35 protein-coding genes and 2 pseudogenes are annotated in these 42,747 nt (G+C 39.0%); 17 read left to right on the top strand and 20 right to left on the bottom strand.

The window, feature by feature from the left end:
- From ACE1AQ_RS02105 to ACE1AQ_RS02095, 3 genes and pseudogenes are all read right to left on the bottom strand, one after another.
- The coding region (locus tag ACE1AQ_RS02105) for a S8 family serine peptidase (protein ID WP_374807756.1) at positions 1–2,647 on the bottom strand (2,647 nt) is incomplete at its 3' end.
- A 176-nt stretch (positions 2,648–2,823) separates the two neighbouring features.
- Positions 2,824–2,967, bottom strand: a pseudogene (locus ACE1AQ_RS02100) (transposase); the annotation flags it as partial.
- A 154-nt stretch (positions 2,968–3,121) separates the two neighbouring features.
- Positions 3,122–4,198, bottom strand: a complete 1,077-nt coding sequence (locus tag ACE1AQ_RS02095; protein WP_106908975.1) for an AI-2E family transporter — start codon at positions 4,196–4,198, stop codon at positions 3,122–3,124.
- A gap of 456 nt (positions 4,199–4,654) precedes the next feature.
- Here ACE1AQ_RS02095 and ACE1AQ_RS02090 point away from each other — a divergent pair, with 456 nt between their 5' ends.
- The gene (locus tag ACE1AQ_RS02090) at positions 4,655–5,422 is read left to right on the top strand and encodes an ABC transporter ATP-binding protein (protein WP_110543400.1); all 768 of its coding nucleotides are present in this window, start codon (positions 4,655–4,657) and stop codon (positions 5,420–5,422) included.
- A gap of 251 nt (positions 5,423–5,673) precedes the next feature.
- Here ACE1AQ_RS02090 and ACE1AQ_RS02085 read toward each other — a convergent pair whose 3' ends face one another.
- From ACE1AQ_RS02085 to ACE1AQ_RS02050, 8 genes are all read right to left on the bottom strand, one after another.
- The gene (locus ACE1AQ_RS02085) at positions 5,674–5,952 is read right to left on the bottom strand and encodes a hypothetical protein (protein WP_110543402.1); all 279 of its coding nucleotides are present in this window, start codon (positions 5,950–5,952) and stop codon (positions 5,674–5,676) included.
- The gene (locus ACE1AQ_RS02080) at positions 5,949–6,233 is read right to left on the bottom strand and encodes a hypothetical protein (protein ID WP_106908973.1); all 285 of its coding nucleotides are present in this window, start codon (positions 6,231–6,233) and stop codon (positions 5,949–5,951) included. Before ACE1AQ_RS02080 ends, ACE1AQ_RS02085 begins: the two co-directional genes overlap by 4 nt.
- Positions 6,234–6,369: 136 nt before the next feature.
- Positions 6,370–6,648, bottom strand: coding sequence for a YgiT-type zinc finger protein (locus ACE1AQ_RS02075; protein ID WP_002755282.1), 279 nt, complete (start codon positions 6,646–6,648; stop codon positions 6,370–6,372).
- Positions 6,587–6,904 carry a DUF4258 domain-containing protein gene (locus tag ACE1AQ_RS02070; protein WP_002755280.1) on the bottom strand — a complete coding sequence of 106 codons (318 nt, stop codon included), beginning with the start codon at positions 6,902–6,904 and terminating at the stop codon, positions 6,587–6,589. Before ACE1AQ_RS02070 ends, ACE1AQ_RS02075 begins: the two co-directional genes overlap by 62 nt.
- 1 nt (position 6,905) lies before the next feature.
- Entirely contained in the window at positions 6,906–7,121 is a 216-nt protein-coding gene (locus ACE1AQ_RS02065) for a hypothetical protein (protein WP_106908972.1), read from the bottom strand.
- Positions 7,122–7,137: 16 nt separating this feature from the next.
- Positions 7,138–7,437, bottom strand: coding sequence for a PIN domain-containing protein (locus tag ACE1AQ_RS02060; RefSeq protein ID WP_253257650.1), 300 nt, complete (start codon positions 7,435–7,437; stop codon positions 7,138–7,140).
- A gap of 484 nt (positions 7,438–7,921) precedes the next feature.
- Entirely contained in the window at positions 7,922–8,599 is a 678-nt protein-coding gene (locus tag ACE1AQ_RS02055) for a choice-of-anchor R domain-containing protein (protein ID WP_110543406.1), read from the bottom strand.
- Between the two features lie 452 nt (positions 8,600–9,051).
- The gene (locus ACE1AQ_RS02050) at positions 9,052–9,684 is read right to left on the bottom strand and encodes an HAD-IB family phosphatase (protein ID WP_110543408.1); all 633 of its coding nucleotides are present in this window, start codon (positions 9,682–9,684) and stop codon (positions 9,052–9,054) included.
- A gap of 86 nt (positions 9,685–9,770) precedes the next feature.
- On the opposite strand from ACE1AQ_RS02050, the gene ACE1AQ_RS02045 reads away from it, so the two are divergent.
- Positions 9,771–10,589: a carbon-nitrogen hydrolase family protein gene (locus tag ACE1AQ_RS02045; RefSeq protein ID WP_008207396.1), complete on the top strand. Its 819-nt coding sequence runs from the start codon at positions 9,771–9,773 to the stop codon at positions 10,587–10,589.
- A gap of 346 nt (positions 10,590–10,935) precedes the next feature.
- Complete coding sequence (locus tag ACE1AQ_RS02040; RefSeq protein ID WP_110543411.1) at positions 10,936–11,385, top strand: DUF6933 domain-containing protein; 450 nt, start codon at positions 10,936–10,938, stop codon at positions 11,383–11,385.
- 387 nt (positions 11,386–11,772) lie between these two features.
- Here the strand turns inward: ACE1AQ_RS02040 and ACE1AQ_RS02035 are convergent, their stop codons facing one another.
- Entirely contained in the window at positions 11,773–13,017 is a 1,245-nt protein-coding gene (locus tag ACE1AQ_RS02035; RefSeq protein ID WP_110543414.1) for a CCA tRNA nucleotidyltransferase, read from the bottom strand.
- A gap of 94 nt (positions 13,018–13,111) precedes the next feature.
- On the opposite strand from ACE1AQ_RS02035, the gene ACE1AQ_RS02030 reads away from it, so the two are divergent.
- The 3 genes from ACE1AQ_RS02030 to ACE1AQ_RS02020 all read left to right on the top strand — a co-directional run bounded on the left by ACE1AQ_RS02030 (position 13,112) and on the right by ACE1AQ_RS02020 (position 14,231).
- On the top strand, positions 13,112–13,360 hold the full coding sequence (locus ACE1AQ_RS02030; protein WP_002795917.1) for a Ycf34 family protein: 249 nt from the start codon (positions 13,112–13,114) through the stop codon (positions 13,358–13,360).
- A 204-nt stretch (positions 13,361–13,564) separates the two neighbouring features.
- Entirely contained in the window at positions 13,565–13,822 is a 258-nt protein-coding gene (locus ACE1AQ_RS02025) for a hypothetical protein (RefSeq protein ID WP_008207408.1), read from the top strand.
- Entirely contained in the window at positions 13,812–14,231 is a 420-nt protein-coding gene (locus ACE1AQ_RS02020; protein ID WP_110543416.1) for a PIN domain-containing protein, read from the top strand. The genes ACE1AQ_RS02025 and ACE1AQ_RS02020 overlap by 11 nt, the downstream gene beginning before the upstream one ends.
- Positions 14,232–14,278: 47 nt before the next feature.
- Here ACE1AQ_RS02020 and ACE1AQ_RS02015 read toward each other — a convergent pair whose 3' ends face one another.
- The 5 genes from ACE1AQ_RS02015 to ACE1AQ_RS01995 form a co-directional block, all read right to left on the bottom strand.
- On the bottom strand, positions 14,279–16,972 hold the full coding sequence (locus ACE1AQ_RS02015) for a DNA methyltransferase (RefSeq protein ID WP_110543419.1): 2,694 nt from the start codon (positions 16,970–16,972) through the stop codon (positions 14,279–14,281).
- A 608-nt stretch (positions 16,973–17,580) separates the two neighbouring features.
- Positions 17,581–17,922 (bottom strand): XisI protein, encoded by a 342-nt coding sequence (locus tag ACE1AQ_RS02010; RefSeq protein ID WP_002803043.1) that lies wholly within the window; start codon positions 17,920–17,922, stop codon positions 17,581–17,583.
- Entirely contained in the window at positions 17,910–18,329 is a 420-nt protein-coding gene (locus ACE1AQ_RS02005; protein WP_110543421.1) for a XisH family protein, read from the bottom strand. The genes ACE1AQ_RS02010 and ACE1AQ_RS02005 overlap by 13 nt, the downstream gene beginning before the upstream one ends.
- A gap of 108 nt (positions 18,330–18,437) precedes the next feature.
- Complete coding sequence (locus tag ACE1AQ_RS02000; RefSeq protein ID WP_008207425.1) at positions 18,438–18,692, bottom strand: type II toxin-antitoxin system RelE/ParE family toxin; 255 nt, start codon at positions 18,690–18,692, stop codon at positions 18,438–18,440.
- Positions 18,689–18,886 (bottom strand): hypothetical protein, encoded by a 198-nt coding sequence (locus ACE1AQ_RS01995; protein ID WP_002760112.1) that lies wholly within the window; start codon positions 18,884–18,886, stop codon positions 18,689–18,691. The genes ACE1AQ_RS02000 and ACE1AQ_RS01995 overlap by 4 nt, the downstream gene beginning before the upstream one ends.
- Before the next feature lie 629 nt (positions 18,887–19,515).
- On the opposite strand from ACE1AQ_RS01995, the gene ACE1AQ_RS01990 reads away from it, so the two are divergent.
- Positions 19,516–19,695 carry a hypothetical protein gene (locus tag ACE1AQ_RS01990; RefSeq protein WP_008195813.1) on the top strand — a complete coding sequence of 60 codons (180 nt, stop codon included), beginning with the start codon at positions 19,516–19,518 and terminating at the stop codon, positions 19,693–19,695.
- 150 nt (positions 19,696–19,845) lie between these two features.
- Here the strand turns inward: ACE1AQ_RS01990 and ACE1AQ_RS01985 are convergent, their stop codons facing one another.
- From ACE1AQ_RS01985 to ACE1AQ_RS01975, 3 genes are read right to left on the bottom strand one after another with little or no spacing between them, the layout of a single operon-like run.
- Positions 19,846–21,168 carry a lipopolysaccharide assembly protein LapB gene (locus ACE1AQ_RS01985; protein ID WP_110543422.1) on the bottom strand — a complete coding sequence of 441 codons (1,323 nt, stop codon included), beginning with the start codon at positions 21,166–21,168 and terminating at the stop codon, positions 19,846–19,848.
- Complete coding sequence (locus ACE1AQ_RS01980; protein ID WP_110543423.1) at positions 21,161–22,678, bottom strand: ATP-binding protein; 1,518 nt, start codon at positions 22,676–22,678, stop codon at positions 21,161–21,163. The genes ACE1AQ_RS01985 and ACE1AQ_RS01980 overlap by 8 nt, the downstream gene beginning before the upstream one ends.
- A 47-nt stretch (positions 22,679–22,725) precedes the next feature.
- A complete protein-coding gene (locus tag ACE1AQ_RS01975) occupies positions 22,726–22,878 on the bottom strand; it encodes a hypothetical protein (RefSeq protein WP_216628730.1) in 153 nt (50 codons plus the stop codon).
- A gap of 100 nt (positions 22,879–22,978) precedes the next feature.
- Between ACE1AQ_RS01975 and ACE1AQ_RS01970 the strand changes: the two genes are divergently transcribed.
- The 10 genes and pseudogenes from ACE1AQ_RS01970 to ACE1AQ_RS01925 all read left to right on the top strand — a co-directional run bounded on the left by ACE1AQ_RS01970 (position 22,979) and on the right by ACE1AQ_RS01925 (position 42,630).
- The gene (locus ACE1AQ_RS01970; protein ID WP_110543424.1) at positions 22,979–24,064 is read left to right on the top strand and encodes a hypothetical protein; all 1,086 of its coding nucleotides are present in this window, start codon (positions 22,979–22,981) and stop codon (positions 24,062–24,064) included.
- A gap of 377 nt (positions 24,065–24,441) precedes the next feature.
- Positions 24,442–27,507: a zinc ribbon domain-containing protein gene (locus ACE1AQ_RS01965; protein WP_110543425.1), complete on the top strand. Its 3,066-nt coding sequence runs from the start codon at positions 24,442–24,444 to the stop codon at positions 27,505–27,507.
- On the top strand, positions 27,508–28,674 hold the full coding sequence (locus ACE1AQ_RS01960) for a hypothetical protein (protein WP_110543426.1): 1,167 nt from the start codon (positions 27,508–27,510) through the stop codon (positions 28,672–28,674). It abuts the gene before it with no gap.
- Positions 28,675–28,696: 22 nt separating this feature from the next.
- Positions 28,697–31,249, top strand: coding sequence for a hypothetical protein (locus ACE1AQ_RS01955; RefSeq protein ID WP_110543428.1), 2,553 nt, complete (start codon positions 28,697–28,699; stop codon positions 31,247–31,249).
- A gap of 39 nt (positions 31,250–31,288) precedes the next feature.
- Positions 31,289–34,159 carry an IMS domain-containing protein gene (locus ACE1AQ_RS01950; RefSeq protein WP_110543431.1) on the top strand — a complete coding sequence of 957 codons (2,871 nt, stop codon included), beginning with the start codon at positions 31,289–31,291 and terminating at the stop codon, positions 34,157–34,159.
- A 39-nt stretch (positions 34,160–34,198) separates the two neighbouring features.
- The gene (gene grpE / locus ACE1AQ_RS01945) at positions 34,199–34,909 is read left to right on the top strand and encodes a nucleotide exchange factor GrpE (protein WP_110543433.1); all 711 of its coding nucleotides are present in this window, start codon (positions 34,199–34,201) and stop codon (positions 34,907–34,909) included.
- 41 nt (positions 34,910–34,950) lie between these two features.
- On the top strand, positions 34,951–36,939 hold the full coding sequence (locus tag ACE1AQ_RS01940) for an Hsp70 family protein (protein ID WP_110543435.1): 1,989 nt from the start codon (positions 34,951–34,953) through the stop codon (positions 36,937–36,939).
- Between the two features lie 95 nt (positions 36,940–37,034).
- On the top strand, positions 37,035–39,203 hold the full coding sequence (locus ACE1AQ_RS01935; RefSeq protein WP_110543438.1) for an Hsp70 family protein: 2,169 nt from the start codon (positions 37,035–37,037) through the stop codon (positions 39,201–39,203).
- A 662-nt stretch (positions 39,204–39,865) separates the two neighbouring features.
- A pseudogene (locus ACE1AQ_RS01930) lies at positions 39,866–40,567 on the top strand (RNA-guided endonuclease InsQ/TnpB family protein); the annotation flags it as partial.
- A 359-nt stretch (positions 40,568–40,926) separates the two neighbouring features.
- Positions 40,927–42,630, top strand: coding sequence for a solute carrier family 26 protein (locus ACE1AQ_RS01925; protein WP_110543595.1), 1,704 nt, complete (start codon positions 40,927–40,929; stop codon positions 42,628–42,630).
- Positions 42,631–42,747: the final 117 nt, after the last annotated feature.

Below are 42,747 nucleotides of genomic sequence, written 5' to 3'. Positions count from 1 at the left end.
AGTCGCTGCCGAGGGTAGCAGTACCAGCCAAGGTGTAGTTAACCGTTAAGGCACTGGAGAGGTCGCCGGTGCGGGTGAGGGTAAAGACATTGCTCGCTGAACCGGCTTCTTTACCATCGGTGGTTTTGGCGATCGAGATTGATTTCGTCGCTGCTGCCGTGTCAATGAGCAGTGACCAACCACCAGCAATAGTTCCCCCATCTGGAGACTCATCATCCACAACGTAGAGGCTCCAGGTTCCATTGGGGTTGGTGTTGTTAAAGACCGAGAAATCCGTACCGTAGGGGCCAGCGGGAGCGGGCGAGTTAAAGATATCAGTGGTTTCAAAGTCTGTGGCCTTATAACTGCCACTGGTAATTAGCCCTGAATCAGGCAAGAAGGAGGTTGCCGTCGGCTCAAAGGTGAGAGTGACATTACTAACACCATCTGAGCCACCCACATCAGACATTAATAAGGCTTTGGCTCCCGTCGGACCGACCAGTAATACATCAATATCATCGGGCCAAGTATGGCTCAGGTTTGTCAGCGTTACTTTCAGGCTATTAATATTACCGCTTAAGCCTGAAACATTAATAGTGGAAGGATAGGGGCTACTCGTACCACCATCAGGAATAGTAATCGGGTTAGGGTTACTAAAAATCGGTAGGGTTTCTTCAGAAACAATCGTTCCTGTGGCTGTTCCGGGTGAACCGCCAATATAACCAGTTCCACTATTAACCGCGAGAGCCACTGTTTCGTCAGCGATTTCGGCAATGGTGTCAGCAATCGGAGCAACCTCGACCGTTGCCGTTGTCGCACCGGCGGCAAAAGTGACGGTTCCCAATTTTGTCGTCGGGTCGAAGGTGACACCACTACCTGTTAATACGTTGTAATCGGCTGGGTCGCTTCCCACCGGGACGGCGTTGGCTATGCCACTCGCCCCGAAGTTAACGGTCAGGGGAGAACTCAGGTTTAAGTTAGTGCGAGTAAAGGTATAAACTAAGTTAGTCGTACCGTCTTCCTGCACACTGGCCGGACTGACGCTGACGGTTACAGAAGGTAAGTTAGCCGCCGCCAAAGCGTTAAACACATTGAGCCGCTTACCAGAAACCGTTTTACCGGCTAGAGCGGCAATAGAATCCCCCGTGTTCATTAAGGTGTTTTTCACCTGTTGGGCTGTCCAGGTAGGATTTTGTGACCACAACAAAGCCGCCGCCCCAGTTACATGGGGACTGGCCATGGATGTCCCTGAATAGGTGGCATAGGTATTGTTGGGAGTGGTACTGTAAATCGCTGAACCAGGTGCGCCTAAATCTACGCTGGTTAAACCATAGTTGGAAAACGACGAGAGGGAATCGGTGCGGGTGGTGGAAGCAACGGAAATAATATTATCTAAGTTGTAGCTGGCAGGATAGGAGGGGCTTGTGTCAGTGTTTTGTGCACTATTACCAGCCGACGCAATAAATAAAGCCCCCGCCTGACCCGCCGCATTAATCGCATCGTAGAGCGCTTGACTATAACCGCCACCTCCCCAAGAGTTATTGGTGAGCTTAACTCCTTTGTCCGTCGCATAGTTAATTGCCTTAATGGCATTGGAGGTAGAGCCTGACCCCGTATCATCAAGGAACTTCAGCGGCATGATTTTGGCATTCCAGGCCACCCCCGTCACACCGACCCCATTGTTACCTTTGCCAGCAATGGTTCCCGAAACATGGGTTCCGTGACCATGAACATCACTGGGGTCATTGTCGTTATAGGCAAAGTCCCAACCGCGAATGTCATCAATGTAGCCATTGCCATCGTTGTCAATGCCGTCTCCCGCAATTTCCCCTGGGTTTGTCCAGATATTGCCAACTAGGTCTTGGTGATTGTAGTCAACCCCCGTATCGATAACCCCAATCACTAGATTAGGATCGCCGGTTTGAATATCCCAAGCTTCAGGGGCATCAATATCGGCATCGGCAGTACCGCCACTTTGTCCAGTGTTATGCAATCCCCAAAGTTGATTAAAACTGGGGTCATTGGGGAATGTCGCCTGGGGACTAATTGTGCCTTTTGTCACAATATAGTCGGGTTCAATGTATTCAAAAATCGGATTGGAGCCATGTTGTGCCAGAATCTTCTCCACAGAGAGCGACCCGGATAATTTCCAAATCTCTGCCCCCGTTAGTTTAATCTTCTGGGTTTTAACAGCACCAAAGAGGGAGTGAAACTGAGCAGCTTGGGCGGTGGCGATCCCTTGTTTAAACTTGACAATGAGTTGATTGGGAGCATGGGGGGCAATAGTGCTAGTTGCTGCAGGTTTTAGCTCTGAGGTGACGGGGGCAGCGGTGGGTAGAGAAGTAAGACCCACCGCTGGACTGGTGCTGACGGGGGCAGCGGTGGGTAGAGAAGTAAGACCCACCGCTGGACTGGTGGAATAACCAGAAGAGTTAATACTAAGAGAAGCGGGAAACAATGGGGAACTCTTAGCAGCAGGGGAGACTGAAACACTTGGGGGAACCGTAGGAGCCTCAGAGGATGATGTAGATGGGGAGGGGTTAGAGTTCAAGACTCCTAAGAGAGGGGGAGGAGTTGCGCTCGATACACTTAAATCGCCGGAACCTGTTACATCAAAGGTGATTGGGAAGGATTGCTCGAAATTCAAAGAGTCTTCTAGAGATGGCATATATGTACTAAATGAATGAGAACTGACTTCTAATAAGAAATTACTTCTGTTGTCTTCATCACCAGGCACACCCTATTTTCCCAAAATCAATCGGTCAATCACTTGAGGGTGTTCAATTCTTCCTGTTTATGGTTAGGCAAAAGACAAGCCTGCTCTTTGTTACTGATTATGCTAAATTAACATACAAGATGCCAAGACAACCTACTTCTAACCCAAAAATTCCGAAAGTTTCTAAAGCCATAGCCTCTTCGTTTTATTAGTTTAAGTTTATTGTTGATTCCCTCGACTAATCCATTCGTTGTCCTTGGCTGGAAATAACTGCGGTTTGATTGCTTGCTGTCACTAACAGAAGAAACCTTCCCTTTAGATGTAGTGGCTTTTACCTCAATCTGCTTAACCCGAACCGTGGCTAAATTAATCTTTGTTTCCTAAGTTCCCTGGAAAGATTAAGGTAAAAATTAGACATATCCGCCCTTAGATTGGCTGATCATGGCTATTTACCAACGATTCGGGGCTATCCTCAGCAATCCAAGCTCTGACTAACTCGTAGCAGAGACCGAGCAGAACCGGTCCGAGGAATAAACCGATAATCCCGTAGGCGATCACTCCCCCGAACACCCCTAACAGAATCACCACCATGGGAATGGGCAGACCGCGCCCCATTAAGATCGGCTTGAGAAAATTATCCACCAAGGTGGCGGGAATCATCCAGAGGGTAAATAATAGGGCGATGGAATGGGGTAGTGTTACCCAAGCGTGAATGAGCGCCCCCAAGACAATCAAACCGGGGCCAATTTGGAGAATACCCAAAATTAGGGTGAGGAGAGTTAATAAACCGGCCGCAGGCGTTCCCACCGTCACTAAACCGATGCCGATCAAAAGACTCTGGATAATAGCAACACCAATAATACCGCGGCTAACATTGCGGACGGTGGAGGCGGTCAGACCGGCCAGCGCAATTCCTCGACCTGGGGCGATCTTTTCCGCTAATCGGTTCATCGGGCGAGTCAGATTTTTAGCCGAGAGGGTGAGGGCTGCCGCAATCAGAATCGAGGCGATAAATTTCAGCACCGTCAGACCGGTACTGGTGGCCAGAGAAAGGGAGATTTTCCCCAGTTCTTTTAATTGTGGCTCGAAGCGTTGAAGAAATTGACCCGTGTTATCGAATGCCTGCTGCCAGAGACTAGCAATCCTTTCGCCAATTAGCGGCCAGGTGGCCACATCGTCGGGGGGAGGGGGAATCACCGCCGCACCAGTATCGATATACTCGGCCAGCGTTCGCAGATTACCCGCCAGAACCGCTGCAATGCCACTCACCGGACCGATAATAATCCCTAGACAAAGTAGGGTGAGGAGAACTGCGGCTAGTTTCGCCCGGCCAGCGAGTAACTTTTTTAACCAGAGAAAGATCGGATACCAAGCGATCGCTAGAATTGCTCCCCAGAGGATCATGGTTAGGAAGGGACGCAGCAGGGTGAAACCGGCAAATAACAACAGGCCGAGAAAAAACAGCCGGATAACGAGATCGATAATTTTAGCGTCATTTTTCATCAATAGCGATCGCCTTTTGGCTAGATGAGGACATTTCTGCAATTATGGCAGTTTTTCGTTATGGGTAGTGATACTAAATCCTGTTTAGAAGGTATAGGGGAGTGGGAATTATGAATTATGAATTATGAATTATGAATTAGGGAGAGGGAAGACCACTTCGTGCGCGTTGCGGGGGGAGGTGGGGAGAGCGGAGCGGGGAGAAACAATTCATAACTTGGGAGTTAATCACACTATTAAAAACGGATTTGGTATGATTCGCTAGTAGTGGTGAGCCTTCTTGCTGATCTGGTGGGGATTGTGTAAAATGTTTCCCGATCAAAATAATTGCCCAATAAATCTTGATAACTGATTCTTTCAGGGTAAATCTCCTGAGAAATATCTTTTTTTGGTCAGTGCAATGCTTACTTCCAACCGTCTTGATCGAGTAAAATCGACTAATTTAATCTGTTAACAAGGATGCCAGCAAATTTATTAGAAGTGCGGGGAGCCACCCGTCGATTTGGGGGATTAGTCGCCGTCGATGGGGTTTCCTTTCAGGTACAAAAAAACGAGATTTTTGGCTTAATTGGACCCAATGGGGCGGGAAAAACGACTTTATTTAATCTGATCACCGGTTTAATTCCCCTATCCAGTGGTGATTTAATTTATCAAGGCGACAGTCTGGCGAATTATCGTCCTCACCAGATCGCTCAGGCAGGAATTGCCCGTACTTTCCAGAATTTGCGCTTATTTGGTGAATTATCGGCTTTAGAAAATGTAGCGATCGCTGGTCACATTCACAATAGCTCCAATCTTTGGACGGGAATTTTGGGTTTACCAGTTTCGAGAAGGGAGGAGGAAAAAACCTACAAAAGAGCGGGGGAATTATTAGATTTAGTCGGATTAACCGACCAAAGCAACCGAAAAGCCCGTAATTTAGCCTATGGTGATCAAAGACGCTTGGAAATTGCCCGCGCTTTAGCTTTGCAACCCCAGTTATTACTGCTCGATGAACCGGCAGCCGGGATGAATCCCAGCGAAAAGGGGTCATTAAGTCAGCTAATTCGACAAATACGCGATAATTTAGCTTTAACGGTCCTGTTAATCGAACATCATGTGCCTTTAGTGATGGGATTATGCGATCGCATTGCCGTGTTAGATTTCGGTAAGTTAATCGCTTTGGGAGATCCAGCCACAGTCAGGGAGAATCGCGCAGTGATTGAAGCTTATTTAGGGGATGAATAAAGATTTTAGATAAATACTCTTCAGGTTAATGGGAGATAAGTAGGTAGGCGTTAAAAATTATCAGACACCACCCTTATCAAGGGGGGACTAAGGGTAGGGTTGATTCATGAATCAACCCTACTATGAATCAACCCTAGGACTGAGGGGGGATCGAACCTAAAATCCATTTTTAATTTAATTATAACCAGCTACTTAACAATGATTATTTAATTACCAGAGATAGTCAAAAAAAGAGTTAAAGTTTCTCCCGATCAATATTTTGTCATAAGTACGGACGCACAATTATTTGTAGGATGGGTTAGCGGTAGCGTAACCCATGCTAACTCATCCAGTCGCTTAATTCCTTTAATCTTGTTAGTGCGTAACAACTCTCGACGCACCTCATAATCAGCAATTTCTGGAAGAATAACCCTAATAGCTGCTTTAATTAGCGTTTGTAGCCAACAATTACAAGCTAGACTTTCAGGCGCTCGCTTAGGATTAGTAATTAAACCGATAATTCCCGTATCTAATAAAACTACTCTATTCACCAAGTTACTCCCTTTAAGTGAGCCGGAAATAAAGGACGCTCAGATAAACGATCTTGATCGAGTGCTTCGATTAAATATTCACCGGTTTCTTGTTGTTCCTGTTCATCTTCTTCATCAATCCAAGATTGAAGTAAATTAACCAGTTTGGTCTGTTGTTCTTGTTCTAAAATAGTATCCTTGAGCAACTTTAGGACATAAGCTTCTAGAGAAAGACCTTTCTCCCTCGCTTTTTGGCTGAGATATTGTTCGATTTCCGCTGTTAAATTAAGAGTTAGTGGCATGGGCTTGACTTGAATCAATTTATCGTGTCTTTAACTATTATAACCCAAAAAAGCGATCACCCTCTATCAATATAGCGCAATCGCCCCTAATTTAAGACTTCAATTGTTGCTCGATTTGCCAGTTTTCTATTAAACACTAACTAGCAAAGTCAAATACTGGTGTTTCAATTACCCGTTTTGGTCGCTTATTTTCCCAGATAATTTCCTGCAAGCGTTCGACAGTTTCTGGTGCAAAAAAACGCTCTCCCGTTTCTACACAGACTCTAGCGGGGACATTTTCTATAATGAAAAAATTGCCATTGATTTCAAGGGTATAGGTAACTTCTTGTTCAATTAAGGTTTCTTGTCTAGAATTAGTTGACATCTGGTGTTCTCCTTGATTTAAAATCAATCCATAAATTTGGATCGGGTTCATATAGGGTAATAATTTTGAGCAAAGGGCGAGAGGGATAGCTACAATGAATGTGTAAGGCTCTATTAATTAGAGTAAATCCCAAAAGTAAACAGCTTGCACCATACTTATCAGCCGGATAATCTTCAATAATTTCGCTTTGTTCCATCGCCTCCCGTAATTCTTGAACACTGATCTGACGCAGGATACTTTGATTGACAGCGTGTTGAGAAAATTCCAATTGGTTTTGTCTAACTTTTTGACGAATTTCCTCAATCATTTCAGTGATAGCCGCCTTTAATTTGATCGTAAATATCCTTCGCTGTCATTTCGCCAAATAACTGATCTTTAATTTCTAAATAATTTAGAGGTTGGGATGCTGTTTCTCTTAGAAAGAAGGCCGCTTTAGCAATTCCCAATCTCTCTACAAGAGCTTTAACTCCCTCTTTTCTAATTTCATCAATCTCAGGAATCGTCAAATCTGTTTGAATTTTCATAGTAATTTTTCTCAATTCAAGCGTTGAAAATAATGGCGACAAACTCCACAGGAGTTTTAACAGCAAGAGTGCCACTGTATTTTTTAATCATTCGATCGTCGCAGGTAATGAAGTAGTCTGCTTCTATAGCTTCGGCACAAGCAATATGCAAAGCATCTACTCCTTTAATTTTAGCAGAGGTTTCGATTTGCTGCGATCTTGCTAAGACCTCTTCCGTAATCAGTTGAAAGTGCCTAGCTTGTTGCAGGACTAGCTCGACAAAAGTGCGGCGGTCGCTGTAAGGATTTCGCTGGGTTTCATATAAGTAGTCGTGCAAAATTAATTTCCTAGTGAAGATAGGCAAGAGGCAAGAGACAAGAGGCAAGAGGTGGTTAGATATGTGTAATTAATTTTGCTTAGGTACTTACTAGCACATCAGAAGAGACAATTTCTATTGTTTCATTCTCCACCAGCAGGAAAATTAATTGCATCGAGATTGACTCCAAATAGATTCTGGCTTGAGTCTGATCGTCAAAGATTCGGTTGAGAACACTCGTATCAAGATAGACTTTCAATTTTACTTTAGTCATTCACACTTCTACTATAGACCTCTTGCATAAATCCGAAAACAAACGATAGAAACAATAATGGGAGGGACTTTCAGTTAATTATTTATTAGTAGTTGATAATCTTAAAAAATGTTGCTGTACAAGGATCGACTTAAGACTTTTGCAAGAGGTCTTATTATAACCCAAAAAAGCGATCGCACTTTATCAATATAGCGCGATCGCTGCTAATTTAAAGCTAGATTGACCAGTTTTTTATTTTAATTTGCGCTTCAAGGCTGCACCCGCACCCAAAGCACCGATGGCAAGTAAACCTAAGACTGAAGCAGGTTCGGGGACTTTTTGACCTGTTAGGTAAAAAGCATGGTGTTGTCCATTATTAGACCAGTTGTTGAAAGTCCCGCCGAAGGATTCTTGACCTGTTGAACCAACACCTGGAGTTGTTGTACTCCAACTCCAATAAATCTCGTCCCGGTCAAAGTTGCTGGAAAGGTGTAAACCTAGCCAGTATGTTGTATTTGCCGATAAATCGAGAGGAGTCTGAAGATCGAACGAATAAGCATATTCGTTGAGACCAAAAGTTTGGTTGCCAGTTGCCGTCTTCACCACGTTAGCCCCTGCGCCTTGAGCAAAGGGGGTACCGGCCGGCTGACCGCCTGCATTTGCGAATACAAAGTAGTCGAGGGTTCCATCCCATGCACCTGGATCCTCAAACGTCCAGAAATGAACATCTGTTAGCCTTGTCCCAATATCCTGACTAAGAATAAAATCCTCTGTCTGTACCCATTGCGTCATTTCATTTCCATCCTGTTGATCTGGACCACCCCCATCAAAAATTATAGATGCTGACGCTGTTCCCATGGTTGCAAGAGCAATAGATGTTGCTCCAGCACTAACTATCGATAAATTTTTAAGCACAGTCGAAGTTTTCATGTTCGGAAATTTTCCTCAAAACAAATAAACAAACAAATGTCCTGACTGTCCTTTAAAGGAAAAAATCTCAAATTAAGCGACATTGGCAAGGGAGAAAAATTGGTTTTTTCAAAATTGCCAATCACTAAATTTTAAGTTAGTTCCTCAATGACAAGACAGAGCAACAACGGGATTCTACCCCCCCCGATTTTGTCAAGTGTAAACCAACACAAATTTACAAAAATTTATAATTATTGTTACCCTTAAGAGTAGGGTAGTAAATCTCAATTTGGTCGAAATATCTATATTACAGAGCGCACGCAGTTCGATAAACTCACTGACCACAGTGCGCTCCTACCATTGGCGCAATAATATTATTGTAGGGGCGAATTGCATTCGCCCTCTTTGATCCCCCCTTAATCCAAGGGGGGTATCTGACAATTTTTAACCCCTACCTAATTAACAGCCAATCCCTAATCTCTCAATAACAGATATTCACGAATCTCAAAAAAGTTATCCCAAGGAATATAGGGTTGATTTTCCGCTTGCAGATAATCGATTAAACGATCCCTAGCAAAAACTAGATCGGCCCTTCTAGCCATGGTAATATCGGTAACGGAATCACCGATCGCAATAGTTTCTACTCCTGAATATTTGGCCATAATCAAGGCTTTAGCCACTAATTCTGTCTCATTTTCCCAATCGGAGTGAACTTGCAGATATTCCCCTTGAGTATGAAGATTGACCCCATAAATTGCCGTCACCTTATCTAATAGTCCCTCCCGTTTTAAGACCGTTTCAATCATGCCTTGGATACCACCGGAGACAATAATAAAAGGGATGGATTGCTCCTGTAAAAAAGCGAGAAATTCGGCTAATCCGGGGCGAATTGGCTTGCTTTCGGCATAGGCGAGAATATCGGCGTATTTTTGGCTCGGTATCGACTCTAGTAGTTGACGGACACCCCGGCGCAGACTGAGAGTGCGAGCGTACATTTGGGGCATAATTTGGGCCGATAAATCGGGGGCGAATTCTTTGAGCATACCCGCAAAAGTTTCCACGGCGGTGATAGTGCCATCAAAGTCACAGAAAACAATTTTACTCATGGGGTGACAAAATATCTGAAATTGGATATAATCGAAGGTTATGATTAATTTTACAGAGATTATCTGACTCTAGAGCTTCAACCCCCATGAAATCCTATCTCGCCGCCGCCATTCAAATGACCAGTCAGCCGGATTTAGAGAAAAATCTCGCTGCCGCTGAAGAGTTGATCGAACTTGCCGTGGGTAAAGGGGCGGAATTAATCGGTTTACCAGAGAATTTCGCTTTTATGGGGGCAGAAACCGATAAAATCGCCCAGGCCGAGACTATTGCTCGAAAAGCCGATAAATTCCTCCGCACCATGGCCCAACGGTTTCAAGTGACCATTTTAGGGGGTGGTTTTCCCGTGCCGGTGACGGGTATTCCCGATAAGGCTTATAATACGGCTATTTTAGTCGATGGCAACGGTGCGGAATTAGCCCGTTATCAAAAAGTCCATCTCTTTGATGTCAATGTTCCGGATGGTAACACCTATCAGGAATCGAGTACAGTCATGGCAGGGATCGATTTACCGCCGATTTATGGCTCCGATAGCTTGGGCAAAATTGGCCTCTCGATTTGCTATGATGTGCGTTTTCCCGAACTCTATCGCTATTTATCGCAGCAAGGAGCCGATGTTTTATTTGTACCCGCGGCCTTTACGGCTTTTACCGGCAAAGATCATTGGAAAGTTTTGTTACAAGCGCGAGCGATCGAGAATACTTGTTATATAATAGCTCCTGCTCAAACGGGCAATAATTACGAACGCCGTTACACCCACGGTCACGCTATGATTATCGATCCTTGGGGTGTGGTTTTAGCCGACGCGGGGGAAGAAGCGGGGGTGGCAATTGCCGAAATTAATCCCCAACGTCTGCAACAGGTGCGACGACAAATGCCTTCTCTGCAGCATCGTGTTTTTGTTTAAAATTCGATTCGACAATTTTGTCGATAAAAACGCCTAATTTTGGGATTTAACTCGGTTTTTTCGCGTAACATTGCTCCCTGATAACAAGGGTCGAATCTCAAACCTAATTAGGGTTCTTCGGTTTGTCTTATGCAACGTACAGGGTTATAAGGAATTAAACTCTTATAGAGAAAGACATTTGGCGATTTTTGTTAATTGTTTTCGATCTAGAGCGAACTAATCAATTAAATCTCTTGCCAGATAAGGATTTAGTCCATTTATGCCCCCCTATCGAACCATACCAAGTAACGAAGAACCAAAAATCTAGTTGGTTTATAATATTAAATAATTAACTTTATTTTTAGAGATGAATCTGATTTTATCAAGCAAAGCGGCCGAAAGACTTCAACGAGAAGTGCAGTCAAGAGAAGATTTTATCGCCGATAATAATGCTTGGCGAATTGATGTCCTCGATCTCAGGAAGAGAGGTATTTTTCTCATTACTCAGGAAAAGACTTTATACACCTTAATTTCTTCGTACAAGCAGGGAATTAAGGGAATTATCGCTCAAATTACCACCATTGATCGGCATGAGGGCGATTCCCCTGAAATTCATTATCTCAAATCCGAGAATAGGAGTCTGGTAAGCTCCATGAATAACATGAAGAATTTAATCGCTAAATTAGATCAGTACAATGCGGTTGATAACGAAAGATTTGCAGAAATAATTAATCAGACTCCCTTTAAATATTTATCTTACCGTACCCCGACCGAATGTTACCAAAATCTCTTGAATCAATCGAAGGGAGTACAATAAAACGGTCGTGTTTTAATCTAAGGAGAAAACGCTCCCCAATCTTCACAGCTTAAAACTAAATAAATCTGAGTTTTGGATAAGTCGAAACCCTGAGACTCAATCCGAATCTAAAACTCTGATTAACATATAAAACTCTCCAAACTGTGAACAATTGCTAAGTAGGTAGGCGTTAAAAGTTGTCAGACACCCCCCTTATTAAGGGTAGATCCCCCCGCCTATCGGCACCCCCCTTATCAAGGGGAGCAGGGGGGATCAGACCTAAAATCCATTTTTAATTTAATTATAACCAGCTACTTATAAGTAGGTAGGCACAATTATTTGTAGGATGGGTTAGCGGTAGCGTAACCCATGCGGGCGTTGGGTTTCATGCTTCAACCCAACCTACGTTCATTTTATATTTAATTCCACCCACCTACTTAACAACTTTTTAGCAAAATCGATCGCCTCCTGAAAAACTGTAACTTGGCCCTCAATTTGGGCAATTTGTACCTCGGTTAATAACTTACCGATAATCGGACTAGGTTTCAGGTGTAAATGGTTAATTAAATCATCGCCCCTTAATAAAGGTCGGGGATGGGCGATAATATTATCGGGATCGAGATAGGAAGTCAACAGGGAAGCGACGATATTTTTGTTAATCCCCATTGATAAAGCAAAAAGGGCAAAGACAGGAAATACTTTTCCCGTATTTAGATAAATAAAATACTGTTCCCGCAGACTTAAATTATCTGGCTCCTTGAGGGGAGGTAAACACTTAATCACCGTGATTACCGTGCGAATTTCCCCACGGGAATACTTGAGATCGATTAACTCTTTTTCCGCTTCTGCTAAAACATCCGATACCAATAGGGCCAATTTTGTCAACTGTAACTGAGAAGGAGAAAAGATAAATTTTTCTGGTAACAAAGATTCTAAAAATCCCGCTGCCGCTTCCACCCCCATAACTCGCTCCATTTTTGCGGGGGTAATCCGACGCAACCAGAGAGATAATAAGCCATCTTCCCAGGCACTTTTTAGCCATTTATTCCCACGGGAATTGAGCAAAAGGTAATTCAACTCGGATTGTACCCTTTCGGCGGCTACACGGTGCAATAAAGGGGCAAGAGAACGAATAGTTGCACGGGTATGGGGTTCGATCTCAAAGTCCAATTGAGCCGCTTGTCGATAGGCCCTTAATAATCTTAGGGGATCATCTTGGAGATTTTCGGGGGAAATCATCCGCAGGGATTGGCAGCCTAAATCTTTTAATCCCCCTAAAGGATCGAAAATTTCTTGGGTGTGGAGATTATAAGCGAGAGCATTAACGGTGAAATCCCGTCTTTTTAGGTCTATTTCTAGAGATTCTCCCTCCTGTTGCGCGAAATCAAGGGTCCCCTGGGGAAAAACGACGCGAGCAATTTGACGAACGGCATCTAAAACCACAAAACCCGCTTTATAATGATGGGCAATAGTTTGAGCAATTTCGATCGCTTTTTCGGGAACCACAAAATCTAGGTCAATATAGTCTTTCTGACGGTTTAATAAAGCGTCTCGCACAGCACCACCGACTAAATAAGCATTTTCTGGCAATTCTTGCTGATTAATCGCAAAAACTTCTTTAACTAAACTATCTAGGTTTTTTTGACAAGACATCGAGAAGAGCAATTTACAAAAATATAATTTTTACCGGCCCTATTTGGGGAGAGACTGAGCTAGATTAACGGAAAAGACCTATAGAGTTAAACCTATGTGTATTTGTATTAACTGCTATTTTGTTGATCGCTGTCTCACCTATCATGCCGTAGAAACACAACATCAGGAACGTCATCTCACCGAGACACCGGACTTTGAAGCGAAGAACCCTTCTATTAACGTTAACATTCGCACCAAAGAAGATTATATCGAAATGGAGTGGGATGTGGTGGGTTGTGAAAGCTTTTTACGCGAAACTGGTAAATGGTCTAGTTTGCGGCCGGGTGAACCAGTTCCCACCTAAAACACCTGAACTACCCATACATATCTACTACAAGAGCCAAAAACCCTTATCCAGCAATGGATAGACCCGTGAACTTTTCTTGCTGTACCCGTGGAATGGTAGTCATGTATGTAGAAAAAGTTCCTAACCGTTGTGTCTGGAGTGGTTTTTATTAATGAGCATTGCTTAAAATCAAACAATTCATAATTTAAGAGCGAGGTATTTATGGATAAAGAAGAAGAACTACTTGAACAATGGCGAGAATTGACCCCGGAAAAGCAACAAAAAGTTTGGCAATTTGTTCAAATACTTAAATCTGAGTCACAAACAACACCAGAAGCTAAATTTATTCCCCAAACACCATTAAGCAAAAAGTTATGGGAAATCCGACATCGGGCGATCGCATCTGGATTGCAACTGCTCAATGAAGATGAAATAGAACAAGAACTTGCTGCACGTCGAGGAGGGTGCAGTGAGTCATAGGAAAGCCTACATAGACTCTGGCGTACTGATTACTGCTTTCCAAGGCATCCAATCAGCCAGTATCAAAGCCTATCAAATTCTCAACGATGAAAATCGGGAGTTTGCCTCCAGTCGATTTGTTCAGTTAGAAGTATTGCCTAAAGCAACTTTTAACAAGCAACAAGAAGAAATAGAATTTTACGAAACATTTTTTCTGGCTGTTAATTACTGGGCAACTGACTTAGAAAAAATTATACAGAATGCTCATGAAATTGCTGGCACTTACGGTTTAGCGGCGATGGATGCACTTCATGTTGCTGCTGCGCTGCAAATTCAAGCTGATGAACTAATCACCACCGAAAAGCCAACCAAACCAATGCACCGAGTCAGGGAAATTCAGATTGTTTCAATAGACATCTCTTTTGCATGAGTAGAAAACGGGTTTCTCCGAGAAACCCGTTTTCTGTGCGTTACTCACTAAGAGTAAGGAGACCAGGGACCGATGACGGTTTCTCCTCGCTTCTCTTTTTCTGCTAATTCCAGGTTTAAGGTTAATAGTTTCTCTAAGATGTCGTCGTCAGCTTGGAAGTGATAGGCCTCCATTACTAGCTTGTCTAATTTCTGATGGAGTTGATACAGTTGGCTACTGGGTTCGTTAAAGAATTGGTTATATAGTTTGGTGATTCCCCATTGTTTTTTCTCCATCTGTTGGCTGCGGTATTCGTGTAATTCCCCGGCGGTTTGACGGATTTTTTTGACAAGTTCCTGTGAAGGTGTCTGGGGAAAAGGGAAGGTTTCAAAACAGGTTGTATTGGTATAGCGAGTATCGCCTTTTAAAGTTGAACTTTGAGCTTTTACCCAGAGGCGATGTATTTTTGAGTTGAGAATTCCTAGAATGTAGAAATCATCGGAGGCTATTACCATATTTGCTTCACAGGGAAGTATGGACACATCAACCGGAGAAAAAACAATATATTTAGCGATTTTGGGAATGGCAAAATAGCAAGATAGGACAGCTAAAGCTTTTCTCATTCCTGGTCTTGTTTCCCCATATTTCCACCAATTTAATCGGCGTGTGCTGCGCTTATTATTATCCCTTTCTGGTTTAACTTTTTCTTTTACTCTTGTAAAAGGTAAGATATATTCAGCCGCTTCTTCAAGAGCCATATTATCAAAGTCAATAACCCAACTCTTTTGTTCAAAAAGGTTAATTAAATTTTTTCCATCTAACATAGGTTTGACAACTTGTTGATTTTTAGAATCTAACTCAATCCATTTATTAGCTTCTTCTTCCGTTATTACAAATCCTTTTCCTGCTAATTCACAAGCTTGAAAAGAAAAATTATTATTAACTTTTATTTTTTCAGCATTATCTACTGATATTTCAGATTTCAATGCAGTAGATAATAAATTAACTGACAAATTATCTAGAAATAATTCTTTTGGTCTTTCTTTACTCCAATTAACAATACTAACATGAACGTTAGCTTCACCAGACCAAGGCTGAGTTGAAATCGCTTCATGTATAAATCCACCTTGCTTAACCACATAATCTAAGCTTGCTTTTCTCCCAGAAACTTGTGATATTGAATTAGTACCAACTAAACCGGCTCTTCCTAATTCCCCAAGATTTTCCGCAGCTTTTCTAAACCAAAAAACACAAAAATCAGGTTGTCCTTGAACATCAGGAAATTTTTGATAAATTTGTTCTGCATACTCATCTCCTAGTTCTGTTCTTAACTTTTTCCCTCCCAAAAATGGAGGATTACCGATAATTGCGTCTGCTTTTTGCCAATCCGTAAACAAAGCATCAGCACAAATAATATTACTATCCAAAGTATCCAAAGGTAAAGAAGCTTCCGTCAAATTAAACTTATCAATCGCCACCTTTCTGGCAATCATTAAAGTCACCCGCGCTAATTCTACAGCAAAAGGATTAATATCCATTCCATAAAACTGTTTAGGCGTAACAAAACTAATCTGTAATTGGTCACTAGCAGAACGACGACGGTTAGCAATCTTTTCAATTAATAACTGTTCAATGCGCTTTAATTCTTGATAGGCGACATAGAGAAAATTACCCGAACCGCAAGCCGGATCTAATACCTTATACTGCTGTAATTCTAACTGAAGTGTATTTAACTCGCCAATCGTCCCAGCTTGCTCAATTTTCTCCTCCCAGTAACGGCTAATAGTTGGGCGAACAATTTTCATAATATCCGCTTCTGATGTAAAGTGCATCCCGTAAGTATGACGTTCTTCAGCATTAGCTGTCCCCTCAAAAATATTACCAAAAATTGCTGGACGGATCTTACTCCAATCCTGACGCGCCGCCACATCGAGAAACCTTAATTCTTCATTAGTTAATTGAATTGGATGAATTATACTAAACAGTCCCCCATTAAAATAATCCACTCCCTGATACTTGCCAGTGGGGGTAATTCCGGGTTGGTTCATCTGTTGAAATAATCCCCCCAAGACATCATAGGAATTGCCACCATTTAGACATTCTTGTACACAAGAAATAAATAAATCTCTTGGTAACAATCCTCGATCCTCAGCAAACATTGCTAATACACACTGCAAAATAAATCGCTGGGCCGTCAACTCATCAAAACCGCTTTTATGACCGCGTTTTTTTAACAGTTGAAACAACTCACCCATCCGCCGCGCGGCCGTTTCTGTAATCTCGACTTGATTATTCTGAAAAATAGGGGTACGATTCCCTACTTCCATAAAATTGAAGGCACTGACCCGATTTTTTAAATCGTTGAGATTTACTCGATCTACCGGTTCATCTATTTGAAGATCAAAATCAAAAATCCAGAACTGATCAAAATTACATAATAAGACATAGCGAGGGCGATTAGGAACCAAGCGACTCCAGTATTCAAAAGCTTGGGGATAGTGCTTACTTAAATCTTCTCCTCGCTTTTTCATTTCAATTAAAACACGAGGTTTCCAAACTAAATCAGCAAATCCTGTTTTACCTTTCTTGCTACCTTTAGTAATCGCCTCCTCATAGGTTGCACCCGCTTCTAACGCACCCTTATGACCAAAAGCTCGAAAGAAACGGTCTAGGAAAATCTGAGCTTCTTTCCTTTCTTTGCCAGTAATGTGCTGTTGACAAAAATCAATAAATTCCTGTAAGCTTTCAAGAGTAGTAGTCATCTTTTGCCTTTCCATTGGAGTAGGGTGGGCGTTGTAGTGCGATCACCATCTTACACAATAATTCATAATTCATCATTCATAATTCATAATTCATAATTCATAATTCAGGCTCTTCTAGGTTCTGTGTGATCAGTTTAACTTACTCTATGATCGATCGATCTTTGTGTCCTCTGTGTCTGGAGGGGAGAGCCGATTTTCCATTGAATCAAACCAAATCAATCGACGATTAAAGCAGTCAAACCTATACTAGGTAAGCATTTGGGCGAATTATGCCAAAATACTCACTCTCATTAAGAAAGAAATGCTAAAAGCCTTAATTCTCGTGCTTATTGAGAATAAATCTGTTAGTTTGGCGAGTTTTGAGATTGTAGAAGCCTCTCTGTGAATGCGTTTGAGGCACCTGAATCTTTAGGTTAATTTTCTCCCCTATTATAAGTAGTCGTGCAAAATTAATTTCCTAGTGAAGATAGGCAAAAGGCAGGAGGCAAGAGGTGGTTAGATATGTGTAATTAATTTTGCTTAGGTACTTAGCTCAAATTGCCCCTCTCAAACTCCGAAAAACAGCGATCGCCCTTCTTAACCTCAGCTAAAAATGCGATCGCCCCTGATTAAGCAATAGCAAATTCTGTTAATTTACGACTTGCAGGATCATGAAATGCTAAAACAATATCTTCTTTGGGAATCCCTGCTTCTAATAATTGAGAGGTGATTCCTATTTCTGTCCAATCCTGTTCAATATAAACTCTTTCATTTTTAATACGAATATGAATCTGAATATTGTTGATTTTCTTTTTGTTTATCCAACCAATAGACATCCATAGATAATGATCATGATTTTCATCAAAAATTAAACAGGTTTCTAGTTTTTTTTTGGATGAGCTATTCGCAATTGTGTCTAGCTTTGTTAAGGTATTTTGAATAATTTGGCGATAGTTAGTTAGTTTATCCATTGGACAATCTCCTCTTTTTCGATGTTGACAACTAATAAATCTAATTGGTGTCTTTGAATAACGGCTTGAATAGATTTTCGTTGGAAAAAAGTCTCATAAATTTCATCTTTAATAGCCAGATAGATTTCTTGGTATTCATCTTGTCCTAATTGAATAAGATCACGATAAAAAATATATTGCCCCAAAGCCATTTCAAAGTCTTTGATCATTGAAGGGCCAAGAAAGCTTTTAATTTCAATGATAATTTTACGTTGTCTTTGTTCTTCGGAAATATATTTCTCGATCGCCAGGTCTGGATACAATTCAGCGTCTTCATATTCAATAGGATAAGGATCAGCCGTAATTGTCCAGCCGTCTTTAATTAAGGCATTTTTAACGGCTTCGTGATAGAGGTCTTTTGCTGGCATTTGCCTCCTTCTATTTTGATCACTGGATTTATTATAAGCGATCGCCCTCCTCTTCTCACAGTAAAATAGCGATCGCCTCTTCCAAATTTTTATTAAAAACGCGATCGCCTATCGGTAGATGTCCTTTCGATGTCCAATATCTAGAATAATCACCTTTTTTGCGGAATCATCTATCGCGTAAATAACGCGATAAACTCCAATCCGAATCCGCCAACCTTCTCGTCCTGTCAGTTTGAGACACCCTGCTGGTCTTGGATTGTCAGCTAATGCTCTAATCCCGTCTCGAACTTTCTGATAACTATCTTGGGAAAGATTAGCTAAAGCCTTAGAAGCTTGTTTTTTAATCGCAATAGTGTAATTCATTGACGACTATTTTCAATTTCGGCGATCGCCTCTTCAAAAGGAATTTCTTCCTCTTCCGAAATAGCTAAATCATAGGCTCTAATAGCATTCAATTCTTCAGAATCTTCTAGGAGTTTTCGATATTCCTCTATATCTAAAAGAATACCGATTTGATTACCCTGTTCATCAGTAATATACTTTTGCTTTAATGGCATTGATAATTACCTTGTTTGTTAATTTTATCCCCTATTATAGCTCAAATTTCTCCTTCATCCTCAACTCAACAGCGATCGCCACTCTCGCCTTTACAGAAAAACAGCGATCGCCCTTCTCAAACTTAAAAAACAGCGATCGCTCCAATTAAAGTTAAGATGAGAAACTATACCTCAACTTATCCTAAGAATTAAAGATTAAAAAGTATTTCCTATTCTACAAACTAATGGTATTAATTTAGCTAGAGTTGAGGGTTTGACTTTAGAAAATTGGAATGCTATAATAATGCCTAAATACCAATATTCGGAATAAGTAATTATGCCATCTTTAGACTTCTTAAGTAGCTGGTTATAATTAAATTAAAAATGGATTTTAGGTTCGATCCCCCCTGCCCCCCTTGATAAGGGGGGTGCCGATAGGCGGGGGGATCCACCCTTGATAAGGGGGGCATCTGACAACTTTTAACGCCTACCTACTTAATTAAAGAATTGAATAATAATGGTAGCGAAGTAATAGATATAATTAAAATTTATTCCCCAAACACCATTAAGCAAAAAGTTATGGAAAATCCGACAGAGGGCAATTTCGGCTGGATTGCAACTGCTCAATGAAGACGAAATAGAACAAGAACTTGCTGCACGTCGAGGAGGATGCAGTGAGTCATGAAATTCCTGGCACTTACGGTTTAGCGGCGATGGATGCACTTCATGTTGCTGCTGCGCTGCAAATTCAAGCTGATGAACTAATCACCACCAAAAAGCCAACCAAACCAATGCACCGAGTCAGGGAAATTCAGATTGTTTCAATCTAATGTGACCGCTGAAGGGGTGATAACGAGTTGCTTGTCATACTAAATCTAGTTATTAAAAACTGATTATGTATTCCCCCTTTTGCATGAGTGCATGAGTAGAAAACGGGTTTCTCCGAGAAACCCGTTTTCTGTGCGTTACTCAGTCTCAACTTAGTTGGGGTTTAACAACCTTTCTAGGTTTTGTTCACAGTTCTCTTTATGGGAGAGCATATTTAATTTTTCAGAAAGATGTAAAGCTCGTTGCCAGTGATTAATAGCTGATTTAAGATCATGGGTTTTTTCTTCAAATTCTGCCAAAACAATTAAAGTCTCTAGTTCTATATATCTTTCTCCAATATCGAGGGCAATATCTAAAGCTTGATTAAGATATTGATAGGCTAGATCATCCTTTCGAGTGATACTATAAATTTCTCCTAATCCAGCACAAGCATGGGCAACACTTGCTACATCTGAAATAGCTAAAGCTTTTTTCTTTTGTTGCTTAAAGTATTTTTCAGACTCCTGAAAATTTGCTTGTTGCCCATAAATTGAGGCTAAATTTCCCAAAGACAAAATAATTCCTGCTTCATCGGTTATTTGCTCAGATAAGTTAAGACTTCTTTGAGTGTAATCGATAGCTTGATTCAAATCATTGATTCGCCGGTATGCTTCTCCTAAATTTCGTAAAGCCGTTCCTTGATAAATAAGATTTTTAATTTTTTCTGCCCATTTTAAGTATTTTTCTAAACAAGCAATAGTCTGGTCAACTTTTCCCTGATAACCATAACAATTACCCAGATTTAAATAAGCAACATTAATAATCTCAAATTTTTCGTCACAATCGGGAATAATCTCGGCTAGATTTAAAACTTCATTCAGTACTATTTCAGCATTTAAATATTCACCTTGTATTCCCTCAATTGTTGCTATATTTACTTTTCCTCTTGCTTTCCAAAGAGGATTATTTAATTGCTCGGCTAAGGATAAGAGTTTCTCCGCATAATTTTTTGCTTGGTCTAATTGTCCTAATTCTCGATACATATAACCAAGTTCACTTAAACAGAGAAAATCGGTTTCATTGTCAAGATTTCCTAATAATTCTTTACACAGTTTTATGCCATCTTCATACCGTCCCCAGATGGGTAATTGTTTGTGCAAAGGTAAAGAAGTTGGATCATGAATTTCTAAGGGTAAAGAAAATAAAGATTTAGCTTCTTTATACCAACCTAATCGACATAGACAGAGAAATGCTTCCACATAACGACTTGCCCGTTCTTGAATAGAGAGCTGCTGTCCCATTTTATCCTTAATATGGCGTTCATAACCAATTAAATGCCAGATGAATGCGCCAAAATGTGCTTTTTCAAAATGACTTCCTGTCGCTCCTAAAATTTCCCCTTTTTGTTTAACTTGAGCGAGTTCTCCAAAAACAGTAAAATCGATACTTGTGAGACGTTCTTTGACTCTTAATTGAGGAGATTGAAAATCATTCATGATTTGGTTTTCCTTCTTTTCTTTGGGTAGATACTAGATGCTTGAAAGCAACATTGCGAATTAAACTGTGCTGTTTGATATGTGGTTCATATCCCAGTTGTTTTTGAGTTTCTACTAAATAACGGTTAAACAAGGTAAAAAGAGCTAGGTCTAAATCTTGTTCCTCGTATTCTGAAAATAATTGAAGATTTTCAAACCACGCATTTTTAAATTCAAAGGATGAATAAGTGGAGCCATAGATAAGCAATAAATAAGCAGTTTCAAAAGTGTTTTCAAGTCGCTCTATTGTTCTTTCGACTTCCTCCTCTAGCAGTTGTTTTCGTAATTGTTTGGTCATTAAGTTAACTTTGTAATAATCATCAGGATTGGCTTTTTGAGCTTCATCAATCATTTCTCTTAATCGTCGAAATCGGGATTTATTCTCCTCATAATAAGTGCTGATATCTCCATTCAGTCTATCAATAATATCACCGGAAATTAAGCGGATAGCGAGAGGATGTCCCTCATAAAGTTTTCCGATCTCTTTAAGGTAAGCAAGGTTACGTCCATGAAGAATTAATTCGACTTCTGCTTGTTGAAATAAGCGTTCAAATAACTGTAAACTTTCCTGCTCTTCTAATCCCATTAATGGCTGAATATGCCAATATTGATCTTGACTAAAAGTTTCAAAATCTTCAGGCTTATCCTGCGAAGTTATCACAATTCGAGTCTGACAATTTTCGGCTTCTAATATCTTTTGAAAAAAGACTCGCCAGAGGGGGTCTTTAAAGCGATTACTGCCATCTTGTTGTTCTCCTTGTAAAAGATTTTCCATTGAATCAAACCAAATCAATCGACGATTATTGCTCAGATGATTAACCAGTTGAGTTAATAATTGTTCTGGGTTTTTTGCTTGTTTTGCCGTAACAGGTTCATCGCCACGATTGAGTAAATCAATAGCTGTGCTGATAAAGTTTTGTGCTTCTGATTGCGACTGTTGATCCTCCCGTTGATTAAACCCATCAAAATCAATAGGCAGTTCAGGAGGAAACCCTTCTTGACACAAAGCTAAGGCCAATTTGTAGGCGAGGGCAGTTTTCCCAATACCTGTTATTCCTGTAATTACGACAATACGACAATCGCCTCTTAGTTTTTCCAGTAAATCACTTTGAAGAGACTCTCGCCCCACCCAAATAGGCTCGATATCTTGAGTCAGTTTTTGCAAAAGATTATCTAGATCTGCGACTTTTGAAGGGTCGATGTTCAAAGCTCGACAAAAGGCGAAAAAACCTTCCGATTGAATGGTTTTACCCCTCAAAAAATGATCTAAAGTCTCTGGTGAGCAGTTGTCGGCGTAATAAGAGTAATAAGTGTGGGCTGGGTCATTTGAAATTTCCTCCCAATTCCCATCGGGTTTGGAAAATTGACTAGCCTCGGTGCATAAGTATTTTCTAGTCCAGCCTTCTTTTTGTTTTTGCGCCCATCGGGTTTTGACTTGCTCAAGTCCCGCTACGGAGAGTTTTAACTTCATTGCTCTCTATTCAATCTACATAAGTTTATTTCTCTATTGTTGATCAATTATCCCCAGAAATTCTCATTTTTTGAAAAAATTTTCTCTAATCTGACTAAGCACATATCAGCTATTTGCTCAATTATAGGTATAGGAAGCCATTCAAGCTTTCTAATTCTTTCTAATTCCAGCTTCTTTTGCTTTTTGCGCCCAAAAATCATCGTTTTGCTTGCTTCTCCGTAGAAATCTAAGGATTTCTATCGCTTTACTCCCAATGAAGAGAGCCTCATTGCTCGTTGTCCTCTTCCTAAGGGTAGCAAAATGGCTATTTCTCAAATAATCAACCAAACCAATGGTAAACAGTTTATCTCATTATCATCTACATCGGTGCGGCTACTGTCATCGGATGGAGTTGATGTCAATCACTTATTTAGCGGTCAAATACCAGAGCGTCACTATGAGCAACTTTCTTGTTGGCTTAATTTAAAACCAAACGAGGAAAAGGACTTAACGGCACAAACATTTGCAACGCTAAAGACCACAAATTACACCCAAAAAGATCCCCTATTCACTTTAAGGACTGTCCGAAGAATGTTACAGGATAACGGTCTTCTCTTTGTCTATGATATATCCCAAACCCCTGATATTGAGCAATATGTGAAGATTCTGTTTTCTTGTGCTGGATTTATTGTGTTAAATAACATTGGCAACTGCTGGATTCTTAGCAAAAGAGCCTTACTTTCTTTTGATGTGCCAAAGGTCAAAGGTTATCTGGTCAAGGAAGCGGAAACACCGGCAGAAATTGAATCCTATTTCTTATTTCTCAAGAATCGCTATCCTGAGTCACAAAATTATTGCAAAGAAATCGACGATTTATTTACTCACCAATCGGTTATTTTTCTAGCCTATCCTGAACAGAATCCCTCTCAGGTAATCGGTGTTGCACGTTATACCTATTCTCTGGCTGAATATGGCTACTATTTGCCTTGTCAACTGGCAACATTTTGTGAAGGAAAACACACAGGAAAGCATTTGATGTTACCCAAAAATGTAACAAGCATCGGAGAAAGTCTCTCTCTATATGATGAAAAGGGAACTGGCAAAAAAGGAACAAGTTATCTTGTTTATCAGCAATTGATTCGAGCTATCTTGACTTACAAACATGATATTGCTCACACTGAAATTTCCTACACGACTTATCCAAAAGGGGACGAAACAATTGAAGCACTCTATAAAGAACGTTTTGGATTTAAGCACACTCTACACGATAATGAAAAAGTTTGCTTAAAATATGGAACATTTGCCGGTCAATGGTATCTCATTGAACTGGAGCAGTGGATGATTAAGCATCAGTACCACAACGCTGACCAGATTTTTCATAAACACAAGCAAGCGTTTGCGGTGTGAAGTCTAGCTCAATAGGTTGCCGATAAATACTAGATTTTGGGAACTTAAGGTAAATTATCCTGAAAATTGGCTATATCCTTAAGTGTCCCGAAGTTGAACTAGAGTCTTAGCGATGCAATGCCTTATCCCACAAAGACTTGCAGCTTTTCAAAAAAAATTTGCATCGGGGAAAGTCCCCAATTTATGATAGGGACAATTCAGAAACTTAACATCTTATAGTGCTTTTCATGCCACTGAGGTATCGACAAGTTTTGCCAACAAAGGGTTTAAGCTCCTTAGCCATACCTTATTCTGATGAAAACTGCTATATCTAGTCCAATCTTTTATGAAGTGGACTTCCATGATCAGCTAGAAACCTAACCCCATCATAAATTTTCATGTCTGAAGTATCACGTCCGAACTTTTACGAATTATTAGAGATAGATCCAAGTCAGCCTTGGTCAGATGGAGAATTTAGCAAAATTCTTAAAATTAAACAAGGAGAATGGACTAAAAAAACAAAAATTCCTAAATATAAATTTGAATATACTCGCTATCTGCAAATGGTTAGGTTGATTGAGCAGATAATGAGGGATTCTGAAAGTCGTGAACAAGAAAGAAAACAAGCTCTCGAAAGTCAGTCACAACAAGCTCAAATCTTCAAGCAACAGTTTGAGGGAGATTTAAAGGGTATAGTCGCTAAAGGCTATATTTTAGAATCTGAGGTAAAAAATTTGATTACTAAGTTTTCCAGCGTGTTCTCAGAATCAGAGATTCGCCGTCAAATCAGTAATTTAGGGATTGAAATTAAGACTAAAGAAGAAGCAAATGACTCCGAAAATATTAAGATCAATGACACAGATAAAACAAAAATTGGTGAAATTGAAAATAATTTAAACTTTTTAAATCAACAAGATTTGTACAATTTTCTAGGACTCCCCAAAACCACTAGAACTGATGAATTGTGTGCAGCAGCAAGCAACCGATATGAAGAAATCAAGAACACAGGTCAATCAACAGCTGAAGCAAGTGCTATTATGGCACTTGCTGGACACGCTAAAACCTTTTTTAAGGATGATGAAAAAAGAAAAATTTATGACTTTTCTCTAAGTTTACAAGTTTTTCAATCTTTAGAAGAGGCAATTGATAACATTACGCTTCATGAAAAAATCATTTATGGAAGACAGTTTACTTATTTACTAGAATTAGCCTTTTCTAGAGGGATAGATGTTGAAAAAGCAAAAAAGCATATCATAACCTATGGACGAAATAAAAAAATTGCCGTAGAAATGGCAGGAGTTGAAGCGGTCAAACAGAAAATCGCTTGTCCTCAATGCCAAACCATTAATGAGCGGGATCAAGATTTTTGCTCAAATTGTGGAAGTTCTTTAAAAATAAAATGCCCTAGTTGTGGACTCATTTCTAGTATTGAAGATCGGGCTTGTTCTAAGTGTTCTTTTCCCATTGGGAATGAGTCAATCGTGCGTCGTTATTTAGTGGAGAGTCAAAAGTTAATTCATCAAAAATTTTATGAAGACGCAGTTAACCATCTTAATTTAACCCAACAAGCATGGTCAAGTCCATTGATCTCTCAGACTCTTAACGATGATTTAAGTAAACAAATTAGCCAATTAAAAAGTGAAGCAGAACAGAAAAAACAGAACCTAATTAATTGTCAACAACAACTCAATCATGCTATTAACGAACGTCTTTATTACGAAGCACGTCGTATTTTACAACAGCTAAAGCTTGAATTTGCTTCTCTTGATTTAAACAGAGAAGAAAGTAAAATTGAAGCAGAAATTCACAAAGCTGAATCAGAATTAGAAAAAGTGCGTCAACTGGAAACTCAAGGGGAAGATCCAATTGACCTCTATCAAAAGGTTCTTTCGATTTGTAAAGATTGTCAAGCCGCCAAAGACGCATTAGCCAAAACCCCACCGCTTCCTGCTAGTCAACTTTCTGCAAACAAGAGCCATAAAATCATCAATTTATCTTGGCAAGCAAGCCCTTCTAAGAAAGTTGGTTATACCATTATTAGAAAATATCACTCCCAACCTATTTCTAGTAAAGATGGAGAACAATTAGATACTATTTTTAGTACAAGTTATGATGACAACACGGTAGAAAGTGGTAAACCAGTTTATTATGCTATATATACTAATAGAGAAGGGGTTCTTGCTGTTAATTCTGCCCAATTAGAGCAACCAATACTGTTAACCAGTGAAGTTTCTAATCTGGTTGCTCAAGCAATGGATACGCAAGTTAATTTAACTTGGACACATCCTCAAAATGTTACTGAAATTCAGATTTATCGATCTACTCAACCGTTCAATACTTCTAATCAGGGTGAACGAGTTGAAGTTATCAATATCAGCAACGTTATTGATAAAAATTTAGAAAATGGTAAGAAGTATTATTACCTAATTTATAGTTTATTTAAAAATTATGATGGAAGTCTTATTAAAAGCCAAGGAATTACTATTGATGTTATTCCCGAAAACCCCCCTTCTCCCCTAGAAGATTTAACCATTGAGGTGATTAAAACTGACCCTTATTACCAACTGAAACTATCTTGGCAATTACCCACAAAAGGAGAAGGAGCAGTCTTACAAAGCGATTCTTTTCCCGATTTCGGGAAAACACATTTATTACCTCAAGGCTCTTTATCAGAATATGGCAAAGTCTTACAGGAAACAAATACATCTGTAACTATAACAATTGAAAAGAAAGGAATTTTTTACTTTACCCCAATTCTTTTATTTCAAAAAAATGCTTATCTTGGCAAAACCAGAGAGTATGTCAATGTTGATGATGTTAGCAATTTGAAATGTCAAAAACAGACAAATGAAATTCAAGTTCGTTGGAATTGGCCAGAAAATTGTCAAGAAATTATTCTTTCTCATGGCGAGCGCCAATTTCCTTCAAGTCATAAAGACTCAAATGCAACCCACATTAAAGTTACAAAAAATCAATACAATCTAAAAGGTTATTATCCCCTAACCAGTATTACTAATAGAGATTATTTTATCGTGGTTTATGCTGTCTTTAATAAAGCAGGACAAACCTTGATTGCTTCAGGCTTAAATGAATCAGCACGGGTGCGAATTAGCCTATCAACTTTAATGAAGATTAATTACGAAATCTCTAGGGAAAAAAAGGGATTTGGGTTATTTAAAGGAAAACTTTTGCTGATCATTAATATCAATGGCAAAGGGCAAATGCCAGACTTAGTTTTAGTTTATAAACAAGGAGGGAAGCCAATTAAAAAAACAGATGGAGAAACAGCTTTAACCATTTCATCAACAATACTTCAGGAGGACAAAACAACTTTTACTTATGAATTAAAAGAACAAAATCGTTGTTACGGATCTTTATTTTTAGCCAACGATAGCCTTTATGAATCCAAAGGCGGTTATGTTCGTATTAACAAACCAGAAATTGATAAATTGGAGATGTTTTAAATGTCTAAAATTCTTTGTCCTTTTTGCTTTGAAAAAACAGAAGTCTCTCAACTTGAATATCGATGTAGTTATACTCGTTGCTCAGGAAAACGTGAAGATGTCATTTTAGCCCAAGCTCAAGGGCTTCTTAGCCCTACTATAGAAGGTTTAGTCTTTACACCCACAAAAAAAGGATTAGGTCGTTTGTTTGGAAAATCAAATCAGTTAGAAAAATGTCCTAATTGTAACAAAGAAACTTCTATAAAAGTATGTCCAAAATGTCACTATAACTTAAAGTATCTGTCAGGAGAAATAGAGGAAAAAATGATTGCTATTATGGGAGGACGAAGTAGTAGCAAAAGCACCTATATTTCAGTTTTAGTTAATCGTTTACAAAATGAAATTGGCAAAAATTTTAAGGCAGGAGTAATGTTCACTGATGACAAAAGTCGCACAATTTATGAAGAAATTTTCCGTAAACCAATTTTTGTTAGGGAAGAAATTTTACAAGCGACTGTCAGTAGCACTGTTGACTCCCGTGCGAAAACACCAATGATTCTTCGTGTAACTTTTGACAATAACGGTCAACGTAAAGCTGTTAATCTTGTTTTATTTGATACAGCAGGTGAAGATATGGAAGATATAGATATTATGTCTTCTGAGGCACGTTATCTTTGTGAAGCGGATGGGATTATATTCATCTTAGATCCTCTGCAAATTGAAACAGTAAGACAGTTAGTAAAAGAGGATTTACCTGATAGATTAGAAAGCGCAGACCCCAATCGAATTGTTGAACGTCTTTATGAATTACATGAACAAAAATTGAAAATTAAAGCTGGTAAAAAAATTGAGAAACCGATTGCCTTTACCCTATCTAAAAGTGATGCTTTATTTCCCTTTATTGAAGCGGATTCAGTTTTACATCATTCAGGAGAACATTTTGGTTATTTAAACTTACCTGATGTGGAATCAGTCCATACAGAAATTTGCACTTATCTTGAAGAATGGATGGGTTCTGCATTTGATAACAAAGTTAAAACCTATTTTAATTGTTATCGTTATTTTGCCATGTCTCCTTTAGGGAAAAATCCTATCAAGGGAAAGATTGAAGGGTTGTCTCCTTTAAGAATTGAAGATCCCCTTTTATGGCTTTTTTCTCAATTTCAATTTATACAAGGACGGAAGTAAAACAAAGGACGGAAGTAAAACAATGGTTATCCAACAACAATACTATACATCTTGTCGAACAGAAACTAGGACTGGCTATCAAATTAAGGCTGAATCTCCTAATTTTGAGAGTGAAAAACGTCAAATTTTAAACCGATTGATTGGATACTATATCCCATCAGGTGTTGATGTCAAAGCAATCAATACTCATCCCATTGCTTTACGTTATTTTGTTAATGAAGAAGATGCTTTTTTAGTTTGTAGTCAATCTAGCGGACAAGATGAATTTGGCAGAGATGGAAATTTCTTTGCTCATAGTTTGGTGGGTACAGTTACAGAAATCTCTACTATTCCTAGCATTTTTTCGTGGAAAAGTCCCTTCTGGGTTAAACAAGATAAATCCTCACAAACTGCTTTACCAACTTTAAATGAATTTAACCACGAAATCACGTTTAATTTTGATTCAGTTTGGACATTTTTAAAAGATAAAAAACGACAAGAATGGTTTTATAAGTTGATTTGTGCCGTGATTGACTATGAACAATCAAAACGAAAAATTATTATTATTGATGATAATGAAGCGATTACTTATTGGATTGCTAGTCTCAGCACTATTTTACATCCTCGTTATGTCAACTATCTAACTTTTGCCACCTACCACCATGATCCTTATACGGCTCCTTTTATGATTACAGGAACGACCGAAAATTCTAACTTTCGTTGTAGCAATGATGAATATTACTCTTACTTTATTCTTAATGTTCCCCAACAAAAAGTTAGTGATGTTCCCGAATCGGATTTGGCGATTTATCTATTAGAAAACTTAGATGAGCAAAAGTATGAGAGTCAGATTTTAGAGTTTTACGAATGGTTAGATCGCTATAGTTCTGATTCTAAATACTTGAGTAAACATTTAGATTATTATATCAATTTTCAAAGAGCCATTAAGGGAGAAATAGACGCTTTGCCTTTTGCTAAAGTGATTGAATCTGCACAAGTTATCATCCAAGAGCAAAGTCAAAAAAACTCACATAGTCAATATGTACAACAGGATTTAGAAGATTTATCTTGGGCATCTTATTTATTAGGAAAGGCACTCATTAATCAAGAACAGAGTGATTTGCTTACCTCTTATATTAATGCTTTAAAAATGCTCAAAAAGATAGATAGTTATTTTCTTAATCAAGCTGATAAAGCTATCTTTATTTTTGTTTCATTAGTTCTTAACAAACAAGAACAAAAATCTATGACTTTATGGACTGCTCTAGAGTCTCTTTATTCACCTGCATTACTTAAAGAACATCTTAATTCTTTAGATTTTATTCAACAATTTACTCAGCAATTAAGAAGTAATGACTCGGAACAATTATTGATTTTCTGGAAACAGATTGGCAAAGAATTAACCTTGTCTTCTAGTAATCAGCAGAATTTGAGTATCATCTTAGCAAAAACATTCTCAGCCATTCCAGAGCAAGAGCTATCAAAAAGATTAAGAATTCCTGTGAGTGCATCAACTTGGATTAAAGTTTTTCTAGAAAATGCTAAACTCTCGAAAGACTTTATTCTTGATAACGCTTTACTCTACAAACAAAAATATCCTAATTCTCCTGTATTTGAATGGATTTACTATGCGCTTCTTCAACCATTTTCTTTTGACCAAAGACCTAAGTATTTTTGGACTTACTGGCAAAAATCTTCTTCGCTCATTCCAGACTTACATAACTATGAATTACAAAGAGATATTTTACAATCTCATTCCACCTCACAAGCCATTGATGTTATTTATTTATGGTTAGATTATCTGGCTCAAAAATCCCATAAATCAATAGTAAAAGAAGCTCTAGAATTTATCTGGACACAACCACAGTTTGAGCGACAAGAATTAGCTGAAACTTTATTGCAAAAAGATAAGTCTGGAAGTATTTTTGAAATTGATATTTATAATCAGTTAATTCAAGATTTACTTTCCACTCTTCAACTTAACACCCCCACAGAATCACTTGCTAATATTTACACCAGAGTTTTAGCAAATCCTAACTTATCCATTTCTCAAGAACAAACACTTATTTTACAGGGGTCATTAGATATGTACCATAATCGTATTTCCGAAATGAACATTGAAGCTTCAAACCAACGTTATCAAACTTTACCACCAGAAAAATATGAGGAAGAAGTTGAAAAACTATTAGAAAAATTCTTTGCTCAAAAAACCCCTGAAAAACTGACAGAAGAACACTTTAAAGTCGTTCAAATTGCTTATGTTATTCGACATCGTGATTTATTTTGGGATATATACTGGTCGAATTTTTGCCACTGCTTAGTGGAAGAACAACGAGTTAATGACATAGTTTTGATTATGGATTTATGGTTTAACGTTTCTTCCCATTTAGCAGAAAAACTCGGTTATTTTGTGCCAGAATTTTTTATTAACTTACCCAATGCTCTTGAAGAAGTATTTAAAAATAAAGGCTTTGGGAAGGTCAAAAAAGAGTTTGAAAGCAAAATTAAAAGAAAAAGTTGGTATCCTATTATCCAACCTATTTTTGAGAATACACGCTCCAATATTATGGGAAGAATTTCTGATTTTTTTAGTTGATTAACTTACCGATTATTTTATTCTTAAGGGGGAAAGTATATGCAAGTTTTGCTTTATTTAATAGGTACTGGTTTTGTTTTATGGCTTCTATATCTTTTTATTATTCATATAGTTATACCAACTCTAACCATAATCTCATGGTTAACTATAATTGTCATCATATTATGTGCAACAGTTACATCTATTGCTGGTATTGGTGTTGGTATTAAGAACTTTATTCAGGTTTTTTACGAAGGGCTTCAAGTAACTAAAACTAAGTCTTATCTGGATAAAGAAAAATCAATTAAATTCTTTAAAGGACAAAAAGCCAAATTAATGTATATCTATGGTGCAGCTTGGTATGTCATGCGATTTGTTAGTATGAATGTATGGCAAAGTACAAAAGACGATGCAGGAAAATGGCTAGAAATTGCGAAAAATAGATTTTCTAATGGACATTTTTCATGGTCTGGTAATATTTGGCAAAAAGTTTGGGCAATAATGGGATTTTACGGACCAGCACTCGGTTTAATGATTGGATGGTTTTTTCATTTTGTAGCAGCTTCTGTCATTGTTGCCCTATTTTTAGGAATACAATTTATTTTCTGTGTCATCGGCACAATGATTACGAGCTTTTTAATGTTGTTTTTGACCGTAGGAAACTACCTATATAGTAGCTTTTATAAAACTTACTACAGATGTCCAGAATGCCATGAACCGATGAAAATTCCCACCTACATTTGTCCAGATTGTTCAACAGAACATACTCGACTTTGGCCGAGTGTTTATGGGGTTTTTAATCATACTTGTAAAGGAGATTTACCTAATACTAATAATTCTAGAGTTTGTAGCAAATCTTTACCAACTCTTACCTATCTTGGACGAGATAAGTTATTGACAAAAGTTTGTCCTAATTGTAAACACCCCTTAGATGGGATTGGGGGAATCAACGCTCATATTCCAGTTGTCGGACTTCCTAACTCTGGTAAAAGCCATTATATGTTTATGGCAATCAAACAATTTACAGAAGAATATTCTCCTGCTCATAGTTTAGATGTCAGCATACCTAATTCTTTACACGCTCGAAAGTATGAAGACAATATTAATTCCCTAAAAAATGGTCAACGTTTACTCAAAACTTCTGCGGCGGGTGATAGTGCCAAAGGGTTAAATTTAGAAGTCAAAAAGACTAATCAAGCTGTCCCTAATCTCTTGTATTTCTACGATTTAGCAGGAGAATATATAGATACTGATGAACAAGCAGAGTTACAAAAATACTTCAAGTATGTAGATGGAGCTTTTTTTGTTATTGATCCTTTTTCGATTAACCAAGTTAGACAAAGATACCAAGACGCACTGTCAAACAATGCTGATATTCAGGATTTACCCAACCAAGACTTAGATGCCGCTTATGAAAGAATGTTATTTTTATTTGAAAAGAATAAAAATAAAAGAAAAGGAAAAAAATTTACTCAACCTGTTGCCATTATTGTTACTAAAGTGGATTGTGCCGACCTTGAACAACAAATTGGAGTTTATAAAGCTCGTGAATATATGGCGAGCCATTCTGACATAACAAATGAGCAGGATGCGATGAATATTTTAATCAAAAATTTCCTAGAAGATAATGGAGCAGGGAATCTTGTTCGTAATATAGAATTGAATTTTTCTAACGTTCGATTTTTCTCTTGTTCAAATATTGGTTTTAGAGATCAGACAATTGGCAGTAGTAATTTTTCCAATTCTTTTGATGGTGTCCGAGTTTTAGAACCAATGGTATGGCTTATGGAACAAACCAATACCTTACCCCATAAAGTCTCATTTATTTGGCAGTTTTTGCGTTCAACAACCTGGATTAATTATGGTTTACCTGTGTTTATCGCAACCATTATGGCTGGTGTGCTGTTCGGTGGTTATTCTATTATTCGTTGGACTGTTAAAACGCTTCAACCCTCTAATTCTTCTCAATCTTCAGAAATTAAAAAAAGTAATCCTCAATCTCAAATAAGTGACAAAACTTTAACTGAAGAAAAACTAAAAAACATGACTTATACCTTGTATAACACAGCCTACCCATTAACTGACGGTAAATTTTTTCAACAATCACCAAATAGTGCTACGGGTCAATCAGTTGAAATCGAGCAAATATACTTCGGAGATATTAATAATGATAGCTCAGAAGATGGGGTGGTTATCTTAGCAGAAAATGGTGGTGGGAGTGGAATATTTAAGTCATTTCTTGTCATCCTTAATCAAAATAACATCCCTACACAAACATCTAATTTTTACTTAGGAGATCGGACAATAATTGAAAATGTAGAAATAAAAAATAATCAGATTAAACTGACACTTATTACTAATGGTCCTGACGATGCAGCTTGTTGTCCCAGTCTAAAAGTCACTAAAACTTTCAAATTGCAAGGAAATGAATTATCAGAAGTTGTTCCTACCTCATATTCACCTAATAATTCCCCTGTGGCTCTTGTTTCTGACCAAAACATTGCAGAACAAATATTTACTGATTCTTCTTCAACAGCAACCCTTTCACAACAAGATGCTGTCAATCTTATTAACAAATGGTTACAAGCGAAAAGAACAATGTTTGCTCCCCCTTATGACCGTCAAATTGCTCAGAAAATTACAACGGGTGAACAGTATCAAAAAACAGCTGGTTATAACGGTTCTATCGACTATTTACAGAAGAAAAATAGTCAATATAAATACGGACAGCAAACAATTGATAACGTTGAAAAATTCGTTATCAATGGTAATCAAGCTAGTATTCAAGTTAGTGTAACTGAGCAACAAACTCTCTATATCAATGATAGAGTTGACCCTCAAAATAGCAAAACAGGAAAAATAACTGTTCTTTATAACTTGAAATTAGTTGATGGGAGTTGGAAAATTGAAAGCTCTCAAGTTATCCGCTAGTTAAAATTTACTAAAACTTACCAAGGAGGTGATTCTCAAATGACTAATTCACAACAAATCACAGATGACAAAAACTCAATGCTAGACCAAAATTCTGCCTCTGATATTTTTAATTTAGAAGAGAATAAATTACCTCATGCTGAATTAGAAAAATCTCCCCTCAATCCAGAAAAACTTAAATCTATGCCCCAGAATGTGCTTAATATTGAGCAGAATATTCAAGAAGAAACCCCTAATAACTTCAACTTAATTCAGCCAATAATTGATAACATTCATCAAGCTATTGCTCAATTACAAAAAGATTTTGAAGTCAAAGTTAAATACGATGAGAGCAAAGAACGTACCATTAATGCCCTTCATAAAGAGTTGCAAGATTATCGAGAAGATATGGTATTTAAAATTTTACGACCCTTAATTATGGACATTACTAGCATTTACGATCATCTCCAATTACTGACTAAGAAATATGGTAATTTATCTGAATCTAATTCTGCCAATTCCATAGCATCCGAGTTAACAAGCTTCACTGAAGAAATTGAAGAAATAGTTAGCCGTTACGGGTTTGAATTCTATCAAAATGACAGTGAAACTTATGACCGTAGTAAACAAAAAGCGCAAAAAATTATTAATACTGATGACTCTACTCTCGATAAACAGATTGTAGAGCATCTGCAGATGGGGTTACAGTATCAAAAGCGAATTGTTCGTCCAGAAACCGTTAGTGTCTATCGTTATGTATCCAATCAATAAAAACCAAAAAATTTTTTCTTACCTCATTCACTTATTTTCTTATGATTGATTCCTCCCGTCCGAATTTCTTCTTACTTCTGGAAATTGACCCGAATCAACCTTGGTCTGACTCAGTATTTCAAGAAATTTTTACTCTGAAACAAACTGAGTGGACTAAAAAAAGCAAACATCCTAAATATCGGATGGAATATAGCACCTACTTACAAATGCTTCCTGAAATTAAGGAAGTAATGGAAAATCCAAATTCAAGGCAAATTGAAGCTGATTATTTTCAGCAAAATTTTCAACTCAATAACCCTCAAGTTGAAGCAGAGCCTGATGCTAATCAACTGAATCAAAATAAACCCGTTCAAAAAAACGTCAAGGAGACCAAGAAAATGTCTAAAATTACCCCTATTTTTGGTATTGACTTAGGAACGACCTATTCCTGTATCGCTTATGTTGATGAATATGGTCGTCCTAATGTAGTTGCTAATATGGAAGGAGACCGAACCACTCCCTCAGTCGTGCAATTTAATGGTGAGGAAAGAATTGTTGGTAAGGAAGCGAAAAATAGCAGTATGCTTGAGCCAGATAATACTGTAGATATGGTTAAACGCTTCATGGGTAAAGAGGGGTTTTCTTTTGAACATGAAGGAACATCTTATCGCCCCGAAGAAATTTCTTCTTATATTCTCCGTAAATTAGTAAAAGATGCTGAACAACAAACCAGTTATCAAATCAAAGATGTGGTGATTACTTGCCCTGCTTATTTTGGTATTCGTGAACGAGAGGCGACTCAATTGGCAGGGGAAACAGCTGGTTTAAATGTGCGTAGTATTATTAATGAACCTACAGCAGCAGCTATCTGTTATGGAGTCAATGAAGAAGCAGACCAGACGGTTTTAGTTTATGACTTAGGAGGGGGAACTTTTGACATTACTGTAATCAAGATTGAGGGTGGTAATATAACTGTTGTTTGTACCGAAGGAGATCCTGATTTAGGTGGAAAAAATTGGGATGAAACCATTGTGACTTATTTGGCTCAACAATGGCAAGAAGAAACAGGATCTAGTGAGGATCCTTTAGAGTCCTCTGAAACTTTACAAGAATTATATGTTCGGGCTGAAGACGCCAAAAAAACCCTAACACAAAAAGGGGAAACTTCTATTCCTGTTATGCACAATATGCAACGAAAAAAAATTGAACTGACTCGTGAAACTTTTGATGAATTAACGAACAGTTTATTAGAAAGAACGATTGAGTTGACTAAAATCGCTATTGCTGAAGCGAAAAAGCGAGGAGTTGAAGACTTTGACCAAATCTTAATGGTAGGAGGTTCTACTAAGATGCCTCAAGTTGCTCGTCGTATTCAAGAAGAATTTGGCAAAGAACCTAAGTTTTGTGAACCCGATGAATCAGTTGCTAAAGGTGCCGCTGTCTATGGTCATAAATTAATGCTGGATCAAGAAATTCTTATCACTATATCTAACGACCTTGGGCTCAAACCAGAAGACGTTAAACTTGAAGATGTACCAGAAGAAACTAAGCAGAAAGCTGAACAAGAAGTTGCCGAAAATAATGGTTTAACATTAGGCGCAGTTCAAAAAGCAACCGAAACCAAAATTATTAATGTGACAAGTTGTAGTTTTGGCATTAAAGCACGTGTAAAAAATGAAGAAAAATTGGTTAATTTGATTAAGAAAAATGATCCTGTTCCAGCAGATGTTACTCAACGTTTTGGTACAGGATCGGCCAATCAAACAAGTGTTGAACTGTTAATTGCCCAAAATTCTTCAACTGATCAATATTATGAATTACACCTGAGTACAGAAATTGGGCAAGCAGAAATAAGCCTTCCTAGTGGTTTACCTCAAGGTACTCCTATTGATGTCACTTTTAAATTAAATGAACAAGGAATGCTTGAGATGTATGCTAAAGAACTATCAACAGGTCGAGATGCTACTGTCACTATTAAAACAGAAGGGGGTGTAACCGAAGAAGAAAAAGAAGCAATGAAAGCCCGCAACTCTAGTTTAGTCTATAGCTAATTTTTTACCTTTTGTTAGGGAATGGAGAATCATTTATTTTCCATTCTCCTCACTTTTTATAAAGTATTCACCCTGACAACTAAAATAATAAAATCATGAACAATTTTGTTGGTATTGACCTCGGAACTACCTTTTCAGTTGTCGCTTATATTAAAGATGGCAAACCGGAAGTCATTCCTAATAACCAAGGAAAAAGAATTACTCCCTCCGTTATTGATTTAGGTAGTAATCCGCCCTTTGTTGGCGATGATGCCAAAGAAAAACAAGCATTAGGAGATGAACAAGTTTATGCCTTTTTTAAGCGAGATATGGGCAATCCCCACGCCCTTTATTTAGAGAATAATCAAGAATATACCCCCATTGATCTATCTTCAATGGTTCTCTCCTATCTTAAACACTGTGCCGAAGATTTTTTAGGTCAATCTGTCACCGATGCTGTGATTACTGTTCCTGCTTATTTTAATAATATGCAGCGTGAAGCTACCATTGAAGCAGGGAAAAAAGCTGGCTTTAATATTCTTAGAATTATTAATGAACCTACCGCTGCTGCGATCGCTTATGGAGTTCGCCCTAATCAAAATAATTCAAAAATTTTGGTTTATGACCTTGGAGGTGGAACATTTGACGTTTCTCTAGTAGAAGTTACAGGAGATGAACTTCGAGTCATTGCTACAGACGGAGATCATATTTTAGGCGGAAAAGATTGGGATGATCGCATTTTACAATTTCTCGCTACCCAATTTGAAGAAGATTTTGGCGTGGAATTAATGGGAGAAGACTTTAATGAATTAATGATTTTAGCAGAAAAAACTAAAATTAGCTTGTCAACAAAACAAGCGGTTAAAGTATCGGTTAAAGGCGGAGGACATCAAGCTAGTTATGAAATTACCCGTCAACAATTTGAGCAATTAACAAAAGACTTAATCGAAAGAACACAAATGTTAGTAAATATTGTCCTTGATGAAGCTAATTTAACATGGAAAGATATTGAGGGAGCAGTCTTAGTGGGGGGTTCTACGAGAATGCCAATGGTGCGTGAATATGTAGAAGAAATGTCAGGTAAACTACCTCTAAGTGGAGTGAATCCCGATGAAGCCGTCGCATTAGGGGCAGCGATTCAAGCCGCAATAGATATAGAAGCAAAACAACAAAAAAATCCTCAATTATTTTTGTCAGGAAAAACTCAATCTACTGAAACTTTACTCTTAGGAGGAGTGAAAAAATCGAGTGATGTTATTAGTCATAGTTTAGGAATGATTGCTGTTAGTGAAAATGGAGATAAATATATTAACAGTATTATTATTTCCAAAAATCAACCGATTCCCTCCCAACAAACCCGTCCCTATCAATTTCGAGTCAAAAAAGGAGAAGAAAATAAACTAGAAGTCTTTATGACACAAGGGGAAACCTTAGAACCTATGAGTTGTGTTTATCTTGGAAATTACGTCTTTACTGACATTCCGATGGTCAAGTCGCGATTAGCAATTATTGACATCACTTATTCCTATAATTTGAGTGGTGTTGTTGAAGTTTCTGCGGTTGAAAGGAGTACCCAAAAACCCTTGACTTTAACCATTGAACCAGTCCCCTTAGATGTTCCAGATGATCGATTTACTAAATCTCCTCAAGAAACAGTTGTGCGAGAACATTTGAATATTTACATGGCGTTTGACCTTTCTGGTAGTATGAATGGTAGGCCTCTAAATGAAGCAATTGAAGCGGCAAAAAGTTTTGTTACTCAATGTGATTTAACTACAACATCTATTGGAATTATTGAATTTTCTGATAAAACTTTAACAACTGTTAATAGTTCTCAAAATATCAGAAAAATTAATCATGGTATTCAAAATTTATCCATAGGACGCACAGGTTATGGCAATTCTGCTCATCCTTTTGATGAAATATTTCGGATTTTACGAAAGGCTAAAGATTTAAAATATGGTATTATTTTGACCGACGGAGTTTGGGCAAATCAGCAACAAGCTATTAAAGCAGCTAAACTTTGTCATAAAATGGAGATAGAAATTATTGCCATTGGATTTGGTGGTGCTGATCAAGAATTTTTAAGACAAATTTCTTCACGAGATGATCTAAGTTTCTTTACGGATTTAAACCAATTGACTGAAACCTTTAGTACCATTGCTCAAGAATTAACAGAAAGTGGTGGACAAATTCGTTTAGAAACAACAACTAAACCGCAAGAAACCGAGCCGATCAATCCTGAACCAAATCAAAAATCAAATAATTGGCTGAAATTCTGGTAAATAAAATTAAATATTGTCAGCGATTTTAGCGAATTTTAGGGTTCTTCGGTTTGTCCTATGCAATGGAGGGGGTTATAAGGAATGAAACCCTTATAGAGACAGGCGTTGCTGCGATTTTTGTCAACTGTTTTCGATCTAGAGCGAACTAATCAATTAAATCTATTGCCAGATAAGGATTGAGTCGATTTATGTTACCCTATCGAACCATACCAAGTAACGAAGAACCATAATAATCAATCATAAGTTAGCCAAGCACAGTTAGTCAACTTTTTAATTTCATTAGTCATCGTTCCGAGATAAGTAGGTGGGTGGAATTAAATATAAAATAAACGTAGGTTGGGTTGAAGCATGAAACCCAACGCCCGCATGGGTTACGCTACCGCTAACCCATCCTACAAATAATTGTGCCTACCTACTTAGTGACAAAGGGTTATCGGAATTTCTGACCTTTCTTCAATCGTTTCAAAATCTTCATTAAAGAGAGGTTCATCTTCCGTCTCAGAGAGGATGCTCTATTATGAAAAGCCAGTTATGATCTCCCGGGAGCAATTGGGTGACATTAGCACTGGGAGAGGAAGGCTATGCTTTCAGATTTACTCAACAAGGGGCAAAAGAGTTTTGGTACAAAATACCAAAACAATAGGGATTGGCAAAATTCTTGAAAAGAAAAAGAATGGTTAGGGGAAGTCTCAGCTATTCCCTGACAACAATCTTTAAGAGACTTAGAACCAGCCTACTCTAAATTTTTTGCCGCCTGTAAAGCGGAAATATAGACAATCAGCAAAATTTACAAAAATTGATAAATTAAAAGTAGTTTAGAGTCGTCCTTTACCATCGGAACCTGGGAAGGTTAAACTTTCTCGTTTTAAAAAGCGGAAATATAGACAATCAGCAAAATGTACAAAAATTGATAAATTAAAAGTAGTTTAGAGTCGTCCTTTACCATCGGAACCTGGGTCGGTCACGGTAATTAAAGACGCAACGGACTGCTATTTTATAAGTTTTGTTGTTGAGATTCAACCCGAAAACTTGCCGACAATGGGCGATTTCTAGGGATTGACTTAAGGATTGCCAGATTTGCAACTCTCTCAACAGGAGAAAAGATAGACGCACCAAAACCTTTAAAGAAACGATTAAAACGATTAAAGAAAGCCCAAAGAAATCTTTGTAGAAAGAAAAAAGGGAGCAAGAGAAGAGAGAAAGCCAGAAAACGAGTAGTTAAAATCCACGCTAAGATTAAAGATACTCAGGCTGATTTCTGGCAGAAACTATTCAATAAAATTGTTCGTGAAAACCAGAGGATAATTTTGGAGTATTTAAATACATCGGGAATGGTTAAAAATTCCAGTGTTCCTAGACTGGTTATAGCAAATTAGTAGTTTCAATGAGCCTAATCCCTTACATAGCCTAGAATCCAACAAAGCAAAAAGCTTTTTTTATTAAAATTGTTTTTTTGAATTCTAGTGAGCCTTACTTGGCAAGACTTGCGTGGATTATTTTCTGCTCAAATATCATGACTACTCTAGAAGAGCCAAAATTCCGAACTATCCCTTGCTATAGACTGTGTCAAGATTAAGACCTGGGCGGATAAATGTCCCGGTTCGGATGCAAGCAAAATAAACTAGAAAGAGCCTGGTTAAACTGGCGAAAAAGTATTCCTACCGCTAGTTGAGCCGGTGGCGAGATTTTCGGGACATTTGCGATGACAGGAGAAGAGATGAGGATGGCGACTCGATTAAATTTTTCTAGCGAGCGGTTTTCCCTACCCGGGTTAAAGCGTCTGCGGTCCTATCGCTCGGCCTGGTTGCGGGGAGATATCATTGCGGGGATCACCGTGGCGGCCTATCTCGTTCCCCAATGTCTGGCCTACGCGGAACTGGCCGGAGTACAACCGATCGCCGGATTATGGGCGATCCTACCGCCGCTGCTTATCTATGCGCTGCTCGGTTCCTCACCACAACTCTCCGTCGGGCCAGAATCGACGACGGCAGTAATGACCGCCGCCGCTATCATGCCCCTCGTCGCGGGAGATAGTAGCAACTACGCCAGTCTCTGTAGTCTATTAGCCCTACTCGTGGGGAGCGTCTGCTGCGTCGCCGCTTTCGCCCGGTTGGGGTTTCTCGCCGATCTCCTTTCCAAACCGATCCTCGTCGGCTACATGGCCGGGGTAGCGGTGATCATGATCGTCGGTCAGTTGGGAAAAATTAGCGGGATGTCACTGAAAGCGGAATCGCTTTTCGGACAGATCGGGGAATTTTCCCGACATTTATCGGAGATTCACCCACCAACTCTGATTCTTGCCGCCGGTGTTTTAATTTTTCTGCTAGTGGTACAACGTCGCTTTCCCAATGCCCCCGGTCCTTTACTGGCGGTTCTACTGGCCACATCGGCAGTATATTTGTTTCATCTGAACGAGCGAGGCATCGCCGTGATCGGGGAAATTCCCGCCGGTTTACCGAGTTTGAAAGTACCGATCGGCTTTTCTCCCCAGCAGTTCGTCTATTTACTCTCCTCGGCCATCGGTATCGCCCTCGTCGGCTATTCCGATAACGTCTTGACCGCGCGGGCCTTCGGGGCGAAAAACGACTATCGCATCGATGGCAATCAGGAATTACTCGCCCTGGGAGCGCTGAATATCGGTAACGGCATCATGCAGGGCTTTCCCGTCAGCAGTAGCGGCAGTCGCACGGCGATCGGCGATTCCCTGGGCAGTCGCTCGCAACTGTTTTCCCTGGTGGCTTTTCTGATCGTAATTTTGGTACTCTTGTTCTTACGCCCGCTACTATCCCTGTTTCCGAAAGCAGCCCTGGGGGCGATCGTAATTTATGCCGCACTCCGTCTGATCGAGATATCGGAGTTCAACCGTCTGCGTTGTTTCAAAACCAGTGAATTCCGATTGGCGCTCGTCACCATGTTCGGTGTCCTGGCCACCGATATCCTCGTCGGGGTAGGCGTTGCCGTGGGGTTATCGGTGGTCGATCTGTTCACGCGGCTGATGCGACCACACGATGCGGTTTTGGGGGAAGTGCCGAATCTGGCCGGCCTGCACGACATCGAGGATTGGCAGGGCGCAACGACGATCCCCGGATTGGTTCTCTACCGTTACGACGCGCCCCTCTGTTTCGCCAACGCCGAGAATTTTCGCAAACGGGCAATAGCGGCGATCGAAGCGGAGAAAGTCCCCGTCGAGTGGTTCGTTCTCAATGCCGAAGCAATTCTAGATATCGATATTACGGCGGTCGATATGTTGAAAGAATTACATCGAGAATTAATCGGCCGTGGTATTACTTTTGCCATGGCGCGGGTGAAGCAAGATTTATATCAGCAATTAAAAAAAGGAGACCTATCCGAGACGATCTCGACCGAACGTATTTATCCAACCCTAGAAGAAGCGATCGAGGCGTTTCATCGGAAATTTTGGGTCTGAAACCCCGCCGTTCTAGGTTGGCTTTACGTTAGAATTAAAAGGCCAGTCTCGAAAACCAAGTGGACGGCGCAGCACCTTGAAAACTCGGCTTAGGGGGTTCCGACCAGAAAAGCTTGG

It is taken from the genome of Microcystis sp. BLCC-F209 (assembly GCF_041928595.1).
In the GTDB taxonomy this organism is placed as follows: domain Bacteria; phylum Cyanobacteriota; class Cyanobacteriia; order Cyanobacteriales; family Microcystaceae; genus Microcystis.
Note: the sequence above shows the minus strand (reverse complement) of the source record. Positions and strands in the feature narration are given on the sequence as shown.

Excerpts from the sequence above, each read along its gene's own strand:
- ACE1AQ_RS01970 (WP_110543424.1), top strand. The coding sequence starts at position 22,979 with ATGGCTATTTCTCAAATAATCAACCAAACCAATGGTAAACAGTTTATC.
- ACE1AQ_RS02050 (WP_110543408.1), bottom strand. The coding sequence starts at position 9,684 with ATGAGTAAAATTGTTTTCTGTGACTTTGATGGCACTATCACCGCCGTG.
- ACE1AQ_RS02000 (WP_008207425.1), bottom strand. The coding sequence starts at position 18,692 with ATGAATTACACTATTGCGATTAAAAAACAAGCTTCTAAGGCTTTAGCT.
- ACE1AQ_RS01965 (WP_110543425.1), top strand. The coding sequence starts at position 24,442 with ATGTCTGAAGTATCACGTCCGAACTTTTACGAATTATTAGAGATAGAT.
- ACE1AQ_RS01980 (WP_110543423.1), bottom strand. The coding sequence starts at position 22,678 with ATGAAGTTAAAACTCTCCGTAGCGGGACTTGAGCAAGTCAAAACCCGA.
- ACE1AQ_RS01940 (WP_110543435.1), top strand. The coding sequence starts at position 34,951 with ATGATTGATTCCTCCCGTCCGAATTTCTTCTTACTTCTGGAAATTGAC.
- ACE1AQ_RS01950 (WP_110543431.1), top strand. The coding sequence starts at position 31,289 with ATGCAAGTTTTGCTTTATTTAATAGGTACTGGTTTTGTTTTATGGCTT.
- ACE1AQ_RS02055 (WP_110543406.1), bottom strand. The coding sequence starts at position 8,599 with ATGAAAACTTCGACTGTGCTTAAAAATTTATCGATAGTTAGTGCTGGA.
- ACE1AQ_RS02005 (WP_110543421.1), bottom strand. The coding sequence starts at position 18,329 with ATGCCAGCAAAAGACCTCTATCACGAAGCCGTTAAAAATGCCTTAATT.
- ACE1AQ_RS02070 (WP_002755280.1), bottom strand. The coding sequence starts at position 6,904 with ATGATTGAGGAAATTCGTCAAAAAGTTAGACAAAACCAATTGGAATTT.
- ACE1AQ_RS02035 (WP_110543414.1), bottom strand. The coding sequence starts at position 13,017 with ATGTCTTGTCAAAAAAACCTAGATAGTTTAGTTAAAGAAGTTTTTGCG.
- ACE1AQ_RS02015 (WP_110543419.1), bottom strand. The coding sequence starts at position 16,972 with ATGACTACTACTCTTGAAAGCTTACAGGAATTTATTGATTTTTGTCAA.
- ACE1AQ_RS02080 (WP_106908973.1), bottom strand. The coding sequence starts at position 6,233 with ATGCCACTAACTCTTAATTTAACAGCGGAAATCGAACAATATCTCAGC.
- ACE1AQ_RS02095 (WP_106908975.1), bottom strand. The coding sequence starts at position 4,198 with ATGAAAAATGACGCTAAAATTATCGATCTCGTTATCCGGCTGTTTTTT.
- ACE1AQ_RS02075 (WP_002755282.1), bottom strand. The coding sequence starts at position 6,648 with ATGAACCCGATCCAAATTTATGGATTGATTTTAAATCAAGGAGAACAC.
- ACE1AQ_RS01960 (WP_110543426.1), top strand. The coding sequence starts at position 27,508 with ATGTCTAAAATTCTTTGTCCTTTTTGCTTTGAAAAAACAGAAGTCTCT.
- ACE1AQ_RS01995 (WP_002760112.1), bottom strand. The coding sequence starts at position 18,886 with ATGCCATTAAAGCAAAAGTATATTACTGATGAACAGGGTAATCAAATC.
- ACE1AQ_RS02090 (WP_110543400.1), top strand. The coding sequence starts at position 4,655 with ATGCCAGCAAATTTATTAGAAGTGCGGGGAGCCACCCGTCGATTTGGG.
- ACE1AQ_RS02010 (WP_002803043.1), bottom strand. The coding sequence starts at position 17,922 with ATGGATAAACTAACTAACTATCGCCAAATTATTCAAAATACCTTAACA.
- ACE1AQ_RS02065 (WP_106908972.1), bottom strand. The coding sequence starts at position 7,121 with ATGAAAATTCAAACAGATTTGACGATTCCTGAGATTGATGAAATTAGA.
- grpE (WP_110543433.1), top strand. The coding sequence starts at position 34,199 with ATGACTAATTCACAACAAATCACAGATGACAAAAACTCAATGCTAGAC.
- ACE1AQ_RS01935 (WP_110543438.1), top strand. The coding sequence starts at position 37,035 with ATGAACAATTTTGTTGGTATTGACCTCGGAACTACCTTTTCAGTTGTC.
- ACE1AQ_RS02030 (WP_002795917.1), top strand. The coding sequence starts at position 13,112 with ATGTGTATTTGTATTAACTGCTATTTTGTTGATCGCTGTCTCACCTAT.
- ACE1AQ_RS01955 (WP_110543428.1), top strand. The coding sequence starts at position 28,697 with ATGGTTATCCAACAACAATACTATACATCTTGTCGAACAGAAACTAGG.
- ACE1AQ_RS02040 (WP_110543411.1), top strand. The coding sequence starts at position 10,936 with ATGAATCTGATTTTATCAAGCAAAGCGGCCGAAAGACTTCAACGAGAA.
- ACE1AQ_RS02045 (WP_008207396.1), top strand. The coding sequence starts at position 9,771 with ATGAAATCCTATCTCGCCGCCGCCATTCAAATGACCAGTCAGCCGGAT.
- ACE1AQ_RS01925 (WP_110543595.1), top strand. The coding sequence starts at position 40,927 with ATGGCGACTCGATTAAATTTTTCTAGCGAGCGGTTTTCCCTACCCGGG.
- ACE1AQ_RS01985 (WP_110543422.1), bottom strand. The coding sequence starts at position 21,168 with ATGAATGATTTTCAATCTCCTCAATTAAGAGTCAAAGAACGTCTCACA.
- ACE1AQ_RS02025 (WP_008207408.1), top strand. The coding sequence starts at position 13,565 with ATGGATAAAGAAGAAGAACTACTTGAACAATGGCGAGAATTGACCCCG.
- ACE1AQ_RS01975 (WP_216628730.1), bottom strand. The coding sequence starts at position 22,878 with ATGATTTTTGGGCGCAAAAAGCAAAAGAAGCTGGAATTAGAAAGAATT.